The organism is Vibrio sp. Y58_MX_L22 (assembly GCF_024181865.1).
GTDB lineage: Bacteria > Pseudomonadota > Gammaproteobacteria > Enterobacterales > Vibrionaceae > Vibrio > Vibrio alginolyticus.
Genome location: NZ_JAMZAN010000012.1, coordinates 1 through 57,671 on the forward strand (window position 1 = coordinate 1; position 57,671 = coordinate 57,671).

Annotated in this window: 41 protein-coding genes, 1 pseudogene and 1 riboswitch (1 of these 43 running past the window's edge); of the genes and pseudogenes, 32 read left to right on the forward strand and 10 right to left on the reverse strand. The window is 45.1% G+C overall.

The features are described from left to right. Positions 1–137: 137 nt before the first annotated feature. The gene (locus NL626_RS20180) at positions 138–1,469 is read right to left on the reverse strand and encodes a sodium:proton antiporter (protein ID WP_053306797.1); all 1,332 of its coding nucleotides are present in this window, start codon (positions 1,467–1,469) and stop codon (positions 138–140) included. Between the two features lie 191 nt (positions 1,470–1,660). Between NL626_RS20180 and metH the strand changes: the two genes are divergently transcribed. Beyond that, the gene (metH, locus tag NL626_RS20185; protein ID WP_253657676.1) at positions 1,661–5,341 is read left to right on the forward strand and encodes a methionine synthase; all 3,681 of its coding nucleotides are present in this window, start codon (positions 1,661–1,663) and stop codon (positions 5,339–5,341) included. A gap of 86 nt (positions 5,342–5,427) precedes the next feature. Here the strand turns inward: metH and lysC are convergent, their stop codons facing one another. After that, positions 5,428–6,780: a lysine-sensitive aspartokinase 3 gene (gene lysC / locus NL626_RS20190; RefSeq protein WP_253657677.1), complete on the reverse strand. Its 1,353-nt coding sequence runs from the start codon at positions 6,778–6,780 to the stop codon at positions 5,428–5,430. A gap of 101 nt (positions 6,781–6,881) precedes the next feature. Beyond that, a riboswitch (Lysine riboswitch) is annotated at positions 6,882–7,060 on the reverse strand. Between the two features lie 220 nt (positions 7,061–7,280). On the opposite strand from lysC, the gene NL626_RS20195 reads away from it, so the two are divergent. Then, entirely contained in the window at positions 7,281–8,402 is a 1,122-nt protein-coding gene (locus NL626_RS20195; RefSeq protein WP_253657678.1) for an alanine--glyoxylate aminotransferase family protein, read from the forward strand. 59 nt (positions 8,403–8,461) lie between these two features. Here NL626_RS20195 and NL626_RS20200 read toward each other — a convergent pair. From NL626_RS20200 to NL626_RS20215, 4 genes and pseudogenes are all read right to left on the reverse strand, one after another. Next, positions 8,462–10,244, reverse strand: a pseudogene (locus NL626_RS20200) (PglL family O-oligosaccharyltransferase). 67 nt (positions 10,245–10,311) lie between these two features. Further along, the gene (gene uvrA / locus NL626_RS20205) at positions 10,312–13,134 is read right to left on the reverse strand and encodes an excinuclease ABC subunit UvrA (RefSeq protein WP_005381241.1); all 2,823 of its coding nucleotides are present in this window, start codon (positions 13,132–13,134) and stop codon (positions 10,312–10,314) included. A 149-nt stretch (positions 13,135–13,283) separates the two neighbouring features. Next, positions 13,284–14,156: a UTP--glucose-1-phosphate uridylyltransferase GalU gene (galU, locus tag NL626_RS20210; protein WP_005381239.1), complete on the reverse strand. Its 873-nt coding sequence runs from the start codon at positions 14,154–14,156 to the stop codon at positions 13,284–13,286. A 159-nt stretch (positions 14,157–14,315) separates the two neighbouring features. Then, positions 14,316–14,960 carry a LuxR C-terminal-related transcriptional regulator gene (locus NL626_RS20215; protein ID WP_253657680.1) on the reverse strand — a complete coding sequence of 215 codons (645 nt, stop codon included), beginning with the start codon at positions 14,958–14,960 and terminating at the stop codon, positions 14,316–14,318. 277 nt (positions 14,961–15,237) lie between these two features. Between NL626_RS20215 and NL626_RS20220 the strand changes: the two genes are divergently transcribed. The 26 genes from NL626_RS20220 to tldD all read left to right on the forward strand — a co-directional run bounded on the left by NL626_RS20220 (position 15,238) and on the right by tldD (position 46,512). Further along, positions 15,238–15,777, forward strand: a complete 540-nt coding sequence (locus NL626_RS20220; RefSeq protein WP_005381235.1) for a single-stranded DNA-binding protein — start codon at positions 15,238–15,240, stop codon at positions 15,775–15,777. A gap of 242 nt (positions 15,778–16,019) precedes the next feature. Beyond that, the gene (csrD, locus tag NL626_RS20225) at positions 16,020–18,029 is read left to right on the forward strand and encodes an RNase E specificity factor CsrD (RefSeq protein ID WP_054728884.1); all 2,010 of its coding nucleotides are present in this window, start codon (positions 16,020–16,022) and stop codon (positions 18,027–18,029) included. An 11-nt stretch (positions 18,030–18,040) separates the two neighbouring features. Then, positions 18,041–19,486 carry a hypothetical protein gene (locus NL626_RS20230; RefSeq protein WP_054579427.1) on the forward strand — a complete coding sequence of 482 codons (1,446 nt, stop codon included), beginning with the start codon at positions 18,041–18,043 and terminating at the stop codon, positions 19,484–19,486. Then, positions 19,483–20,133, forward strand: a complete 651-nt coding sequence (gene gspM / locus NL626_RS20235) for a type II secretion system protein GspM (RefSeq protein WP_005381197.1) — start codon at positions 19,483–19,485, stop codon at positions 20,131–20,133. The genes NL626_RS20230 and gspM overlap by 4 nt, the downstream gene beginning before the upstream one ends. Beyond that, entirely contained in the window at positions 20,126–20,458 is a 333-nt protein-coding gene (locus tag NL626_RS20240; protein WP_005381196.1) for a hypothetical protein, read from the forward strand. The genes gspM and NL626_RS20240 overlap by 8 nt, the downstream gene beginning before the upstream one ends. A gap of 20 nt (positions 20,459–20,478) precedes the next feature. Next, the gene (gene mshL, locus NL626_RS20245; protein WP_005388471.1) at positions 20,479–22,119 is read left to right on the forward strand and encodes a pilus (MSHA type) biogenesis protein MshL; all 1,641 of its coding nucleotides are present in this window, start codon (positions 20,479–20,481) and stop codon (positions 22,117–22,119) included. A 44-nt stretch (positions 22,120–22,163) separates the two neighbouring features. Then, entirely contained in the window at positions 22,164–23,009 is an 846-nt protein-coding gene (locus NL626_RS20250) for an ExeA family protein (RefSeq protein ID WP_053303467.1), read from the forward strand. Beyond that, the gene (locus NL626_RS20255) at positions 23,006–24,100 is read left to right on the forward strand and encodes a lipopolysaccharide assembly protein LapB (protein ID WP_195723068.1); all 1,095 of its coding nucleotides are present in this window, start codon (positions 23,006–23,008) and stop codon (positions 24,098–24,100) included. Before NL626_RS20250 ends, NL626_RS20255 begins: the two co-directional genes overlap by 4 nt. Beyond that, the gene (locus tag NL626_RS20260; RefSeq protein ID WP_005381188.1) at positions 24,097–25,821 is read left to right on the forward strand and encodes a GspE/PulE family protein; all 1,725 of its coding nucleotides are present in this window, start codon (positions 24,097–24,099) and stop codon (positions 25,819–25,821) included. Before NL626_RS20255 ends, NL626_RS20260 begins: the two co-directional genes overlap by 4 nt. Positions 25,822–25,829: 8 nt before the next feature. Further along, positions 25,830–27,053 (forward strand): type II secretion system F family protein, encoded by a 1,224-nt coding sequence (locus NL626_RS20265; RefSeq protein ID WP_005381186.1) that lies wholly within the window; start codon positions 25,830–25,832, stop codon positions 27,051–27,053. A 3-nt stretch (positions 27,054–27,056) separates the two neighbouring features. Continuing rightward, a complete protein-coding gene (locus NL626_RS20270; RefSeq protein ID WP_053350601.1) occupies positions 27,057–27,518 on the forward strand; it encodes a hypothetical protein in 462 nt (153 codons plus the stop codon). A 291-nt stretch (positions 27,519–27,809) separates the two neighbouring features. Continuing rightward, on the forward strand, positions 27,810–28,310 hold the full coding sequence (locus tag NL626_RS20275; protein WP_053350602.1) for a type II secretion system protein: 501 nt from the start codon (positions 27,810–27,812) through the stop codon (positions 28,308–28,310). Positions 28,311–28,382: 72 nt separating this feature from the next. Continuing rightward, on the forward strand, positions 28,383–28,616 hold the full coding sequence (locus NL626_RS20280; protein ID WP_047103652.1) for a type II secretion system protein: 234 nt from the start codon (positions 28,383–28,385) through the stop codon (positions 28,614–28,616). A gap of 115 nt (positions 28,617–28,731) precedes the next feature. Further along, on the forward strand, positions 28,732–29,217 hold the full coding sequence (locus tag NL626_RS20285) for a type II secretion system protein (RefSeq protein WP_053350603.1): 486 nt from the start codon (positions 28,732–28,734) through the stop codon (positions 29,215–29,217). Then, positions 29,214–29,795 (forward strand): type II secretion system protein, encoded by a 582-nt coding sequence (locus NL626_RS20290; RefSeq protein WP_158159795.1) that lies wholly within the window; start codon positions 29,214–29,216, stop codon positions 29,793–29,795. Before NL626_RS20285 ends, NL626_RS20290 begins: the two co-directional genes overlap by 4 nt. After that, positions 29,795–30,508, forward strand: coding sequence for a PilW family protein (locus tag NL626_RS20295; protein ID WP_253657681.1), 714 nt, complete (start codon positions 29,795–29,797; stop codon positions 30,506–30,508). The genes NL626_RS20290 and NL626_RS20295 overlap by 1 nt, the downstream gene beginning before the upstream one ends. Continuing rightward, a complete protein-coding gene (locus tag NL626_RS20300; protein WP_253657682.1) occupies positions 30,498–30,938 on the forward strand; it encodes an MSHA biogenesis protein MshP in 441 nt (146 codons plus the stop codon). Before NL626_RS20295 ends, NL626_RS20300 begins: the two co-directional genes overlap by 11 nt. Further along, positions 30,935–35,524, forward strand: coding sequence for a DUF6701 domain-containing protein (locus NL626_RS20305; RefSeq protein ID WP_253657683.1), 4,590 nt, complete (start codon positions 30,935–30,937; stop codon positions 35,522–35,524). The genes NL626_RS20300 and NL626_RS20305 overlap by 4 nt, the downstream gene beginning before the upstream one ends. A 151-nt stretch (positions 35,525–35,675) precedes the next feature. Then, complete coding sequence (locus NL626_RS20310; RefSeq protein ID WP_005381144.1) at positions 35,676–36,719, forward strand: rod shape-determining protein; 1,044 nt, start codon at positions 35,676–35,678, stop codon at positions 36,717–36,719. A 150-nt stretch (positions 36,720–36,869) separates the two neighbouring features. Beyond that, positions 36,870–37,766 carry a rod shape-determining protein MreC gene (gene mreC, locus NL626_RS20315; RefSeq protein WP_005381142.1) on the forward strand — a complete coding sequence of 299 codons (897 nt, stop codon included), beginning with the start codon at positions 36,870–36,872 and terminating at the stop codon, positions 37,764–37,766. Then, positions 37,756–38,244 (forward strand): rod shape-determining protein MreD, encoded by a 489-nt coding sequence (gene mreD / locus NL626_RS20320; RefSeq protein ID WP_005381141.1) that lies wholly within the window; start codon positions 37,756–37,758, stop codon positions 38,242–38,244. The genes mreC and mreD overlap by 11 nt, the downstream gene beginning before the upstream one ends. A gap of 4 nt (positions 38,245–38,248) precedes the next feature. Beyond that, on the forward strand, positions 38,249–38,818 hold the full coding sequence (locus NL626_RS20325) for a Maf family protein (protein WP_253657684.1): 570 nt from the start codon (positions 38,249–38,251) through the stop codon (positions 38,816–38,818). Between the two features lie 18 nt (positions 38,819–38,836). Further along, entirely contained in the window at positions 38,837–40,306 is a 1,470-nt protein-coding gene (gene rng / locus NL626_RS20330) for a ribonuclease G (RefSeq protein WP_005381138.1), read from the forward strand. Positions 40,307–40,318: 12 nt separating this feature from the next. Then, positions 40,319–44,200 carry a YhdP family protein gene (locus NL626_RS20335; protein ID WP_253657685.1) on the forward strand — a complete coding sequence of 1,294 codons (3,882 nt, stop codon included), beginning with the start codon at positions 40,319–40,321 and terminating at the stop codon, positions 44,198–44,200. Between the two features lie 33 nt (positions 44,201–44,233). Beyond that, a complete protein-coding gene (locus tag NL626_RS20340; protein ID WP_053350608.1) occupies positions 44,234–45,055 on the forward strand; it encodes a carbon-nitrogen hydrolase family protein in 822 nt (273 codons plus the stop codon). Positions 45,056–45,066: 11 nt separating this feature from the next. Next, positions 45,067–46,512, forward strand: coding sequence for a metalloprotease TldD (gene tldD / locus NL626_RS20345; protein WP_253657686.1), 1,446 nt, complete (start codon positions 45,067–45,069; stop codon positions 46,510–46,512). Positions 46,513–46,578: 66 nt separating this feature from the next. Here tldD and NL626_RS20350 read toward each other — a convergent pair whose 3' ends face one another. Continuing rightward, positions 46,579–47,955 carry a PhoH family protein gene (locus NL626_RS20350; RefSeq protein WP_005381133.1) on the reverse strand — a complete coding sequence of 459 codons (1,377 nt, stop codon included), beginning with the start codon at positions 47,953–47,955 and terminating at the stop codon, positions 46,579–46,581. Positions 47,956–48,516: 561 nt separating this feature from the next. Here NL626_RS20350 and rapA point away from each other — a divergent pair. Next, on the forward strand, positions 48,517–51,426 hold the full coding sequence (gene rapA, locus NL626_RS20355; protein ID WP_253657687.1) for an RNA polymerase-associated protein RapA: 2,910 nt from the start codon (positions 48,517–48,519) through the stop codon (positions 51,424–51,426). Positions 51,427–51,535: 109 nt separating this feature from the next. Here the strand turns inward: rapA and NL626_RS20360 are convergent, their stop codons facing one another. Next, positions 51,536–52,801, reverse strand: a complete 1,266-nt coding sequence (locus tag NL626_RS20360) for an NRAMP family divalent metal transporter (RefSeq protein WP_005381130.1) — start codon at positions 52,799–52,801, stop codon at positions 51,536–51,538. A gap of 342 nt (positions 52,802–53,143) precedes the next feature. On the opposite strand from NL626_RS20360, the gene NL626_RS20365 reads away from it, so the two are divergent. Further along, a complete protein-coding gene (locus NL626_RS20365) occupies positions 53,144–53,896 on the forward strand; it encodes a pseudouridine synthase (protein WP_005381128.1) in 753 nt (250 codons plus the stop codon). 103 nt (positions 53,897–53,999) lie between these two features. After that, the gene (locus NL626_RS20370; protein ID WP_064354322.1) at positions 54,000–54,962 is read left to right on the forward strand and encodes a D-2-hydroxyacid dehydrogenase; all 963 of its coding nucleotides are present in this window, start codon (positions 54,000–54,002) and stop codon (positions 54,960–54,962) included. An 89-nt stretch (positions 54,963–55,051) separates the two neighbouring features. Here the strand turns inward: NL626_RS20370 and yjgA are convergent, their stop codons facing one another. Further along, on the reverse strand, positions 55,052–55,579 hold the full coding sequence (gene yjgA / locus NL626_RS20375; protein WP_033907410.1) for a ribosome biogenesis factor YjgA: 528 nt from the start codon (positions 55,577–55,579) through the stop codon (positions 55,052–55,054). 110 nt (positions 55,580–55,689) lie between these two features. On the opposite strand from yjgA, the gene pmbA reads away from it, so the two are divergent. Beyond that, the gene (gene pmbA, locus NL626_RS20380; RefSeq protein WP_253657688.1) at positions 55,690–57,033 is read left to right on the forward strand and encodes a metalloprotease PmbA; all 1,344 of its coding nucleotides are present in this window, start codon (positions 55,690–55,692) and stop codon (positions 57,031–57,033) included. Positions 57,034–57,097: 64 nt separating this feature from the next. Here the strand turns inward: pmbA and mgtE are convergent, their stop codons facing one another. After that, positions 57,098–57,671 carry the final stretch of a magnesium transporter gene (gene mgtE / locus NL626_RS20385; protein WP_253657689.1) on the reverse strand. 785 nt of this gene lie beyond the right edge of the window, so 574 of the gene's 1,359 nt are visible here — the last part of the coding sequence; its start codon lies off the right edge, out of view; its stop codon occupies positions 57,098–57,100.

Consider the following 57,671-nt stretch of genomic DNA (forward strand, 5'->3'; position numbering starts at 1 on the left):
TGTAAGACATCAAGAGAAGCAAGAGCGAGTAGAGCAGCAGCAATTGGCGCTGGACTAAACAAAGGCCCCCTTTTAGGGGGCTCACACAAAGCCACCTTCTTTAGAAGGTGGTAATTTACTTATTAAGTTACGTGTCTTTAAGAGTCCACTGGCTCCGTATGTTCCGGAGTGGTTATTGCTTGGTTGTTCTCTTCCATCTTCTTCTCTTCTGCTTTTGCTTTTTCAATCATTGGGGTGATTGTTGAGCCTTGAATGAGGATAGAGAAAACAACGACGGAGTAGGTCATTACAAGAATAATCTCTTTTACATCGATTAACTTATCTTGAATCACCCAAATACCAGATGGAATGGAAAGTGCCATTGCCAATGCAAGGCCCCCGCGTAAGCCGCCCCACGTCAAAATACGTACTGACCACGGGTTATATTTTCTGTAACGCTTAAAGCCAATGTACGAGAGAAATACGCTTAAATAGCGAGCTGCTAGTACAAGAGGGACTGAAATAGCCATCATAATCCAGTCTTCTTTGTGGAATTCAAATAGCAGCATCGACATGCCGATCAGTAGGAATAACACGCCATTCAAGAACTCATCAACAAGCTCCCAAAAATGGTCAAGGTGATCTTCACTCTCTTTTGAAAAGCCAATAAAGCGTGTCCAGTTGCCAATCATAATACCGGATACAACCATCGCGAGTGGGCCTGATACATGGATGTATTCAGCAAATGCGTAACCTGCTGTTGGGACACCAATGGTAAGTAACAATTCCATTGAGTGATCATCGGTGGCACTGATCAAGTAGTGGAATAGCAAACCGAGGACGAAACCATATGTGATACCACCGATAGCTTCTTGGATGAAGAGTAAGGTGACACTACCTACAGTTGGTGCCTCAGTGCCAAATGCAATCGTAAATAGAGTGACGAAGATAACCAAACCGAAGCCATCATTGAAGAGCGATTCTCCTTCAATCTGAGTGGAGATACGTTTGGGAGCATCGAGTTTTTTAACAATAGCCAATACAGCGATTGGGTCAGTTGGCGATATTAGAGCACCAAATAGTAAGCAGTAGACCAAATCAAATTGGATGCCAATTAACTGACAAAACCCATACAGCGCAAATCCAATAAAGAACGTGGAAAACAGTGTGGCTCCAAGGGCTAAAACAGTGATCTCCCACTTTTGATCTTTAAGGTTCGGGAGTTTGATGCCTAGTCCACCAGCAAATAGTAAGAAGCCAAGAATGCCTTTGAGCAAGAAATCTTCGAAGTTAATCCTTGTGACCGTCTCCGTCGCAATTTCGGTGAGATGGAACCAGTTGTTTTGACCCGCAATTAAGATTAGAAGTGAAAGCACCATTGAACCTGCGGTAATCGCAATGGTGGTTTGCATCTTTCCTATCTTGCTGTTTACAAAAGCAATTAGCATCGCAGCTGCGGATAGAAAACATAAAGTATGATAGACCGACATAGAGCTCTCTATTTGTAACATTTTATGAATGGAATTCTCGGCTGATGCTGCTTAAATAGCAAACATTTTTTCGTGATTATTTTGCAAGTTAAAAAGGAGATAAAATAATCATTAATTCTACGTTTAGACGTCTAGACTCCTGAAGTTTGTGTGATAGGATGGAAAGATAACTAAAGGAATGAGGCTGTACTGTGGGAAGTAACGTAAGACAACAGATTGAAGCTCAATTGAAGCAACGTATTCTTTTGATTGATGGTGGTATGGGGACCATGATTCAGGGATACAAACTTGAAGAGCAAGACTATCGAGGAACGCGCTTTGCGGATTGGCATTGTGATCTAAAAGGTAACAACGACCTGTTGGTTCTAAGTCAGCCTCAACTTATCAAGGAAATTCACGCTGCATATTTAGAAGCGGGTGCAGATATTCTCGAAACCAACACGTTTAACGCAACAACCATTGCGATGGCTGACTACGAGATGGAAAGCCTGAGTGAAGAAATTAACTTTGCAGCAGCCAATCTTGCACGTGAAGTTGCAGATGAATGGACCGCAAAAACACCCGATAAGCCGCGTTATGTCGCAGGGGTTTTAGGGCCGACGAACCGAACTTGTTCTATTTCTCCTGATGTAAATGACCCCGGATATCGAAATGTTTCTTTCGACGAGTTAGTTGAGGCTTACTCTGAATCGACTCGTGCTCTAATTAAAGGTGGTTCTGACCTTATTCTTATCGAGACCATCTTCGATACGCTTAACGCTAAGGCTTGTTCATTTGCTGTTGAAAGTGTGTTTGAAGAGATGGGTATTGAGTTACCTGTGATGATCTCGGGGACTATTACTGATGCTTCCGGTCGGACATTATCCGGTCAAACCACAGAAGCGTTTTACAACTCATTACGTCATGTTAAACCGATTTCGTTTGGTTTGAACTGTGCACTTGGTCCAGATGAGCTGCGTCCTTATGTTGAAGAGCTCTCTCGTATATCAGAATCTTTTGTTTCCGCTCACCCAAATGCTGGGCTTCCGAATGCATTCGGCGAATACGATTTGTCGCCAGAAGATATGGCTAAGCATGTTAAAGAGTGGGCTCAAAGTGGCTTTTTAAACTTGATTGGTGGGTGTTGTGGTACAACTCCTGAGCACATTCGCCAAATGGCACTCGCGGTTGAAAATATCGCCCCTCGTCAATTACCTGAACTTCCCGTTGCTTGTCGCTTGTCTGGCCTGGAGCCACTCGCTATTGATAAAGACTCTTTATTTATCAATGTCGGTGAGCGTACGAATGTAACCGGTTCTGCGCGTTTTAAGCGCTTAATTAAAGAAGAGCTGTACGATGAAGCGCTCGATGTGGCTCGTCAACAAGTTGAAAATGGCGCTCAAATTATCGATATCAACATGGATGAAGGCATGTTGGATGCACAAGCTTGTATGGTTCGCTTTTTAAACCTTTGTGCGTCAGAACCTGAAATCTCAAAAGTACCAATCATGGTTGACTCTTCCAAGTGGGAGGTTATTGAAGCCGGTCTTAAGTGCATCCAAGGCAAAGGCATTGTTAACTCGATCTCTCTCAAAGAAGGCAAAGAGAAATTCGTTGAACAAGCTAAGTTGATCCGCCGTTACGGTGCGGCTGTGATTGTGATGGCGTTTGATGAGATTGGGCAAGCAGATACACGTGAGCGCAAAGTAGAAATTTGTACCAACGCTTACCGAATTCTTGTTGATGAAGTAGGCTTTCCACCAGAAGACATCATTTTTGACCCAAACATTTTTGCCATTGCTACGGGGATCGAGGAGCATAATAACTACGCGGTGGATTTCATTGAAGCCGTTGGCGATATCAAACGTGATTTACCACACGCGATGATCTCGGGTGGGGTTTCTAACGTCTCGTTCTCTTTCCGTGGCAATAACTATGTTCGCGAGGCGATTCATGCGGTATTCCTCTACCACTGTTTTAAGAATGGTATGGATATGGGGATCGTGAATGCGGGTCAGTTAGAAATCTACGATAACGTGCCTGAAAAATTGCGTGAGGCTGTGGAAGATGTCGTTCTTAACCGTCGTGATGACGCCACTGAGAGATTGTTAGATATCGCGGCGGAATATGCAGGCAAAGGGGTAGGTAAAGAGGAGGATGCCTCTGCACTTGAGTGGAGAACTTGGCCTGTTGAAAAGCGCTTAGAGCACGCGTTAGTGAAAGGAATAACTGAGTTCATCGTTGATGATACCGAAGAGGCTCGTGTCAACGCTTCAAAGCCATTAGAGGTGATTGAAGGCCCACTAATGGATGGGATGAACGTCGTCGGAGACTTGTTTGGTGAAGGTAAAATGTTCCTTCCTCAGGTCGTAAAATCTGCACGAGTGATGAAGCAAGCAGTCGCGCATCTGGAGCCCTACATCAATGCAGAAAAGCAGGTGGGACAAACAAACGGTAAGATTTTGCTAGCGACGGTCAAAGGTGATGTACATGATATCGGGAAAAATATCGTTGGCGTTGTATTGCAGTGCAATAACTACGAAATTATCGATCTTGGTGTCATGGTTCCTTGCGAAAAGATCTTAAAAGTAGCGCAAGAAGAGAACGTCGATATTATTGGTTTATCAGGGTTGATCACACCTTCATTAGACGAAATGGTGCATGTTGCAAAAGAGATGGAGCGTCTCGACTTTAACTTACCTCTTCTCATCGGTGGCGCAACAACGTCAAAAGCCCATACAGCAGTTAAGATTGAGCAAAATTACAAGCATCCAGTGGTTTACGTGAACAACGCCTCACGTGCAGTGGGCGTATGTACTTCTCTTCTGTCAGATGAACGTCGCCCTGAATTTGTTGAAAAACTTGAAGCTGATTACGAACGAGTACGTGATCAACATAATCGAAAGAAACCGAGAACCAAACCAGTGACATTAGAAGCTGCTCGAGCGAATAAAGTTGCGATCGATTGGGAAGCTTATACTCCTCCAGTGCCTGTTAAGCCTGGCATTCATATCTTCGATGATTTTGATGTGGCTATATTACGTCAATACATCGATTGGACACCATTCTTTATGACTTGGTCACTTGTGGGTAAGTATCCAACAATTTTCCAACATGAAGAAGTTGGTGAAGAAGCAAAACGTTTATTCGAAGATGCCAACGAGTTACTTGATCGAGTTGAGCGAGAAGGCCTGTTAAAAGCGCGTGGAATATGTGGCTTATTCCCTGCTGCGAGCGTGGGGGACGACATTGAAGTTTATGCTGATGAAACTCGTACCGACGTTGTGAAAGTATTACGTAACTTGCGACAACAGACCGAGAAACCAAAAGGATTCAACTATTGTTTATCCGACTACATCGCACCTAAAGAGTCGGGTAAGCATGATTGGATAGGGGCATTTGCTGTCACTGGTGGTATTGGTGAACGAGAGCTTGCTGATGAATACAAAGCACAGGGAGATGATTACAACGCAATTATGATTCAAGCGGTGGCGGATCGCCTAGCCGAAGCGTTTGCTGAGTATTTGCATGAGCGTGTCCGTAAAGAAATTTGGGGTTATGCTGCGGATGAAGATTTATCTAACGATGATCTCATTCGTGAAAAATACCAAGGTATTCGCCCTGCACCAGGTTATCCAGCGTGCCCTGAGCATACTGAAAAAGGACCGCTTTGGGAGCTACTTAATGTGGAAGAGAATATTGGCATGACTCTAACCTCCAGCTATGCAATGTATCCGGGCGCGTCAGTCTCTGGTTGGTATTTCTCTCATCCTGACTCACGTTACTTTGCGATCGCACAGATCCAAGAAGATCAGCTAGAGAGTTACGCCGATCGTAAGGGGTGGGATAGGATCGAGGCTGAAAAATGGTTAGGGCCAAACATTAACGGTTAAATTGATGTTTACCTCGTCCAAATGTAACAACTAATGAAACGACAAAGGGCTGCAGATACGCAGCCCTTTGTTTTATTGAGTTGAACTTACTTCTCAAACAACTCAGTGTGGAGTTTTTGTATGGCTTGCTTCGATACCGATTCATGGAGCAAGAAGCATAAGTTGTGAGGGCTAGCGCCATAACAAATCATGCGTAGGTTAAAATCTTCTAGCGTGCCAAAAACCTGTTTCGCGTAGCCTTTACTCTCACTCATGTTGTTACCAATGAGAGCAACGAGGCATAGGTCATGTTCAACTTCTACCTTACATAACTCTTCTAACTCTTCTCGTGCAGCTTGCGGCAGCTGTGGTGCTCCGCCAGATGTATCAGTTTGATCAAGTGTTAACGATACACTGATTTCAGATGTTGTGATCAAATCGACAGATATCTTATGCTTTGCAAGGATCTCAAAGACCTTTGCTAAGAAGCCGTATGCGTGGAACATATTGGCGCTGCGTAGCGTTACCATGGTTTGGTTACAACGCAAAGCTAGCGCACGGAATAACGGTGAGCTTTCGACTTGGTGGCGAATCCAAGTTCCCCCTTTTTCAGGCTCTTTCGATGACCCCACAAATACCGGAATGTCGTGGCGCAATGCAGGTACTAGCGTAGAAGGGTGAAGGATTTTAGCGCCAAAGTTAGCCATTTCTGAAGCTTCACTAAAGCTGATCTCGGGAATTGGTGAGGCTTTTGGTGCAATTCGCGGGTCTGTTGTGTAGATACCCGGAACATCAGTCCAGATTTCTAGCCCTGCCGCTTTAACGCTCTCAGCAATTAAGGCGGCGCTGTAATCGCTGCCCCCTCGACCTAATGTTGTTGTATTACCGGCTTCGTCAGATCCTATGAAGCCTTGAGTAACAATAACGGATTGTTGGCAAAGTGGTACGAGTTTATCTTGCGCAAGCGTCGAAATTGCTTCAATGTTTGGCTCCGCGCGACCAAAGTTGTCATCAGTACGCAGCACATCGCGGATATCAAAGCGCACAGCTTGAATGCCCCGCTCACACATTAACTGAGTTAGAATATGCGTCGACATGAGTTCGCCACATGCGACTAAATGATCGGTTAACTTCGCACTAGCTTGGATAGATGCAGCCTCGGCCAGGCTGGTTACGGTATCTAATATGCCATACACCTCGGCAGCAGTTTTCGTGCTGTCTTCGAGCTGAGTTAAAATGGCGTCATGAATGTTGGCCAGATTTTGCAGCAGCTCAGTACGGTGCGTTTGATCCTGAACACCGTTGGCGAGTTCTACCAATAGGTTGGTGACGCCAGAGCAAGCGCTGCTCACGACCAGGCGAGTATTTGGATTGTTTTCGATAATGGTGGCGCAACGACTCATTGCCTCAAAGTTGGCAACACTGGTTCCACCGAATTTAGCTACGTTAAATGCGCTCACTGCGTTCTCCCACGACTTCCTAAAAAATTGTACATCCAATGTTTAGTGAGAAAAGGAACAGAGCAAAAAGAGAGGTATTTAGAATGCTATTTGAAAAATTTACCCTCAGAAGCCCTTCATCAGACTGCGCTGATGACAGTTGATGGGATTCAGCCCAATTCAACCGACAAGTCAAATCCTGCAACTTTGACTTACCTCGGCACTACTCCCCCTCAATGATTGGTGTTGGAATTGCGGTTCCACAAATCATCTACCTGGGTAGCGCTCCTCTTCTACATAAAGCTCAAACATTGAACGGTTTTGAGGCCTTAATGTCAATCAATATTTCAACCTTTATGGTGTTTTTTATTAACGATTTTGTGACACTGGTTTGACCTCCATACTTACGGCTAATTGCTGATAGAGGAAAAATCTATTAGGGTGAAGAACCCTACACCTGAGCCATGTTATTGAATAGAACTTTTAGAATGCTCAGGATAAAAGATAATCAAGGAGCTGACATGTCGATCCAAAGCTTTATTCCGCCTCACCGTATTTTAATGGGACCTGGTCCTTCTGATATTTATCCTCAAGTGTTACAAGCACTAAGCCGTCCTACTGTAGGTCACCTTGATCCTCTGTTTATCGGTATGATGGATGAGCTCAAGCAGCTATTGAAGTATGCCTTTCAAACTGACAATGAATTCACTATTGCGGTTTCAGCGCCAGGTAGTGCAGGGATGGAAACCTGCTTTGTAAACTTGATCGAGAAAGGTGATAAAGTGATCGTTTGCCGTAACGGTGTATTTGGTGAACGCATGCGCGAAAATGTCGTCCGTTCTGGTGGCGAAGTTGTTATCGTCGATGATGAATGGGGGACGCCTGTTTCCATTGATAAAGTCGAGCAAGCACTCGAACAGCACCCAGATACAAAAATTCTTGCTTTTGTGCATGCGGAAACCTCAACTGGTGCAGTCAGTGATGCTCAAGCATTGGGTAAGCTGGCGAAACAGCATAATGCATTATCTATTGTTGATGCGGTGACATCGCTTGGTGGTGTGCCGTTAAAAGTGGATGAATGGCAACTGGATGCGGTTTACTCTGGCAGTCAAAAATGTTTGTCATGTGTACCAGGGCTCTCACCAGTGACGTTTTCTCCTGCCGCGATTGAAAAGATTCAAGCAAGAACAACACCAGTACAGAGTTGGTTCCTCGATCAGAGTTTAGTTTTGGGGTATTGGAGTGGAGAAGGCAAGCGTAGTTACCATCATACGGCGCCAGTTAATAGCTTGTATGCGCTTCATGAAGCTTTATTGATACTGAAAAATGAAGGATTAGAAAACGCTTGGGCTCGTCACCAACTGATGCATGAAAAACTCAAAAATGGCTTACAAAAGTTAGGCTTTGAATTTGTTGTGGACGAAGCCCATCGGTTGCCACAATTAAATGCGATTTACGTGCCTGAAGGAATTGATGAAGCAAAAGTTCGTGCTCACTTGCTAGAAACCTATAACCTAGAAATTGGTGCTGGCCTTGGGGCATTAGCTGGTAAAGCGTGGCGTATTGGCTTAATGGGTTACGGCGCTCGATCTGAAAACGTTGCGCTGTGCTTAAAAGCGTTAGAAGAGTCACTCACTGAATAAAATCATACAGCAATGAGATAAAGAAAAGCGAAGGTCATCCCTTCGCTTTTTGGTATTTCTTACTCAGCTCCTGAAGTGGGGGGTTGGTGAGGCAGAGATTGCTTGAGAAGGTGGTTGGTAATTGACGTCACTGAAATCAATCTTCGGGAACAAAAACTGCGCTTCAGCTCTAATTTGCTCCGCTTTACTTGAGTCATCTAAGCCTTGGTAGGCCAAAATCAAATTATTATAAAATGCAGGGCGAGGCTTATCTTTGATGATTTTTAGCGACCAATCGATATAAGGCTGAATCAAGGTTGCGTCTTGTTGGTACAGCCCAATGTTTAAAAACGTGCTATAAACATCCCAATCAAATCTGTCTTTCCAAACCACAGGGTTACTGACTTGATTCAGAATATCAGGGTTAGTTGGCCTAGTGGTCTCAAACTTCGTCAATACATAGTTCGTATGCAATGCGCTTACCATGTAAAACGTAAACGCAACGGGAAGTACCAAACTAAAAACACGCAGCAAGCTTTTGGTCACATTACTAAAGCCGATTTGTCGATAACGAGAGACGCGCTGATCGACCCAGTACAGCAGGATAACGAAGATCAACCAATGCACGAGAGAGTGATAGAAAGGGTATTCCAGTTGCGAGTGCAATACGATAGGTATAAACAAGGCCAGCAACGCAAGACGAGTTCCGCGTTTGGCTTGATAGATTCGATACAGTACCAGTGCCATCGCTAAGAAGATGCCGATTATTGGCAGCAAGCCACCTTCTACTCCCCAGTATAGTAGCTCATTATGCGGATGATCCATGGCTGGCAAACCAGCTGGGTAATTCTCATTTAGGGCATGTTGACGAGCCGTATACAGCATGTACTCAGATTCAAACTTGCCATATCCATAACCAGTAAAAGGCTTTTCAATCACCATGTCTAATGTTTGCGGAAAAGTATACGCTCGAGGAGACTCCATATTTACTTTTTCTGCGGCTAACCCACCTCCATCAGGAAAGGCAAGATGCATGACAACGACTGAGAGTAAGAGCCCACTTACAAGTGACACAACCCAGCGGATAAAGCGCCCTTTGGTTGCAAAGCGGTACATGTATGGAATGACCAACAACACGGCGATGACCGAGGCTAACCAACCAGTGCGTGAAGCCAACGCCACAATTAGTGGTAAAGTTAAAACTGGTACGGCATAGAGAAGGTAAACATCGCTTAACTTACGATCGTATTTGTAGGGCTGACGTGCAAGTAAATAGCTGGCAATCACCAACCCTGTCGCAAGAAAACTGGCCATTACATTGGGCTGTTGGAAAATACCATAAGGACGATTGGCCACCGTGTCGTAACCAAACGGATTGCCTGGTTTGAGATACAGATATTGTGTCAAACCAAAAATGGCTTCGATAACAACCGCAAGGACAATGAACCATAATAGGCGTTGGCGATGTTTATTACTGAAATGAAATTGTTGTAAAACAATAAAGAACAGGACACCACACCACAGGCCTATGAGCTTATTGGCTGCCAAGCTGCTATTCGCATTTGGGTACAGAATGGGCACTGTCATGATAAGAGCACTAATGAACAAGCCGATGGTTAGTTTTGAGTAACGTAGCACTCGATTATTCGCTAGTTGGTAACACCCAATGCCTAATGCAAAGCTAAAAGCAATCCAAGTTGTCGCATTGAACGAAAGCGAAAGCCCCGAACCGCCGGGGTTGGGCATGAAAAAGTGCATTGCCAACACAAATAGTGTTGCCAAGGCAATGAGAAACTTGCGATTGAGGGGAACCTGTACTTTTTCGGGAGAAAGCTTTGTTCCACTTACATGTATAGTAGCCATAGTTATTGCGTTGTTTTGAATGAAAAAAGACCAGCACTTGCTGGTCTCGATACTTTACCTGTTTTTTCTACTTCAACATAGGCTTGAGGAAGTGAGCTGTGTGCGAACCCTCGATTTGCGACACATCTTCCGGAGTGCCTTGAGCGATTATCTCGCCGCCACCCTGACCCCCTTCAGGACCAAGATCGATAATCCAGTCCGCAGTCTTAATGACGTCCAGGTTATGCTCGATCACCACGACAGTATTTCCGTGGTCGCGAAGCCTGTGCAGTACAGTGAGCAACTGCTGGATATCATGGAAGTGCAAGCCGGTTGTTGGTTCATCCAAAATGTACAAGGTTTTTCCTGTATCACGTTTGGATAGCTCTCGCGCCAGTTTCACACGCTGTGCTTCACCACCGGAGAGTGTTGTTGCCGCTTGACCCAATCGTATGTACGACAAACCCACATCCATCAGTGTTTGTAGTTTGCGAGCGATGGCAGGAACTGGATCGAAGAAGGTGCGTGCATCTTCGACCGTCATTTCTAGCACTTCATCAATAGTTTTACCTTTGTAACGTACTTCGAGCGTTTCGCGGTTGTAGCGTTTACCTTTACACACATCACATGGCACATAAACATCTGGTAGGAAATGCATTTCTACTTTGATAACACCGTCACCCTGACAGGCCTCACAACGACCACCGCGTACGTTAAAACTAAAACGGCCCGGTTTGTAACCGCGAGAACGCGACTCCTGTGTGCCTGCAAACAGTTCACGGATTGGTGTAAAGATCCCCGTATAGGTTGCAGGGTTAGAGCGAGGTGTACGGCCAATTGGGCTTTGATCGATATCGATGACTTTATCGAAGTGCTCTAGACCTTTAATCGATTTATAAGGTGAAGGCTGAGCCGTTGTCGCTCCGTTAAGTTGGGTATGCGCAATTTTAAAGAAAGTATCATTAATCAGCGTTGATTTACCTGAGCCAGATACTCCTGTAATACAGCTGAATAACCCAACAGGAATTGAAAGATTAACGTTTTTAAGGTTATTACCTGTAGCGCCTAATAGCTCAACCGTTTTTTTCGGATCTCGCGGCGTGCGATCTTTCGGTACTGCGATTTCTTTAACACCACTTAAGTACTGACCTGTCAGAGAATTCGGATTCGCGACTATCTCTTCCATGGTGCCTTCCGCAACAACATTACCACCATGTACGCCAGCACCAGGACCAATATCTATGACATGATCTGCACAGCGAATCGCATCTTCATCGTGTTCTACCACAAGTACGGTATTACCTAAATCGCGCAAATGAGTGAGCGTTTTTAATAAGCGTTCATTATCACGCTGGTGGAGACCAATCGACGGTTCGTCCAGAACATACATCACACCAACAAGACCCGCCCCAATTTGGCTTGCTAAACGAATACGTTGAGCTTCACCGCCTGATAAGGTTTCTGCACTGCGTGATAAGTTTAGGTAGTTCAAACCGACGTTAACTAAGAATTGCAGGCGGTCGTTGATTTCCTTCATCACTTTTTCAGCGATTTGGGCGCGTTGACCTTCCAGTTTCAAGGAATGGAAGAATTCCAATGCATCAGCAATGCTGAGTTCAACAATCTCAGGTAGTGTCGTATCAGCAATAAACACGTTACGTGCTTCAAGGCGTAGACGAGTACCGCCACAGCTTGAACAAGATTTAGTGGAGATGTATTTTGCAAGCTCTTCACGGACAGAGTTGGATTCTGTATCACGATAGCGACGTTCTAGGGTATTCAGAATACCTTCGAATGGATGGCGTTTAACGCGAATATCGCCACGATCGTTGATGTATTTAAACTCAATCTCAGTACGACCTGAGCCCTTTAGAATGACATCTTGCGTTTTCTTTGGCAGAGAATTAAAAGGGGCATGGAGGTCAAAACCATAATGATCGGCCAATGAGGTGAGCATTTGGAAGTAGTAGTAGTTCTTTTGATCCCAACCGCGAATCGCACCTTGTGCCAAGCTTAATGAATCATCTTGAATGACTCGGCTTGGATCGAAGTATTGTTGAACACCCAAGCCATCACAAGTGCCACATGCACCAGCAGGATTGTTGAATGAGAAAAGTCGCGGCTCTAACTCTTGCATGCTGTAACCACATTGTGGACAAGCGAAGTTGGCGGAGAAAATAATCTCTTCACCGTCGCCATCCATTGGCGCGACAACCGCAATTCCGCCTGATAATTCGAGCGTGGTCTCGAAAGATTCGGCCAAGCGCTGTTGTAAGTCTGGACGAACTTTAAAGCGGTCTACCACGACTTCAATGGTGTGCTTTTTATGTAGCTCAAGGGTTGGAGGATCGGAAAGATCGCAAGTTTCTCCATCAATACGCGCACGAATAAAGCCTTGAGCCGCTAAGTTCTCAAGCGTTTTAACATGCTCACCTTTACGTTCTTTGACAATAGGCGCCAATAGCATCATTTTGCTGCCTTCCGGCATCTCTAGGACTTTGTCCACCATTTGGCTGATGGTTTGCGCGGCAAGAGGGGCATGATGCGTTGGACAGCGGGGTTCGCCCACACGAGCATACAATAGACGTAAGTAGTCGTAGACTTCGGTAATTGTACCGACGGTTGAACGCGGGTTATGAGAAGTAGATTTCTGTTCAATAGAAATCGCGGGTGATAACCCTTCAATGTGGTCGACATCGGGTTTTTCCATCAGAGACAAAAACTGACGAGCGTAGGCAGAGAGAGACTCTACGTAGCGTCGTTGGCCTTCTGCATACAATGTATCGAAAGCGAGAGAGGATTTACCGGAGCCACTTAGTCCAGTAATGACAATCAGTTTATCGCGAGGGATTGTAAGATTAATGTCTTTAAGGTTATGGGTTCGGGCACCGCGAACTTCTATTTTATCCATCGTTTTTGCTCTATGTATAACCAAGTGGGGCAAGTATTACATAGTGTGAGAAATGTGCAAAGAAAATTACTGGATAAAAAAACAGTAAAGTAAAAAGCCTAGCGTTGTGCTGGGCTTTCGATACAGTAATTTCGTACTAAGACGATGCTTTATACTGCTTTTTGTGTTGCGTGCTTACCTAGCTCAGAGGTTTTTTCATCTTTTAGATACAGGTTTTCAAAACAATAGTTAGTTGCTTCGATGTAACCTTCAACGCTACCACAGTCAAAGCGTTTGCCCTTGAATTTGTAAGCCAATACACAGCCCGCTTTTGCTTGTTTAAGCAGCGCGTCCGTGATTTGAATTTCACCACCTTTACCAGGTTCAGTGTTTTCGATCAGTTCAAAAATATCGGGAGTCAGGATGTAGCGGCCAATGATAGCAAGGTTGCTAGGCGCCGTGCCTTTCTCTGGTTTTTCTACCATGTCGTCTACACGGTAGATGTCGTCTTTGATCATTTCACCAGAGATAACGCCGTATTTGTGTGTTTCTTCGGCTGGTACTTCTTGCACTGCAACGATAGAACAGCGGAACTGCTTAAATAGTGCCACCATCTGAGCCAGTACGCCCTCTTGCTCGTTCACACAAAGGTCATCAGCAAGAACAACAGCAAATGGCTCATCGCCTACCAATTCTCGTCCAGTTAGAATCGCGTGGCCCAAGCCTTTCATTTCGCGTTGACGTATATAAGTGAAGTTTGCAGATTCAATGATTTCACGGATATCTACCAACAGCTCTTCTTTGTTGGTACCGCTAATCTGATGTTCCAGTTCGTAGTTCTTATCAAAGTGGTCCATGATCGAGTGCTTGCCACGACCTGTCACAATACACATGCCGTTCATACCAGCTTGGATTGCTTCTTCGACACCGTATTCAATAAGCGGTTTGTTCACGACTGGCATCATCTCTTTTGGCATAGATTTCGTTGCCGGTAGGAAGCGTGTGCCATAGCCTGCAGCAGGGAACAGACATTTTTTTATCATTGGGGGAATATCCTATCTCGTTTTTATCAAGAATCTGCGCATAACTTTAACACGAGAGGTATCAATGAATCATGAATAAAGTAGGAAAAAATGTGAGACTCGGTGCGGAAAAAAGATGAGCGACTCGTCATTTCAGTTATCAGAGCCGCTCACATTGCATCACGACATTAAGTTTTGGTCTGCCCAGGCGATTGCCTGTACTCGGTTCTTTACGGATAGCTTTTTGAATATCTGATACAAGTGCGATTTGATGGTGAATTCACTGACGAATAACTCTTCGGCCATCTGACTGTTCGAGGCGCCAGCTTGTAGGCAACGCAGTACTTGTAGCTCACGAATGGTTAGGTCTACCGTAGCTGGTGCAGTATGAGTATTAATGACATTGCGGTAATAGTGTAAAAGTTGACTGGTTACATTACGCGGCAGCCAGTTTTGACCGTTAACAATGCCTTTTAACCCTTCTCCAATTTGCTCTAGCGTATCTTCAGAATAAAACACACCTTTTAATTGACCAAATGAAAGAAGTTCATCCGTGGTTAGTCTTTTAGGCACGTTGAAGACAACGGTTTCAAAGTTTTTCCATACAAGAGGCAAGTTTTTGATCGATTGAACAAGTGATTTATGTTCACTGAAGTCGATCAGTAGAATTTTATTACGGTGTTGTGGCTTGGCTTCCATGAGTGCTTCGGTTGAAATCATCGGGATGCTCATATCAATGTACTTTTCGAGTGCCGCCACTTTTTTTTGCGCATTATCTTCCATACTGATCAGAAATAGCTTTCTTGCGTAAGCCGACTTTCTCACGTGTTCCAATCTCCCTGGGTTCAATAGAAGCCATAAACTGGCATTAAAGAGAGGCCATAACCATCGCTTTACTGAATAAATGCGTTCGAATTCAAAGCTTCACGAAACGATGTCTGCAACGCGAATCAAAAATGCTACACACGTAAGTTGAAATACGATTTGGGTTCAAGAGGGTGACTCAATAGATCACAATGGTATTAGACTTTAATCAAAACATTAAAGCGTGCTATTCTAATGCGCTAAAATTTTATATATCCAGAGTGAAACGGAGCACATCATGGCCAGCCGTGGAATTAACAAAGTTATTTTGGTGGGGAATCTAGGTAACGACCCTGAAATTCGTTACATGCCGAATGGCGGTGCAGTAGCAAACATTACTATTGCAACTTCTGATTCATGGCGTGATAAAGCGACTGGCGAACAGCGCGAAAAAACGGAATGGCACCGTGTTGTGTTGTTCGGCAAACTTGCGGAAGTAGCAGGTGAGTACTTGCGTAAAGGCTCTCAAGTTTACATTGAAGGGCAACTGCAAACTCGCAAATGGCAAGATCAAAGTGGCCAAGATCGCTACTCAACTGAGGTCGTTGTTCAAGGCTTCAATGGTGTTATGCAAATGCTTGGCGGTCGTGCTCAAGGTGGCGGCGCACCAATGGGCGGTCAACAGCAGCAACAAGGTGGATGGGGTCAGCCTCAACAGCCAGCTCAGCAGCAGTACAATGCGCCTCAGCAACAGCAACCACAACAACAGGCTCCGCAGCAATCACAGCAGCAGTACAATGAGCCACCAATGGATTTTGACGACGATATCCCGTTCTAAATTCTGCTTATGCTTGAATCGAAAAGGCCGCGAATATCGCGGCCTTTTTTATTGTCGCAATCTGATGATCTCACAGGCTTATCTTGGCAAGGTTAGGCGTAACAATAAAACTTATCAATGAGTGTGATTTTCTTTATGCTCCAGCCTCTCACTATCAGACTAATCCGATTGTTTGATGAACTCTTATCAAGTATAAATATTTCAATAAGGTATATGATGAATAAAAAAGGAATTTGGTATTCATGAGGTATACCCCAACTCTTAAGTTAAGCACACGGCTGGTGGCCTTTGTCACCATGATCGTTATCTGCGCCATGTTTATCTTGTTTGTCGGTGGCACCCTCTCTTTTAAACGTCTTGGGCAGGAATATCTCACCCATTATTTAGAAGGGATCGTAGAGGTGGTCGACAAGGAGATGGAAGATCCTGACGCCGCTTATTCTATGCAGCGCTGGATGCCGAAAATGCTGCAGGCTTCCAATATTGTCGAAATGACGTTGTCGACCAACAACGCCGTTGTTTATCGCTTCAAAGATACTTCTCATCAAATGGAAGCGTCAGTCTTGTTTGAGGCAGAGTATCAGCTGACTCACAATCAAGATTACACGATTCACTTTAAAGCAATTCCCCCTTACTTAGGTTACAGCTACTCAATGCAGGCGCTTTGGTCGATCACGCTTGCCGTTGTATTGATCATCTTCTGCTTAATGCGCGGCGTGGCATGGCTTAAGGAGCAATTAGAAGGCTCCGAAATGCTCGAAGAGCGAGGCAGAATGATCCTGGCTGGTAGGGTGGAGCAGTATGCCAAAGGTGACAAAAAAGAATGGCCTTACACCGCCAGTGAAGCGCTCGATGTATTAATCGAAGAGTTACAAGATGCGCGTCAAGAGCGAAGCCGATTTGATACCTTTATTCGAACTCAAACCTTCCTTGATAAGCTAACCGGTACCGCTAACCGAGTGTTATTTGATAGCAAGTTGGAATCGGCGTTACTAGAAAGTGGGGCTCGCGGCGCCGTGTTGCTAGTGCGTATTCAAGACTGGAAACTGGTTGAAGAAGAGCAAGATAAGCAAATTACGGATGAGTTTATTGTTGAAGTTGGGAGTTTATTGTCCAATTTAGTTCAACGATACCCAGATGTTGTATTTTCCCGTTATTACGATGCTGATTTTGCGCTTTTTCTACCGCACCAAAGTGCGAAAGATGTGGCTAACCTTGCCTCGCAATGCATTCGCCAGTTAGAAAAGTTAATGCCGCCAGAGCCACTTGATCCAGACAACTGGTGCCATATTGGCATCACCACTTATAAAGAAGGTGAGCGACACAGCCAAATCATTGATGAAGCCGAGACTGCTTTGCGTAGTGCGCAACTACAAAATAACAATAATTGGAGTCGCTTCAAAAAATGGAACCACGATGAAGAAGCTCGCGGAAGTGTGAGGTGGAGAACGTTATTTGACACAGCACTTACACCTGAAAGTGTGATACTCTACGCACAATCTGTGCACCCAATAAGTGACGCGACGCATAAAAAATCATTATATGAAGAGTTAACATGTCGGATTCGCGATCCTGAGAATGGGATTGTTAAAGCGTCTCGGTTCATTTCTGCGATCAGACAGGTTGGTTATGAAGCGCAAATGGATAAGTCGGTTATTAATAAATTCTTAAGAGAGTTTAAGGATAATTTTGATAACTCAAGATCGTATGCGCTCAATTTGAATGTAACGCCATTTTCTAACCGAGAGTACTTTAAATGGTTTCGTGATGAACTCTTACAGTTGTCACGTGAGCAGAGAAAGTGTCTCAGTTTTGAGTTTGTTGAAGCACAATTTGTAAGACACTTAGACTTTATGCGACCAGTCGCTAAAATGCTGGCCGGTTTAGGGTGCCACTTAATGGTTGGGCAGGCTGGGCGTACCATCGTCAGCACTCACTATTTAAAAGAAGTGGACATTCGTTACCTTAAACTTCATCGCAGTTTAGTAGCAAAAATCGACCAACGACATGAAAACCAGCTATTTGTCCGCAGTATGCTAGGTGCGGCGGCAAACAGTAAAACTAAAATTATAGCAGTGGGAATTGAGAATCAGAACGAGCTCAACACATTAATTGAGCTCGGGGTTTATGGTGGGCAAGGGCGTTACTTTTCTGCGGAGCAGCAGTTTCTTCCTCGTCCCCAAGCGTTGCCGAATTCTCAATCAGAATCCCAAGTTAAATTGGGAAGACGAAATCGCTGGCGGAAAAAATAAAGATAATAATCATGGATTTCAAAGCACTATTCGACAAGCTTAAGCGATCATCTAGTGGTGGTCGCTCCTGCTTTTTGGTTATTCAGCCAGACGCCGTTTATTTATCATCTTCAATCAAAAGTAGTCGTCCATACCAATTTGATATTTCTGAGTCCAATTGGGAAAAAGCCGTTGAGCAAGCATTGAGCGTTGCAGCGAGTGCGTATGATTCATTAACGGTTATTCTTTCTCATAACTATTACCAGATGTACCAAATTGACAAACCGGTCATGCCGCGTCAAGAATGGCCAGCTGCATTACCGTTTTTGTTGAAAGAACTGATCTCTGAGCGTGCCATCGACATTATTGCCGATGCGGTCGAGTTACCGAATTCAACCAAAGTGCAAGCATACGTCTTATCGCGAAAAATATTGGATAAGATTGTGTTACTGGCCAGCCGAGCCCAGTTACCACTAGAAGCCATTCTTCCTGAAGACGATATTTGGGGAGAGACTGCGGGTGAACTAGGAAACTTCCTATTATTACAACGCAGTGTGCGTGGTCATTTCCGTATAAGCGCTTTTGTCGAAAATACTATTGCGTTCCACCGCTCTATTCGCAGTGTGACGCCACCATTAACGGGGGTTCCGTCTAGCGATTTACAGATGGACAGTCTGTCGTTAGAACTGCAACGTTCGATTGATTATCTTTCATCTCAGTTACGCCATGTGCAATTACATCAATTGAAAGTGTGCTGCGATGAAGAGGATGAGAGCGAGCTTGTTCAGGCTCTTAATTACCGTTTAAGCACTAAGGTTTCACCGTTATTACCACCAGAACATGAGCTATCAGGACATGTTTTGGCTGACACTGCGGCTACTTCAAATACTCGACGCGTCAACTTATATCCCGATTACTTAAAACCGAAAAAAGAGCTCCTGACGCTAAAAAATATCGCGTTATCTTGGGGCGTTGCGGCGGCTGCAATTCTATTTTCTTACGGTTATGTCACTTGGCAGAGCAGCGGTTTGGAAGATGAGATTGCTATTGTAAAAAGTAAAGGCGATATCATGAAGTCAGAGCTTGAACGTTATCAAGTCAAGCTACGTAAACATCAACCTGACAATAATAAGCTGGCAGCTAAAGCCCGCTTAGAGCGTGAAGTCAAGGCGAAGCGAGACTCGCTTAAAGCTGTCGGGAAATACGATGACTCGCAGCGCACGGGTTACTCTGGCGTGATGCAATCATTAGCGAAGTTAGGAAACCAAGAAATTTCTTTGTCCGAAATTCGAATCAATACCCATACCTTAGACCTGAAGGGGCTAGCGAAAAAACCGAGCTCAGTGCCAAATTGGGTTAGCCAATTTAAAAACGAAATTAGCTTGGTTGGTCGAACGTTTGACGACGTCAAAATAGGTCGAAATGATAAGGATATTGTGACGTTTGAACTAAAAACGCGCGAGGATAAAGAGAAATGAACGAATTCTGGCTCTCATTAGAAGGGCGCTTTGGCGAAATGAGTACGCGCGAAAAAGTGCTCACCGCATTGTGCGGTTTAGTTGTCGTGATCATGTTGCTCTTTACGCTGGTATTGGAGCCAAAGCTTAACGAGATCATCAGTAATGAGAGGCAACTAAGTAATTTAAAGCAAGCCAATCAAAAGATTGAAATCGATACGCTACGTATTCAGGCGCAACTTAAGAAAGATCCAAATGCTGAGATTGATCGCGCGATATCTAATCTGTTAGCTGAGAGTCAGCATCTTTCGATGCAATTAGCGGAGATCATCGAGCATCTTATTACACCTTCGCAAATGGCTGAGCTGCTTGAAAATGTGTTGGAGCAGCAAAGTGGCATTCACCTTTTGTCTCTGCAAACCTTGCCATCTGAGCCAATAACGGAAGATAAAGAAGCATCGCAATACTCTGGTTACTACGTGCATCCTGTTCGTATGGAACTGACTGGTGACTATTTTTCTATTGCTAATTATCTGAATAAATTGGAGAGCCTTCCTGCGAGTTATTACTGGCGCAGCTTTAGTTATAAAGTCGAAGAGTACCCGAAAGCGAAGCTTGTGTTAGAAGTCTACACACTAGGATCTAGAGAGGAGTTTATTGGTGGTTAACAAACTCATCATCTCATTGCTTGTTATGGCAGCGGCAGGAACCGCTTGGGCAAACCAAGACCCAACGGCCCCACTTGGTTGGGAAAAACCAGCGGTTGAAACGTCAGCGAAACCAAAAGTTAAACGGTACCGACTGCCTAAGCTCAACAGTATTGTGTGTAAGCCAAGTACTGATTGTATCGCGATTATGGATAACAAACTTGTCGAAAAAGGCGAGCTATTTAAAGGTTATCGCGTCGCGAGCATTAATAGTGAATTTGTAACTTTAAAGCGTGGTAACCGTCAGTGGGACCTAGAGCTTTTTGATTTAAACGTAAAACAATAATAACCAGAGCCCGATCAGATATGCGCAAATTAGTTGTAGGAATAACGATTGCTTCTTTAATGGGATGTTCAATGGGTCATCGGAATCCAGTGGAAGTTAAAGAAGCGCTCAATGAATCAATCAATCAAGCGAACAGCCGCACATTGGAAGAAATCCCTTCTTCTGTTGAGGCAGACTTGATGCCAAATTTAGACTCGAACGTTGCATCAGAGCAAGGCACCTCGAAGCGTTTTCGTATTCAAGCGAATGCGGTTGATGCAAGAAGCTTTTTCGCCTCGTTGGTTAAAGGCACAGAGTACAGTGTGGCGATTCACCCATCGGTACAAGGTAATATCACCGTCAACTTGTCAGATGTGACATTGGATGAAGTTCTGAATGTCGTACAGAATATGTATGGCTATGACGTGGTGAAGTCTGGCAAAGTTATTCAAATCTACCCAGCAGGTATGCGTACTGTGACCATTCCAGTCGATTATCTACAGTTCAAGCGTTCTGGTCGCTCATTAACCAGTATTGTTACGGGCTCTGTAACCTCGGCTGGTACGTCTAATTCTGGTGGTAGCTCAGACAGTTCTGACTCGTCAGACTCTAACAATGGAAACAACAACGATAGCTCGACCACATCTACGGGTGGTACACGCATTGAAACCATCACTGAAAGTGACTTCTGGCCGATGCTGCAGCAAGCTGTTGCGAATCTAATTGGTTCAGGCAAAGGGCAAAGTGTGGTTGTAACGCCACAAGCGGGAGTTATTACGGTTCGAGCATTTCCAGATGATATTCGCGAAGTACGCGAGTTCTTAGGTGTATCGCAGGAGCGCATGCAGCGCCAGGTCATTCTTGAAGCTAAAATCCTAGAAGTGACGTTGAATGATGGCTACCAACAAGGCATCAACTGGTCAAACTTATCGGCGTCAATTGGTAACTCGGGTAGTATCGTAGTCAACCGCCCTGCGTCGACATTACCACCATTGGATGCGATTGGCACGCTATTGGGCGGTCAAACCAACGTGACGATTTCGGATGGTAACTTCAATGCCGTGTTGAGCTTCATGTCTACGCAAGGTGACTTGAACGTCCTTTCGAGCCCTCGTATTACCGCTGCCAACAACCAAAAATCTGTCATCAAGGTCGGTACCGATGAGTACTTTGTTACAGAGCTATCGAGCAATGCAGGCAACGGTGAAAACTCAAATGCGGTTCCTGAAGTGGAACTGACGCCATTCTTCTCGGGTATTTCCCTCGATGTGACTCCGCAAATTGATAACAAAGGCAATGTGTTCCTGCATGTTCACCCCGCAGTTATTGAAGTCACGGAAGAAGTGAAGCAATTGAACTTGGGCGGAGATTTCCAAAACATCCAACTGCCATTAGCGAAAAGCTCTATTCGTGAATCAGACTCGGTTATTCGTGCTAAAGATGGCGATGTTGTGGTTATCGGCGGGTTGATGAAACAGCAAAATCGTGAGCTTGTTTCTAAAGTCCCATTTTTGGGCGATGTACCAGCACTGGGGCATTTGTTCCGCAACGTGAATAACGTAACTGAGAAAACAGAATTGGTCATCTTGCTAAAACCGACCGTAGTTGGCGTGAACTCTTGGCAGAAAGAGCTAGAGCGCTCTCGTGATCTGCTGCAAGAGTGGTTCCCAGATGCGCAATAAGCGCTGGGAAAGGTTCTGTTTTTCAATAGGTTTGTGATTCGAGTATGTACTTGTCACACTTTGGATTCCGAGTTCAGCCTTTTTCGTTAACCCCAAATACAGAAATGTTCTTGGGGTTAGTCCCTCACTATGAGGCGATCCAAACCATCCTAGCTGCCGTGCAAATGGGAGAAGGGGTGATTAAGGTGACGGGAGAAGTAGGCACTGGAAAAACCATGGTATGCCGTAAGCTGATCGAGCAGATTGAATCTGAAGTTGAGCTTATTTACTTACCCAATCCAGTGTTGAATGGGGAACAGTTGCAGTTTGCTGTCGCCAGAGAGTTGGGTATCGAGAACGATGATCCGCTGCGTATCGTTTCCCTCATTCAAGAGCACTTGATTCAAGTACATTACTTGGGAAAGAAAACCGTCTTGATCGTTGATGAAGCGCAAGCTCTTTCCCCACAAGCTTTAGAAACATTACGTCTATTTGGCAATCTAGAAACGGAACAAGATAAGCTCATTCAATTGGTGTTATTCGGACAACCTGAGTTGGATGAAAGATTGGCTAACCATGAGCTAAGGCAATTTCGTCAACGCATTACGTTTAGTTGCCAGTTACGTCCTCTCTCTATCGATGAAGGCGTGGCTTACATCAATAATCGTTTAGATAAAGCAGGCAATGGGGCGCACATTTTTTCTATTGAACAGAAAAAAGCGATTTGGCGTTCATCCATGGGGATTCCGCGCTTGATAAACCAAATTAGCCACAAGTCGTTGCTTGCTGCATTTAATGAGCGTTGCACACTATTGAAAAATCATCACGTTTACGCCGCTATGCACGATACGTTTGATGCCCGTAAACCTAAGTTTAAAACACCCGTATTTTGGGGATGGAGTCAACCTTGAGTGCCATCAATAAAGCATTATCAGAACTTGCTGAAAAAACATCGCCGTCAGAGCTTACTCGTGCGGAGATTCCAAGTGTCTCACGCAGTAAACCTTGGCTTTGGCTTGTCGCCGGTTTTTCGTTAAGCCTTGCGGTTGGTAGCTGGGCGGTCTCTCGCGGTCCTGTCCCTTCAGGCGAGCTATCACAGTTTCAAACCGACGCTATGCCACTGTCGTCTGTGAATGTCTCACCAATTGTTTCATCGGAGCGCACTCACTCGCCAACGAGTAAAATGACGCCCGATACAACTCAAGTGGTTTACACCAAACTAGCCACACAGCCGGTAGCGCAACAGCCTCACATGCAAGAGACTGATAGGTTCACGCCAAGATCTGAGATAAATATCGCCTCTGATGATGCAGTTTTACTCGCGCAGTTAGCAACGATGCCGAGCGAGGAGCAATACGATCACGTAACCCACACAACATCAGAAAACAGCTCAATGCGTATTGAGCAGGTTGAGCTTACTCACCGCCAATTATCTCTTAAAGCGGTTAGCCGAGCGGAAAAAGCACTGGATGCTAACGATATGCAAACGGCGTTATCGGCTTATGCCGAGGCGTTGCGTTATGAGCCAATGAATGCAGACACGCGTCAAAAGTTATCAGCGTTGTACTTTGGTAAAGGTGACACGCGTAAAGCATATGAGATTATTCAAGAAGGTATCAACCTAGATACGAACAACCAAGTACTCCGCTTGGCCTTGTCTAAGTTGTTAGTGAAAGCTAATCAACCTGAAGCGGCGCTGAGCCCGCTTGTTCATTTGCCTCCAGTACCAAGTCGAGATTACTTGGCGATGCGTGCGGCATTGGCACAAAAACACAAGCAAAATGACATTGCGCTTGAGAGCTATCAACTCCTCACTCAGCGTGAGCCGGAAAACGCGCGCTGGTGGTTAGGTTTGGCTATTCAACAAGAGCGCGCCCTGGCTTTTACTGCCGCGATTAACTCTTACAACCAAGCTCTGGGTAAAGTTGGCATTTCGAATCAATCGCAAGCATTTATCCGTGACCGTTTGAACATCTTGAAAGAGTTGGAGAGCGCACAATGAAAATTCAGTTGAGAAAACGCTTGGGCGATCTTCTGGTTGAGGAAGGTATCGTCTCTGAAGAACAAATCCAGCAAGCACTAAACGCACAACGCAGTACCGGGCAGAAGTTAGGGGATGCGTTAATTGACCTTGGCTTTATTACTGAAAAGCAAATGTTGGACTTCTTGTCTCAGCAGCTTGGTTTGCCACTGATCGATCTTGGTCGTGCACCTGTGGATGCCGAAGCCGTGCAGATTTTACCTGAGGTACACGCTCGTCGCTTACGTGCGATGGTCGTTGCTCGAAATGGGGACACCCTGCGCGTTGCTATGAGCGACCCTGCGGACTTGTTCATCCAAGAATCATTGATGAACTTGTTGGGCCAATACAACCTTGAGTTCATTGTGGCTTCAGAGCGTCAGCTCATTTCAAGCTTTGACCGCTATTACCGCCGTACTAAAGAAATAGCCTCCTTTGCTGAGCAGCTGCATGAAGAGCATAAAGATGTACAAAGCTTTGATTACGGTATTGATGAAGCCGATAGTGAAGAGGTTACCGTTGTAAAGCTGGTTAATTCCATGTTTGAAGATGCGGTACAGGTTGGAGCTTCGGATATTCATATTGAGCCAGACGATCAAGTATTGCGTTTGCGCCAGCGTATTGATGGCGTATTGCATGAAACGCTCTTAAATGAAGTGAATATTGCATCGGCTTTGGTTCTTCGACTGAAGTTGATGGCACACCTAGATATTTCTGAAAAGCGCTTGCCACAAGATGGCCGATTCAATATCAAAGTTCGTGGCCAATCAATTGATATTCGTATGTCGACGTTACCAACGCAGTACGGAGAATCTGTGGTAATGCGTCTGCTTAACCAGTCCGCTGGTTTGCGTCCGTTAGAAGAGTCAGGCTTGCCGCCAGACTTGCTTGCTCGCTTGCGTCGACAGTTGGCGCGTCCGCACGGAATGATTTTGGTTACCGGGCCGACAGGTTCCGGTAAAACCACCACGCTTTACGGCGCATTGAGTGAGCTCAACGAACCTGGGAAAAAGATCATTACAGCAGAGGACCCGGTTGAATATCGTCTGCCTCGCATCACTCAGGTACAGGTTAACAGCAAGATCGATCTAACTTTCTCGCGTGTTCTTAGAACCTTTTTACGTCAAGACCCAGACATCATTCTTGTTGGTGAGATGCGTGACCAAGAGACGGTAGAAATTGGTCTGCGAGCTGCACTAACGGGTCACTTAGTATTGAGTACTCTCCACACCAACGATGCTGTCGACAGTGCGTTACGTATGATCGACATGGGTGCGCCGGGTTACTTGGTTGCTAGTGCAGTCAGAGCTGTGGTGGCGCAGCGTCTTGTGCGCCGAGTTTGCCCCGATTGTAAAACAGAAGACCACTTAGATGAGTCTCGCCAGCAGTGGTTAGCTGGGCGTTTCCCAAATCAAGTTAGCACCATTTTTTATAAAGGCGCAGGTTGCCAAAACTGTAACTTGACTGGTTATCGAGGCCGAATCGGTGTGTTTGAAATGCTCGAACTTGAACAAGAGATGATGGATAAATTGCGCGCCAATGATGCGGTTGGCTTTGCGCAAGCCGCGCGCCGCTCAGAAAACTATAAGCCACTGCTTGCTTCTGCAATGGAACTGGCGCTACAAGGCACCGTCAGTTTGGATGAAGTGATGACCCTAGGTGAGGGTGATGCTTCTGGTAAGACTGATCCCATTTTCATATAGGTAAGTGAATGCCAACTTTTCGTTATCAAGGCCGCACGCTAGACGGCTCATCCACTAACGGCAAAATCGAAGCAGTGAACTCAGAAGCTGCGGCGGAAGCATTGATGAATAAAGGGGTCATCCCGCTCAATGTACGTTTAGAGAAAGAGTCGGCAAAAAGTCAAGTGAGCTTGTCTAAGCTGTTTGTGCCTGCTATTCCGTTGGAAGTAATTATTCTTTTCTCTCGCCAGTTGTTTAGTTTGACTAAAGCTGGCGTACCTTTGCTGCGCTCTATGCGTGGCTTGTTGCAAAATTGCGAAAACAAACAGCTCAAAGAGGCGCTAGAAGATGTCGTTTCTGAACTGAGTAATGGTCGAGGTTTGTCTTCTGCGATGCAGCAACACAGTAAAGTATTCAGCCCACTGTTCGTTTCTATGATCAACGTCGGTGAGAATACGGGTCGGCTTGACCAAGCGCTATTGCAACTGGCGAATTACTACGAACAGGAACTTGAGACTCGCAAACGCATTAAAGCGGCGATGCGTTATCCAACGTTTGTCATTATCTTTATCACCATCGCCATGTTTGTATTGAATATCTTGGTGATCCCTGAGTTTGCATCGATGTTCACGCGCTTTGGGGTTGAGCTACCATTGCCGACGCGTATTTTGATCGCGACTTCTAATTTCTTTGTTAATTATTGGGTGTTGCTGGTTGTGGCAATGATTGGCGCGTTTACGGTGTTCAGAGCGTGGGTGGCGACGGCTGATGGTCGGGAGAAGTTTGATAAGTTTCGCCTTCGGCTGCCAATTGTAGGCGATATCGTTAATCGTGCGCAGCTTTCTCGTTTTGCCAGAACCTTTTCGTTGATGCTGAAATCAGGTGTGCCACTTAACCAGTCTTTGGCTTTGGCCGGGGAAGCATTAGGGAACCGTTTTTTAGAAAACCGAATTCTTGAGATGAAGTCCGCAATTGAAGCGGGTAGCACCATTTCAGTGACGGCCATCAACAGTAAAATATTCACCCCATTGGTGATTCAGATGATTGCAGTAGGTGAAGAAACTGGTCGTATTGATGAGTTGTTGCTGGAGGTGTCGGACTTTTACGATCGAGAAGTCGATTACGATCTAAAAACGCTGACCGCAAGAATAGAACCATTACTTTTGGTGATTGTCGCAGGCATGGTCATGGTGCTGGCATTGGGTATCTTCCTACCAATGTGGGGAATGCTCGACATTATCAAAGGCGGCTAATGCGTGGTTGAAAATCAAAGCCGAGCAACGCTTATTGTGTTTGGGGTTATTGCTACGATTATGGCGGTGGGTTTGGCGGTCAAATTACGTCCTGTCACCGAGCAAGCACAAGTAACTGGAGCGAAGTTAGCGAGAGTTTGGATGCAAGATAGTGTTCAGCGTTATCGTCAAGCTTGGCTAGTACAAGGCGAGCCAGAACATATGCTGATGGATGGCTTAAACCTTACTATGACTGAGGGCGGGTTAGTGTCTCCTTTTACTCAGCAAGGTGTATTAGATTGTGGTTATTGGCTAGCGGTGCATTACCCCCAACGTAAAATAATGACCAACAAGTTAATAGATATCAGTGGAGCCATCAAAACTGATCGTTATGTCTGTCACTACACTTATGAAAATGGTCAGTCGATTGTAGTTATCTTAACTGCTAATCAACTGAAAATAGACGTCGAAATGTCGGCAGAGTGAATTTTTTGACACCTAATCACTATAATTGGTAATTAAAGTCGGTATAATGCAATCATTACCATAAGTAACAGGCTGTAATAGTGGGTAAACAATAATGTGTTTTTCTCATTGCAGCATGAACTGAATAATGGCGAATCGTCATTCTGCTCAAGCGGTAGATACAGTATCCACTTCACGGTCAGTTTTAGTGAACGTTGCTGCCCCAAACCGTTTTGACAATATCCAAAATGGTCGCGTGACCTAAACAAAACTTTGCAGTTGTACTGCATGCTTACATAGAGAGAGTAAACAATGAAAAGACAAGGTGGTTTCACCCTTATCGAATTAGTAGTGGTAATTGTAATCCTAGGTATTCTAGCGGTCACTGCAGCACCACGTTTCCTTAACCTGCAAGATGATGCTCGCAAAGCTTCATTACAAGGTTTGAAAGGTGCCATTGATGGTGCTGCGGGTATCACATATGGCAAAGCTGCGGTTGAGGGTGTTGAAGGGTTAGAAAAAGGTAATGCCAAAGCAAGCGTTGAAGGTATTGCACTAGCATATGGCTACCCAACAGAGGGAGGTTTAGATGTTGCTGTAACAGGTTTAGCTGATGATTGGAAAGAGTTTTCGCTTACTAATGCTAGTACAGCATTTACATTTGAAGGTAGAGATACTGAAGGCTGGAAGTTAGATGTAACAGAGTTAGATAATGAAGAAAAAACAACTGGTTGTTATGTGGCTTATATAGAGGCAACGGGTAGTACAGCAGATAAAGCCGCCAAAACTGTAATTGTTAGCGATAAGTGCTAAGTTTTTCTGTAAGGGTCAGTCGTTTTGGCTGGCCTTTATCTCTTTATTTTGATTAATCTCGGAATAGTTCATATGCGTAAATCATCAGGTCTTAGTGCAATAGAGTTTGTGGTTGTGCTAATTATCTTGGGTGTGATCGGTTATGTGGTATTACCAAGATTTATCAGCTTTGAACCAGAAACTTACGAAGCAAAGTGGGAGCAAACTAAGCAAACCGCCGAGCAGGTTTCTGAAACATTGAGCAATAAAGAAACTTACGATCGAATTGAAGAAGAGATTGGTCGTTCAAAAGGGCAAAATAACTAGACATTGGTTATTTGTTCGTCTGTTCACACTTCGAATCGAAAAATTATAAACCTATCATTAATCTCATAATTTCATCGTATACTTATCTCGCTTGTTCTAAGCCTAAGGTTGGGTTATGAAAATTCGCAGCTCTGCATTAGGGTTCACGTTAATGGAGTTAATCCTCGTGATTGTTCTCCTCTCTATCCTTTCACTTTTTGCAGCCAGCCGTTTTATGGGCTCTGGCAGTTTTTCTGCATATGCATTACAAGAACGCGTGATTTCTGTGATTCGCCAAGTGCAGGTGAATCGCATGCAATCGAACATTGATGAAGCAAATTTAGGTGATGATTTTCGTTTGCAAGTTTCTAGCTCATGCATTGGTTCAGTTGCTGCCTGCACACTAACAGGCAGTGCACAAGATGCTCGTAGTGACGTGGTTATCGATAAGTCCGCAAAGTTTTCCGTTATCAGCGGTGCCGCAAATACAATTAATTTTAACCTTCTCGGCAATCCTGTAAGTGGTGCTGTAAACATCTTAATTGAAGATAAACATGGTCGAAGCCGCTGCCAAGTTGAAGTTAATACTCAAGGTTATGTTTCAAAAGGTACATGCTCATGAAGAAATCTAGTGGCATGACTTTGATAGAAATGATCATCGCGATTGTTTTAATGGGCATTGCGATGGTGGCGTTTACTTCTTTTCTTGTCCCTCAAATTCGAGATTCCGCCATCCCTCATTATCAAACCCGCGCTGCCGCATTAGGCCAAGGTTTTATGTCACAGATATTGGCGCGAGGCTTCGATGAAAACAGCGATTTTGATGGTGGTACTGTTCGATGTGGTGAGAATGGAGTGAGCTGCACTGACGTAAATAAATTAGGTGTGGATAAAAAACTAGACGGTTCCTTGGAAACAACGCCTAGTGATTTCAACGATGTAGATGACTATATCGGGTGTTGGAGCACATCTACAACAGCTTCTCAGTGTGATGGTGCCTCTAGAGGGAATATCAGTGATGTACTTGGTGCGGACAGTACTGAGCAGTACAAAAACTTTAGATTAGAAGTTAGTGTTGCATATGATGATCTGACGGATAAAGCTCCCGATGAAATAACCGAATACAAAAAAGTAACATTAAGGATTTTTGCGGGGAACACGCAGCCCCTTACTTTAACAGCTATTAAGGGGAACTACTGATGAAAGATCGTGGTTTCACCTTAATGGAAATGATAGTTACGATTGTGGTCGGCAGCTTCATCATGTTGGGGATAGCTGGGTATGTCCAGTTAGGAATGAAAGGTTACGCTGATACTATCGATCGCCAACGAATACAAACACAGGCTCAGTTTGTTTTAGAAAAGATGACGCGTGAAATCCGCCATGCTGTACCTAATAGTTTTCATGTGCCAAAAGGAACAACTAATTGTCTAGAGTTTATGCCGATTGAATATTCTGGTTTTTACACTTTTAAGAATAATGACTTAGAGTTTTTGCTAGGTAATGACTCAACGCTTAATCCTATTCCTGCGAATCGCAGGATTGTGATAAACCCGAGCCGATATGAAGATTTACAATCAACTTCTTCGCGAAATATAGCCATTGGTGGTTTAGCTAAAACAGGTAAGGTTTTTGTTGTTAGTGGGGGGGCAAGTACGATTACGGGATCCTCTGTTTCTAGCCGTCTTTATATTTATCAAGAGAAGTCGGAGGTTCGCTACTGTTTTGATACCAAGCAAGTTACGCGAAATGGTATTACGGTTGCGGATAGTGTCGATACGTCCGTAAGTAGTATGCGTTATCTAGAGCCTACTCTGCAACGAGGTGGTTTAGTTCATATAAATCTAGAGTTTGAGCAGGATGGTGAACGTAGTGTGTATCAACAAGATGTGCAGGTGCTCAATGTCCCATAGAAGAAACTCCAGCGGAAATGTACTAATCATCGTGTTATTCGTCATTATTGTAATGGGATATTTGGCTTCCTCTTTAATGAAAGTGACATGGTCGAATCAAAGCGGATTAACAAGAGAGTTTTTGGGAACAAAAGCTTGGTTTGTTGCTCAGTCTGCAAATGAGTGGGCATTGACCAAGATGTATCCGTTAAATGCCAGTACAACAGATATCGCGACCGTATGTAGTGGGGAGGTCAGCGGTGCCGTTCCGCTGGTAGCTGTGGGAAGTGGGTGCAAGGTTAATGCGATGGCATGTACAAATATAGGTACTTTCAATGAGGGTACCCCTGACGCTGAATCTCTTTTTAAGGTGCAGGCCACGGCAACGTGTGGTTCTGGGGTTATACAGGTACAGCGTCAGCAAGAGGTTTGGGTAAAGGAGTACAAATGAATACAAGAATACTAATTATAATTTCTGGATTGCTGTTTTTTTCTGGAAATGCTTTTGCTACTGTTTTCGATCTCACGCCTTGGTATAGCTGGAAAGGAAAGATATATGCTAAAAATAGCCCTTGTCCAGGGAAGGGCAGTTACAACTACAGTTTAACCATTTACACTTGCTCAAAGGGATTATCGCTTGATCCCGGCGATAAAATCTTAACCAATAACCAAACCAGTTGGCTGCGTATAAAAAAATACGTGAGTTTTGGCGGTTATAATACCATCGGTAGCCCGAGCAACTCTTTATCGTTGGATCTCAACGGAAATTCATTTGCTGCCTCTAACCTGACTCTTAATGGCCATATTGATAATGGTAACTATATAGAGCTATCTAACTCGACTGTGCTAGGGACGGTAAGAAGTACCAAAGATGGTGTCAAGCTGACCAATGTCGATGTCGGCCAAAATGTTATCGCTAAAAACTATGTAGATGTTTCAAACGGTGCTATCCATGGATACCTTGACAGCAGTCATAGTGGTATTCGTATTAATAATGCATTTGTTGGCTCATATCTCATCGCGAAGCAAGAAATTGAAGCTTTCAATAGCTCGGTTAACGGCAGTATCACAAGCTCTAATGGTGGGGTAGATATTGATGCGTCTGGCAGTGCCAGCGCAAAGTCTGTGAGTGGTCATATTACGGCTAAGGGGGCCGTCACGGTTAATCATTATCAGGTAAGCCAGCAAATCTCATCGGATGGTTATATTGAACTGACTAACACTAAAGTTGCCAGCTATGTAAGTACAAATAGTAATAGCAGTCCCGCTGTAGTCATCCAGCAAGGTTCAGATGTTTCAGGCAGTATTATAAGCAAAGGGTATATCAAAGTAAGCCATTCTTCCGTGAGCGGCAATGTAGATAATACTCAAGGCAGCAATCAGGGCATTTTAGTTGAAAGTAGTCAGATAGATGGTGATGTTTTAGCTAAAGGCTATGTGGATGTTCAAAACTCCCTTGTTGATGGTGAAGTCGTCAGTTCTAACGATGGCGGTCGGATCAATAGCTCAAGAGTGAAAAGTGATGTTGAGGTTAAGGGGTATCTAGAGGTAGTTAGTAATTCTTATGTGTGTGGTACAGCATCAAGTGAAAATAATGGGGCAAATATCAGTAACGCCTATATCGGTGATGATGTAAACACTAAAAAGTACCTGAGCGTGACGAACTCAACAGTGTTTGGCACGGCAGGTGTTCTTAATGCAGGAATGGCTTTGTCTGCAGCAAAAATCCTAGCGGACAGTAAGGCTTTAGAGTTTCCAAGCAATAGGTACATTGAGTTCTCTAATAATACTACCCTTTGCGGTACTGCGAATTCATCGTATTCCTATGATGGAAACCTCGTTGCGTATTGTGGGTTAAGCGATCCAAAATGTAGTGCACAGCAATCGAAGGGTAAATGTCCTGTTGATTTAGTGAGTAGTTCAGAATATAGAGATTTTTATGATTACTGTGGCATTACGCCGCCAGAGCCTGAACCAACTTTACCTGATCCAAAAAAATGTATTGATGTTGAGGCCTTTGCTCAAGAATCTGACCTTGAGCAAAAGTGGGCAACTATGGGTTACTTTAGCGGTGATTATAATGGACAGGGTGGTGCAGAGCCTAAACCATTTATTCACAAGAATCGTTTGAGAATAACCAACAATGTGCAGGGCCAAGCTGCAGTTGGCGCATACAACTATATATTTCCATCAAGCAACAACATTATTGAAGTTGAATTTGACCATTTTGCGTACGATGGTAACCGTAACAACACTGGTGCAGATGGGGTAGCGATTGTGTTTTCGGATGCAAGTGTTCCACCATCTACTGGTGCATTTGGTGGGCCGTTAGGTTATGGCGTGAAACCTGACGGCGGAGGCATCGAAGGGTTTGCTGGAGGTTGGATCGCTTTTGGTATTGATGAGTATGGTAACTTCTCTAATGAAGGCAGTTATTATCAAGATAAAAATCCGCTTGATAGTAGCCCTGGACAGAATGATCATTCAATAACAATACGAGGATCGGGTGAGAAAAAAGGTCCTGGTGAATATATTGACACGAACAACCATCGTATAGGTACGTTCCCTGAAGGATGGTTCGGTGGATATCGCTTTATTAAAAAGAACAGTAACGTTGGCAAGCTTGATGATGAGTCAAAGGACGAGATTCACCGTTATCGGATGACTATTGATTCACGGGCTATCGATGGTCGAGACGCCGGGGTTTATGTCTCTATCAAAAGAGCCAGCTACCAAGGTAACCTCAAAGTTGATGTTGATGATAGAGGGAAACTAAAAAGCTATAACCTAGATTGGGAGGACATTATTGATTCTTTCAATATCATGCAAGGTTTTGCTCAATCGACTGCTCCAAGTGAATTTCGAGTGTCTGTAGCGGGTTCTACTGGCTTGGTAAAAAATGTGCATGAAATTGATAACTTCCAAATATGTGCCGACGAATTCCAGCCACTTACAGAAGGTATCCATCATTTTGAGTTTGATTACTCCGGCTCTGGCAGTACATGTCAGCCGTCTGATGTCACTCTGAGGGCATGTATGGATAAAGACTGTAATACGCTTTATCCTGGCTCAATAACCGATGCCGAAGATTTGCACGTAACTCTTTCCCCCAGTGCGGGGCATCATGTTGCTAATTGGGAACAAAGTTCACCAATTAGCTTTAAGGGGTCTACTAATCTTCAGATTCGAGGCTCTAGAGCGGGTGAAGTTACTATGGGTATTGCACACAGCTCGGTTCCACAGTTCGGTTTTGAGGATACACGTTGTCGAATTAATGGTGGTGAGCTTTCGGCCAAATACTGTAAGATTAAATTCCGTCGCAATACGTTATCTATCGTTGCTGAAGATGTCATCGCTAACAAGGAGTCTTCAGATAGCAACTTTTTTGAATTTTGCTCATCTAGTTCAACAACCGATACTACACGTAATATTAATATGAGCATGAAGCATACCGTAGCTCCGATAGTGCAGCCAGATGTTACGTTAAACTATATGAAGAGAGAGGGGGATACTGCGCCGGTTTGGAGCTCGGACAAAACTATTTCAGAGAAAGGGAGTACTTACCTTAAGGATGTATACTTTAATGATAATGGGCAAGCTAAGTTTAAGTTTACTTATCCTGAAGTAGGTCAAGTTTCGTTTATTGCTTCTGTTGAGGGGATTCAAGATTCCGAGGGTGTTGGCAAATTTGTGAGTTATCCACATCGCCTCCAAGTAACTGCAGGTGGGCGGTGTAGCAGTATTAACTCTGGGTGTGATAGTCGGTTTGTTTCAGCTGGTGAGGAATTTACTATGAGCATCACTGCTTTGCAGTATAGTGAAGATGGTAAAGGTCATATACCAGCTAAAAACTACGAAGAAGAACAAATGGTTGTGTCAAATGAAGTTGTGTATCCCGCTATAAGTGCTGGCGGAAAAAAAGCAGAGCTTCTCACAGACACATATAAACATATTGCTTCTGATGATGCTAAAACGTTATTTCCTCAAACTGTGTCAGAGGTAGGTGCGTTTGAATTTTCAATAAGTGCGCCCAAAGGCGATGTTGAAAATACGTCTCTCTACCTTGGTAAGAGTTCATTCTTGATTCAGCCCGCGACCATTACACTTGGTCGTTTCTATCCTAAGTTCTACACGTTGCGCGGGCAAAATTGGGACTATGCTGGAAGTCAAAGCTTTAACTATATGAATCAAAACTTCGATTCTATGTGGTATGAAGTAGAGGTATTGACTGGTGGGGATTTTCCAAAATCAGTAGAAAATTATAAATACTTCAACAAAGAACATGTAGCATCTTTTGAGTTGAGTGATTCATTGAATCGGTTTAATGCTCAGGGGAATTTAACACCTTCTTGGGTAGACGCATTGGGAAGTATTCAACGCTTCACACTGACTCCCCCATTAAGTGGAGAGTGCAATTCGGCAGAAGGATTGTGTTGGATGAAAAAGACTCCTGCCGCAGGTTACGAAGATGGACCTTTTAATCTTAATGGCAACACCATAAAAGCGACAGATATAAAGGTTGGCGTGGCAACAGAGCCAGATCCTATATCGGTGTATGGTAATCCAGTTCTTTCTATGCAACCTGATATCCGCTTTGGTCGTGTAGGCCTAGATGATGTTGGTGGAAATCAGGGTGCGACCTTACATATTCCTCTAAGAATCGAATACTGGAATGGTAGCCGCTTTATCGCCAACCCTAATGACAATCAAACCGATGTGAAAGGTGTCACTGCCGCTGAAAGGCATATTTGGCCAACAGGTACTGATGCTGATCCTAAAGCGGTTACACTAGGAGCTGGTGGTGAAGTGTCTTCTGGTTCTTCTCGATCTGTTACTGCAACTCAAGCTGAACCATACCGTCAGCAAACGCGCGTTTGGTTAGATCTTGATGACTCTGAAAATGGTTTACCATGGCTCAAATATGATTGGGACAATGATGGCTCCGAAGAAAACCCATCCTCCGTCGTCACCTTTGGTATTCATCGAGGTAACGATCGCGTGATTTACCGTGGTGAGCCAGGGTTAACCGGACAGTAACAACTTAGGTTTTTGCCCTTAAGTTAGGAAACTGCAAGAAATTGAGGCTTTCTGCTCATGTTTGTGTACCAATACCTTGCTGTGACAGCGAGGCATTGGTACATTTAGAGCAATTTTTGTCTTCTATATTTTTGCAGGATGAGCGAAGAGTATGTTTAAGAAACTTCGTGGCATGTTTTCTAACGATCTATCTATCGATTTAGGTACAGCCAACACTCTAATTTACGTAAAAGGGCAAGGAATTGTCCTTGATGAACCTTCTGTAGTTGCTATTCGTCAAGATCGTGTAGGTTCTGCAAAAAGCGTTGCTGCAGTCGGTCACGCAGCAAAACAGATGCTTGGTCGTACACCTGGCAACATTTCCGCTATTCGCCCAATGAAAGACGGCGTAATCGCTGACTTCTACGTAACCGAAAAAATGCTTCAGCACTTTATCAAGCAAGTGCACGATAACAGCATCCTAAAGCCAAGCCCACGTGTTCTTGTTTGTGTTCCTTGTGGTTCTACCCAAGTTGAGCGTCGCGCAATTCGTGAATCAGCACTTGGTGCTGGTGCGCGTGAAGTTTACCTAATCGACGAGCCAATGGCGGCGGCAATTGGTGCTGGTTTACGCGTATCTGAGCCGACAGGTTCAATGGTGGTCGATATCGGTGGTGGTACAACTGAAGTTGCCGTTATCTCTCTAAACGGTGTGGTTTACTCATCGTCTGTACGTATCGGTGGTGACCGCTTTGATGAAGCTGTGATCAACTACGTACGTCGTAACTACGGCAGCTTGATTGGTGAAGCAACGGCTGAAAAGATCAAACACGAAATCGGTTCTGCTTACCCTGGTGATGAAGTTCAAGAGATTGAAGTTCGCGGTCGTAACCTTGCAGAGGGTGTGCCACGCAGCTTTAGCTTGAACTCAAACGAGATCCTAGAAGCGCTTCAAGAGCCGCTATCTGGCATCGTATCAGCAGTCATGGTTGCACTAGAACAGTGTCCACCAGAGCTTGCTTCAGACATTTCTGAAAACGGTATGGTACTAACCGGTGGTGGTGCACTACTTAAAGACCTAGACCGTCTACTAATGGAAGAAACTGGTATTCCTGTGGTTATCGCGGAAGATCCACTAACGTGTGTTGCGCGTGGTGGCGGTAAAGCACTAGAAATGATCGACATGCACGGTGGCGATCTGTTCTCTGAAGAATAAAGGTTTAGGTGAAGCTCATGTCGGGCTTCACCTTCATTTCTGCTCTCTCTGTAATTCAAACATGCTCCATACCTAAAAGTATTTAGTTAAGTATTTTTAGGTTGCCAAGTAAGGCTCAATAATCATGGAAGCAATCAGGTCAAAAACAAGATGAAACCGATTTTCGGCAGAGGTCCGTCTCTGCAATTACGTCTGTTTTTTGCTGTCATCGTGTCGGCGAGCTTAATGCTGGCCGATAGTCGTCTAGATACGTTTTCCAACGTTCGATACCTACTAAACAGTATGGTTGCACCGATTCAGTACGCAGCGAATTTACCTCGTAGTATGTTCGATGGCGTATTTGAACGTTTTAATTCTCATCAGGCATTGGTTGAAGGCAATCGCAGCTTAAAGCGAGAAGTGCTACGCCTGAAAAGCGAGCTTATCTTGCTCGACCAGTATAAAGAAGAAAACCAACGCTTACGTAAGTTGTTAGGATCTTCATTTGTCCGTGATGAAAAGAAAGTCGTGACAGAAGTAATGGCGGTTGATACTTCACCTTATCGTCATCAAGTGGTGATCGATAAAGGCCGTATTGATGGTGTTTACGTTGGTCAGCCTGTTATCAATGAGAAAGGCATCGTTGGTCAGGTCACGTTTGTCGCAGCGCACAACGCACGTGTTCTGCTGCTAACGGACGCGAAAAATGCAATTCCTGTCCAGGTGATCCGCAATGATATCCGAGTGATCGCATCGGGCAATGGTGAAATGGATGAAATCCAACTGGAGCACATTCCAACCAGCACAGATATTCAGGTTGGTGATTTATTGGTGACATCCGGTTTAGGTGGTATTTACCCTGAAGGATATCCAGTCGCGACGGTTACCAATGTGGATCACGATACGCGTCAAGAGTTCGCCTCAATCAAGGCTGAGCCGGTTGTGGAATTTGATCGCTTACGCTACCTACTGCTGATTTGGCCGAATGAAGACCGTCAACACAAAGTACTGCGGTCCAATGTAGATGAAGGGTTAGAGCAAGAACAAGAGGTAACCGATGGCCAATAATGTATTGAGTAGCCGAATGGTGATTGGCGTCAGTTTCTTCGTTGCGCTGGTACTGCAAACCATTCCATGGCCAGGTGTGTTAGATGTGTTACGTCCGTCATGGTTGTTCCTTGTCACGTGTTATTGGGTGTTGGCACTACCGCACCGAGTGAACGTCGGAACTGCGCTAGTGTTGGGCTTATTGTGGGATATCTTGATCGGCTCAACGCTTGGAATTCGTGGCATGATGATGTCGATCGTTATCTACCTTGTGGCGCTGAATTTCCTGTTGATTCGCAACATGGCATTGTGGCAACAGTCGATTTTAATTGCCTTTTTTACTGCGTTATTGGAAGTTTTGATATTCTGTGGGGAATATTTGAACCAGGACGTAGTATTTAATCCATTATCTCTGTGGACGGCGGCAATAAACTGTATACTTTGGCCATGGATGTTTTTATTAATGCGACGAGTTCGTCGTGCATGGCACGTAAGGTAAAGCGGTGAAGAAAAGCTTATCTCTCGTTCTCGCATCGGGTTCTCCGAGAAGAAAAGAGCTGCTTGCTCAACTGGGTTATGATTTTGAGATCGTATTGCCTGATATTGAGGAAGCCAAACAGGCTCATGAGCAAGCACGAGATTACGTGTTGCGTCTTTCTTTGGAAAAAGCTCAGGCAGGCTTAGCGTTGGCTAAGCCTGATTCCGTTGTATTGGGCTCTGATACGGTCGTAGTATGCGATGACCGTGTGCTAGAAAAACCAAAAAGTTTTGAAGATTCAAAGCGTATGCTTACTGACTTATCCGGTCGTCGTCATCAAGTGATGACTGCGGTGAGCGTTGTATCATCGGAACAACAACATTCAGTGGTCGTTACCACTGACGTGTGGTTCAAACCACTGACTCACGAAGAAATCGAACAATATTGGCAGTCAGGAGAGCCATGCGATAAAGCTGGAAGTTATGGTATTCAGGGACTCGGAGGGCGATTTGTCATCCGAATCGAAGGCAGTTATCACGCTGTAGTAGGCTTACCTTTGTTCGAAACCGATCAGCTAATTCAAGAATTTTTATAATTGTTTTGAGGTGTGCACATGAGTGCAGAATTGCTGCTTAACGTGACCCCGAGTGAAACTCGTGTGGCCATGATTGAAGGTGGAGTACTACAAGAAATACATATCGAGCGCGAATCGCGTCGCGGTATTGTGGGCAATATATACAAAGGCAAAGTAAGCCGAGTGTTACCAGGTATGCAGGCGGCTTTCGTCGACATTGGTTTAGATAAAGCGGCGTTTTTACATGCGTCAGATATTGTTCCTCATACCGAATGTGTGGCAGAAAACGAAAAACAGCAGTTTCAAGTCCGTGATATCTCTGAACTGGTACGCCAGGGACAAGACATTGTTGTGCAAGTGGTCAAAGATCCGCTCGGCACGAAAGGTGCGCGTTTAACGACGGATATCACCTTACCTTCGCGTTATCTTGTTTTTATGCCGGGGGCCAGCCATGTCGGTGTTTCGCAGCGTATTGAAAGTGAAAAAGAGCGCGAGCGTTTGAAAAAGGTGGTGAACCATTACTGCGATGAGCACGGTGGTTTTATCATTCGTACCGCGGCAGAAGGCGCTGATGAAAAAGAGCTCTCTCAAGATGCGGCATTTTTAAAGCGTTTGTGGTTAAAAGTCATGGAGCGTCGCTCAAAATACAAAACGCGTTCAACACTTTACGGTGAACTCGGCTTAGCTCAACGCATTCTGCGTGACTTTGTTGGCACAGAGCTCGATAAGATCATGGTCGACTCCCGCCTTGAATATGAAAACCTGAAAGAATTCACTTCTGAGTATGTACCGGAGTTAACAGATAAGCTTGAGCTTTACGAAGGTGACAAGCCAATCTTTGACATGTACGACACCGAAAACGAAATTCAGCGTTCTTTAGAGCGCAAGGTCGAGCTAAAATCGGGCGGCTATTTGATCATCGATCAAACCGAAGCCATGACCACCATCGACATCAACACGGGTGCATTTGTTGGTCGTCGTAATCTCGAAGAGACTATCTTCAATACCAATATAGAGGCAACGCAAGCTATTGCGCGTCAGCTACGTTTACGTAACCTCGGCGGTATCATCATTATTGATTTTATCGATATGGCATCCGAAGAGCATCGTCAGCGAGTACTTACCTCACTGGAAACGGCGCTGGCGAAAGACCGAGTAAAAACCAACATCAACGGCTTTACCCAGCTTGGCTTAGTTGAAATGACACGTAAGCGCACACGAGAAAGTATTGAACATATCTTGTGTTCTGGCTGTCCTACTTGTGAAGGCCGTGGCAGCGTGAAAACGGTCGAAACTGTATGCTTTGAGATATTACGCGAGATTACTCGTGTGAACCGTGCTTACGACGCCGATAATTTTGTCGTGTACGCATCGCCGTTTGTTGCTGAAGCGCTATTGGGCGATGAGTCTCATGCGTTGGCTGAGCTCGAAGTATTTATTGGCAAGCAAGTGCGAGTTCAGGCTGAACCCCTGTACATTCAGGAACAGTTTGACGTCGTAATGATGTAATTTGGAACATTTGTGAATTCTGGTGTTAACCGTTTTGGGCGTTTTTGTGCGTGGAGTTTAGTTACTGTATTGGTGTTATTAGCCATATTAGTAACCACGCTTCGCGTCACACTGCCGCAACTTAACCATTTCCAAGATGAGATCAAAACCTGGGTCAAACAAGGCACAGGTTTTGACGTTTCTATTGCCAATGTCGCAGGGACGTGGCGCAATAATCATCCCTCAATTGCGTTACTGGGTTTAGAGGCAAATCTACCAAACGTGCAAGATGCACGCTTCGCTGTTGAAGAAGTCCAAATTGAGTTCGACCTTATTCAATCTCTTTTTCAACTTAAACCTGTAGTTGCAGACCTTACCATTCATAACCTCGCTTTAGACATTCACACGGTAGACATTCTGCCGACTTCTCATCGTCAAGATCCGAAGCCTGAAGTGGATAAGAGCGAAGTGAAACTCATTGACCAACTCGACTCACTTCTTTTACGTCAGTTCGAAGACTTCACTATTAGCGATTCACGGATTTGGTATAAGTCTGTGTCAGGTGAAACTCGCCGTTTAGATATTGAGCAGCTTCGTTGGAGCAATCAAGGGAAACGTCACGTAGCCGAAGGCACGGTTAGCATTGCCGATGTTCGCCTGAACTCATTGTTAGTAAGCGCTAACTTTAAAGATCATGGCTCGTTGCGCGATGTATCTGGTGAGTTTTACGTGAGTGCTCAAGATGTCTCGGTCACACCTTGGCTGACCACTTACATGCAAGAAGAGTCAGGAGCAGAGTCGGGTAAAGTCAGCTTAAATACTTGGCTAACGCTCAAACATAGCCAACCGCATGATGCTTATGTTGAATTGCTGCCTTCCGAGTTGGTGTGGAATGAAGATGGACATCATGAGCTGTTTATTGAGTCTGGAATTTTCAATCTTCGACCAGATAAACAAGGCTGGAAAGTAAATGGCCACTCACTTCAGATCAGAACCGATAATACCCCTTGGCCAGAGCTAGACGTCGCGTTTGATTGGCAACCAAACGGCTGGATGCTTAATCTCTCTCAGCTCGACATCGAAGCACTCATTCCGCTCATCAAGCTGGCTCCAGAGTCAGAGTCGACCAGTGACCTTATTAACAAACTAGCACCGAAAGGTCGGGTCGAAGATGTCCGATTGTCAATGAACGGTGGTTTAGACACCTTACGCTACTCGGCTGAACTGGATGAACTCGCGATGACACAATGGGAGCTCCTACCCGGGTTTCATCACGTACAGGGCAGCGTATCGGGGGATGTGAATCAAGCTAAAGCAAAAGTCACCGTCATTGATGATGTCTTTCCGTACGGCGATGTATTCCAAGCTCCGCTGAATATCAAACAAGGTGAAGTCGATATTATCTGGCAGCAAGATGATGCGGGTTGGCGTTTGTGGGCGGATAAAGTGACGGCAGCAACGCCTGATCTTCAAGTCTTGGGGGCATTCCGTCTTGATTTTCCAAAAGAACAAAGCCCATTTTTATCGTTTTATGCCGAAGCGGATCTCTACAACGCGGGTGAAACATGGCGCTATCTACCGACTCTGGCACTTGGACAAGACTTGACCGACTATCTTTCGACCGCGATTCAGGGCGGTAAAGTGAACACAGCAAAATTGTTGTGGTATGGCGAGTTAGGTGATTTTCCTTACAAAGAACATAATGGCATGTTCCAAGCTTGGGTTGGATTAAAAGATGCGAAATTTAGCTTTGATACTGCATGGCCAACCATCACGGATTTGCAGCTAGACTTGTTGTTTGAAAATGATGCCATGTATTTGGATTCAAAATCAGCCACACTAAATGGCGTTCATGCCAAGCGTATCACTGGGCGAATCCCTGAGTTGGCAGAAGGTGGGCACATCGAGATTGAAGCGAAAGCAAGCGCGCCGGGTAATGAAGTCCGTGACTACATGATGGCGACGCCATTAGTGGATTCAGTCGGTGCCGCATTGACAGCGCTGCAAGTGAGTGGTCCCGTTTACTCTGAGTTTCAACTCAATATACCGTTTGATTTTGAGAAAGAGTCTCGCGCTTGGGGTTATGCCGATTTAACAGAAAATCGTGTTGATATTGAAGCGCCGCCAATGACGCTTGAAAACGCCACAGGGCGTATCACCTTCGACAATGATGTGGTTACCACATCGGGTTTGTCGGCCGAATTATTACAACAGCCTATCTCTCTTGATTTCCATGGAGAGAGTGCGGAGCAAGGCTACAACGTGACAATTAATACACTAGGAGATTGGGATGTCGAGCCTCTCAAACCCTATGTCGGTGAGCGTTGGTTAAACCTTGTTTCTGGCCATGCGCCGTGGCAAATGGACATTGACTTGCAACTCAATGATGTTGGTTTCACTTATCAGCTTGAAGTGCTGGCGCAGCTAAATCGTCTGGCTAGTCAATATCCTTATCCTTTAGCGAAACAAATTGGCGAGTCTGGACAAGCGAAACTGCAAGCATCTGGCAATCAAGAGAGTATTTCAGCACGACTACAGATCCCAAATGTGAAGTATCAAACTGAGATAGATATCGCTGGCGATGTCCCGGTTCTGACTGCGACTCATTTAATGGTTGGCAAAGGTGGCTTCCGGATTAGTCCTATTGTCGGGCACGATGCTTCGGTGCGTGTCGAAGAACTGAATTTAGACCAATGGGCGGAGCTTGCGCAGGTCTCTGAGAGCAAGCCTTCATCGTCTGTTTTGGCAAGCATGAAAACGCCGACCATTCCATTGCCGACACGCATTGAAGTTGAAACGCCAAACTTACAGCTCGGTGGGATTGAGTTTCATGATGTGGATTTTTCAGCAAGCAAGAAAAATTTGAGTTGGCAACTCGATGTGGACAGTCAAGAGGTTAAAGGGAAAGCTAACTATCTGAAACCCTATGATCTATCGGTCTCTCTAGAGCACTTGCATCTGTACATCCCAGGGTTTGAAGAGATGACCAAAGAGCGCAGTTCAATCTTTGCGAGTGAAGATCAAAACGCACCTTTGATTACCAATTTTGACCGCAAGTTTCACGCAGAGATGCCAAACTTAACTTTGAACATCGATGATTTTTGGCTGCAAGGTTACAAAGTGGGCAAAGTTAATGTTGATTTGCAGCGTCGCGAGAACCGCTTGGAGTGGAAAAATATCACCTTTAGTAGCGGCAAAAACCGCATTGATATGAGTGGTTGGTGGGACCTGACGAAAGAGAGTAGTCATTCCAACTTAACCATGAAAATGAAAGGTGATAACAACACCGATCTTATGGAGCGCTTTGGTATTACATCAGGCATTCAACAAGCACCATTTGAGATCAATGCCAATATGGAATGGGACGGCGCACCTTGGTCAATGAAGACACAAACCTTGCAAGGAAACGTCTCAACGGAATTTGGTAAAGGCGTGATCAGTGAAGTTAGTGGTGCGGCACGCTTGTTAGGCTTGTTTAGCTTGGATTCTATCATCCGTAAGATGCAGCTCGACTTTACCGACGTATTCGATAAAGGCATGGCATTCAACTCGATCACGGGAACGGGCAAAATCCAAGACGGTGTGTTTATCACCAATGATATCGTAATGGATGCGTTAGCAGGGGAAATGCAAATCCGCGGCATCGCTAATATGAACAGCAGAATGGTTGATGCGGAAGTGAAATTCACACCAGACATCACATCAGGCCTACCAATGCTGACCGCGTTTGCCGTTGCGCCTCAAACTGCTTTGTATGTCTTGGCCATCTCTACGGTGATATCTCCGGTGGTTGAGGTCTTCACTCAAGTCAATTATGAAGTGAAAGGCCCACTAGATTCACCAACGGTGAAAGAAATTTCGCGAAGTAAAGGTGAATACAAGCTGCCAGAAAAACTGCGTGAACAGGCCAAATAACTCACCGAATATAATGGAATAGGGAGGAAACACATGGAGCGTGTTGGCATTATTCAAATGACTTCGGGTCCGGATATTAACGCGAATTTGGACTTCATTGAAAAACAGTGTGCTTTAGCGAGCAAGCAAGGTGCCAAACTTGTTCTTACTCCTGAAAATACAGTGCTATTTTCCAGTCGCGAAGCTTATCATCAACATGCAGAGCCACTTGGCAGTGGCATGATTCAACAGCGGCTCTGTGAAATCGCTAGAAAGAACCAGTTAACGCTAATTGTCGGAAGCATGCCCATTCAAACCGCAAAAGGTGTCACGACAACAACACTTGTATTGCCGCCGCACGGTAAATGCATTGCTCACTATGACAAACTGCATATGTTTGATGTCGACGTAGCCGATGGTTATGGTAGTTATCGTGAGTCGGATACGTTTATGGCGGGTAATCAAATAGTCGTTGCGGAAACTGATATCGGCAGTGTTGGATTGAGTATTTGTTATGATTTACGTTTCCCAGAACTTTATAAAGTATTGCGTCAAGAAGGGTCGGATATCATTGTGGTGCCCGCTGCGTTTACCGCTGTGACGGGGCAAGCTCACTGGGAAATACTATTGCGAGCTAGAGCGATTGAGACACAATGTTGGATTTTGGCAAGCGGACAAACTGGAACGCATCCATGTGGACGAAAAACATGGGGACACTCAATGGTCGTTGACCCTTGGGGACGTATCCATAAACAGCTTCAGGATGAAGTAGGCTTATTGGTGACAGAGATAGATTTGTCACAAAGCCAACAAGTAAGGCAGAATATGCCGCTGACTCAACACAGTCGCTTTCAAAATGAATTGAGACGGAAATAAAAGAGCTAACTATGAGCACAAACCAAATAGAACAGGCACTCCTTGCCCCAAATGGTCTGACAGAGCAAGACATTGCTGACACGCTTGCCAGCATTGCTACGCGCCAGATCGATTATGCGGACATTTACTTTCAGTCCAGCTGGCATGAGTCTCTGGTTCTAGAAGATAGCATCATCAAAGATGGCTCTTTTAACATTGATTGTGGTGTTGGTGTCCGTGCAGTAACTGGCGAGAAAACAGGCTTTGCCTACTCTGATCAAATCCAGCCTGAAGGCCTGAAGCAGAGTGCAATGGCGGCGCGCGGTATTGCTCAGCAAGGGCAAAATGGCAAAGTCCAAGCGTTTAAACGCACCGAAAACCAAGCGTACTACGCGGCTGTGAATCCACTAGCTGAATGGGAAAAGCAGCAAAAAACAGAATTGCTCAAATCTCTAGATGCTTACATCCGCACTAAAGAACCATTGATTAAAGAAGTTTCGATCAGCATCAGCGGTGTGCATGAGCAGATGCTTGTTGCGGCAACAGACGGTACTTATGCAGGCGATATTCGTCCTTTGGTGCGTTTGTCTATTAGCGTGCTCGCACAAAAAGGTGAACGACGTGAACGCGGTAGCGCTGGTGGCGGCGGCCGTTTCGGTTACGATTTCTTTTTAACGGAAAGCAATGGTGTGAAACAAGCTTTTCATTACGCAGACGAAGCGATTCGCATGGCGTTAATCAACCTTGAAGCAGAAGCAGCACCAGCTGGCATGATGCCAGTGGTATTGGGTTCTGGCTGGCCTGGCGTGTTGCTACACGAAGCGGTAGGTCATGGCCTAGAAGGTGATTTTAACCGGAAGGAATCTTCGGTTTTCTCTGGCAAAATGGGTCAACAAGTGACGTCTTCGCTGTGTACCATCGTCGATGATGGCACGTTAAAAGACCTTCGTGGTTCACTGAATGTGGATGATGAAGGGGTAAACGGCCAGTACAACACGCTTATCGAAAATGGTGTGCTGAAAGGTTACATGCAAGACAAGCTAAACGCGCGGTTAATGGGTGTGAACCCAACAGGTAACGGTCGTCGTGAGTCTTATGCACATTTACCAATGCCGCGTATGACCAACACCTACATGCTACCAGGTGAACATACGCCAGAAGAAATAATCTCGACGGTCGAGAAAGGGTTGTATGCGCCAAACTTTGGTGGCGGTCAGGTGGACATTACTTCGGGTAAGTTTGTGTTCTCTGCATCCGAAGCATACTTGATTGAAAACGGTAAAATTACGCACCCTGTTAAAGGTGCGACGTTGATTGGATCAGGTATCGAAGCAATGCAGCAAGTCTCTATGGTCGGTAACGACCTAAGTATCGACAAGGGCGTTGGCGTATGTGGTAAAGCAGGTCAAAGTGTGCCAGTTGGTGTTGGTCAGCCGACCTTGAAACTGGACTCACTGACAGTAGGTGGCACTGAGTAACTCAGTTGAATCGTTATAAAAAGAGCGCTCATTAGAGCGCTCTTTTGCTTTGTGAGTCGGTGTCAATTACAGGTTTTCTTCAGCAAATTCCGCCAAGCGGCTACGAACCACGCCGTTGAGGTGAATATTTGCGCTGCCTTCAAAGTTCTTGAAGCGCTCAACCATGTACGTCAATCCTGATGTCACTGGGGTGAGGTAATGAGAGTCAATCTGCGCCAAGTTACCGGAGCAGACGATTTTGGTTCCTTCACCACAGCGGGTAATGATGGTTTTGATTTGTGATGCAGTGAGGTTTTGACACTCATCAAGCAGTACAAACGCATTTTGAATCGAACGGCCACGCATAAAGTTGATCGATTTAAATTGAATGTTGGCTTTATCGCAGATGTACTTCAATGAGCCTTCAGTGCAGTGATCGTGTTTATGTAGTGCTTCCAAGGTATCGGTCACCGCCGCTAACCACGGCATCATTTTCTCCTCTTCGGAGCCGGGTAAGAAGCCGATGGATTCACCGATATCTGGCGTGTTACGTGTTACGATAATTTTATCGAACATGCTTTTTTCAATTGTTTGCTCCAATGCTGCTGCCATTGCCAGTAATGTCTTACCACTACCCGCCGCACCCGTTAGAATCACCAAGTCAATTTCTGGATCGAGTAAGGCATCTAACGCCATTCCCTGGTAGATATTTTTAGGTGTGATGTCCCAAGCCTTACGATGCATTAGACGTTCGCGGCTCAGGTCGAGAAGCGTTAGCTTGTCTTCATTGATGGTTTCTACGCGACCAGCAAAGTCACTGTCTTCATCAATGACGTATTGGTTGATAAAGGTTGGGTCGAAGGGTTCGCGACTGAGTTTGTGGTAAGTTTTTCCGCCCAGTGCATAGCTTTCTACTTCCTCAATACCGCTCCAGAAATCACCTTCACGTAATTGAAAGCCTTTGGTTAGGTATTGAATGTCATCAATCAGTTGGTCGGTTCTATAGTCCTCAACAAAGCGTACACCAGCCCCTTTGGCTCGCAGACGCATATTGATGTCTTTCGTGATCAGTACCACTTCACGTGGTGCACGTTTATTTTGCAGATAAAGCACCGCGTTGAGAATACGGTTGTCACCGGCTTTGTCGGCGAAGGCTTTGACGGTTTCCTGCAGTTCAAAATCCGCCAAAATGGAAATGGTACCTTGGTCGGGGTTGTCTTTAGAAACAGGAATGCCTTCAGAGATTTCATCTGGCGTTGCTTCTTTAAACAAATCTTCCAAGGTGCGAATAGCCACGCGCGCATCTCTTGCAACGTCGCGCTTACTGTCTTTGATTCGGTCGAGTTCTTCCAACACGGTCATGGGGATAACGACATCGTGTTCTTGGAAAGAGAAGATGGCAAAGGGTTCATGAAGAAGAATGTTGGTATCGAGTACAAACAGTTTCCGATCGGTATCGCCCATAGCGTCTCCTTGCCGTAGTACGGCTCTGCATGCGAGTTGTTAGGTCGTTTCCAAATAGGTGTGAAGTGACCTAACTCTGATTGCTTGCAATAGAGGTTGTCGGGCTGATGTCGGCTAGTGTGCAACCGAGTAGCAAGACAACTTACTGCAAACCCGTGTTGATCCTAATCGTGTACTAACGCGCTTAAATCATATGCAATGGTTTTAAACGCCCCTCATTAGAAGTATACGTAATATTTACGTTCTACAACTTAATAATTGGCATGAGTATTTTACAATTTGATTGCATTTAGAGTTTGGGAAAAAAAGTTTCTGCTTGGTGCGGTTTCGGCGTGACCTAAATCACAGCTTCAAGTAAGATTAGCGACCTTTTTCTGCGTATAGGTTACGTCCGATTTATCATGTTGAGCTGGCTTAAAAAATACTCAGTTCATACTGGAATGACGAATGCTATCGGCATAGCAGAAGCCAGAATCAGATCTAAACTATTATCCATGCCTACGGGCATGAGTAGACCAACAAGAAATACGAATCAAGAACTAATAACGAGGTAGTCAATTCATGACATTTGCTTTGGGGCAGCGCTGGATTAGCGATACGGAAAGCGATTTAGGTTTAGGTACCGTTGTAGCAATGGATGCTCGTACTGTGACATTGATGTTTGCAGCGTCAGAGGAAAACCGAGTTTACGCACGTAACGATGCACCTGTTACCCGAGTCACCTTTAATGTTGGGGATGTCATCGATTGCCAAGAAGGTTGGTCTCTAAAAGTAGAAGAAGTACTGGAAGATGAAGGTCTTTACACCTATTTCGGTACTCGTGAAGACACGCAAGAAACCGCTGTTGTTCTGCGTGAGATTTTTCTTAGCAACCAAATTCGTTTTAACAAACCTCAAGATAAGTTGTACGCCGGTCAAATCGACCGTATGGACAACTTTGTTCTGCGTTACCGTGCGCTAACCAACCAGTTTGAGCAGCATAAGAGCCCAATGCGTGGCCTATGTGGTATGCGTGCAGGTTTGATCCCTCATCAGCTTTACATCGCGCACGAAGTTGGCCGTCGTCACGCGCCACGCGTCTTGTTGGCGGATGAGGTAGGTTTGGGTAAAACCATCGAAGCGGGCATGATCATCCACCAACAAGTTCTGTCTGGTCGTGCCGAACGCATTTTGATTGTGGTGCCTGAAACACTGCAGCATCAATGGCTGGTTGAGATGATGCGTCGTTTCAATCTGCATTTCTCTATCTTTGACGAAGAGCGCTGTATCGAAGCTTTTGCGGATACAGAAAACCCATTTGATACTCAGCAATATGTGCTGTGTTCTTTGGATTTCCTACGCAAGAGCCGCAAGCGTTTTGAACAAGCACTGGAAGGTGAATGGGACCTACTGGTTGTCGATGAAGCGCATCACCTTGAATGGAGCCAAGATAAACCGAGCCGTGAATACCAAGTGGTAGAAGGCTTGGCTGAACGTACTCCAGGTGTGTTGCTACTGACTGCAACGCCAGAGCAGCTTGGTCGTGAGAGTCACTTTGCTCGTCTGCGTTTGTTGGATCCAGACCGCTTCTATGATTACGAAGCATTCGTTGAGGAAGAAGAGCAATACGCGCCCGTAGCAGATGCGATTACTTCACTCTTTTCCGGTGAAAAGCTACCTAATGAAGCAAAAAACCAGATCACTGAGTTGTTGTCTGAACAAGACGTAGAACCACTTTTCCGTATTATTGAAAGTGAAGCGGACGAAGAAGCTAAAGCGTCGGCACGCCAAGAGCTGATCGATAACTTGATGGATCGTCATGGTACAGGGCGTGTTTTGTTCCGTAACACGCGCGCGGCCATCAAAGGCTTCCCTACGCGTAACGTGCATCTGATGCCAATGGATATTCCACCGCAATACACTACATCAATGCGTGTTGCTGGAATGATTGGCGGTAAGATGAGTTCTGAAGCACGTGCGATGAAGAACCTTTACCCGGAAGAAATTTTCCAAGAATTTGAAGGCGATGACGCGAGCTGGTGGCAGTTTGACTCGCGTGTGAATTGGTTGCTTGAAAAAGTAAAAGAGAAGCGCAGCGAGAAAATCCTCGTGATTGCTTCTCGTGCGAGTACCGCACTGCAATTGGAGCAAGCACTGCGTGAGCGTGAAGGTATCCGCGCCACCGTTTTCCACGAAGGTATGTCGATTCTTGAACGTGACAAAGCGGCGGCTTACTTTGCGCAAGAAGAAGGTGGAGCACAAGTTCTTATCTGTAGCGAAATCGGCTCTGAAGGTCGTAACTTCCAGTTTGCCAACCAACTTGTCATGTTCGACTTGCCATTTAACCCAGACTTGCTTGAGCAACGTATTGGTCGTTTGGACCGTATCGGTCAAAATCGCGATATCGACATTCATGTTCCTTACCTGAAAGGCACATCGCAAGCGATCCTAGCACGTTGGTTCGATGAAGGCCTGAACGCTTTTGCGGAAACCTGCCCAACAGGCCGTGCTGTTTACGATAAGTACTCCGATGATCTGATTGAAATTCTTGCCTCTGGTGATACCAGCACGCTAGATGAGATCATTGAAGCGTCAGCAAAAATGAATAAAGAGCTGAAATCCCAATTGGAGCAAGGCCGTGATCGCCTATTAGAAATGCATTCAAATGGCGGGGAAAAAGCACAACAAATCGTTGAGAAAATTGAATCAACTGACGGCGATACCAATCTGGTCACCTTCGCACTTTCTCTTTTTGACACGATTGGCTTGAATCAAGACGATAAAGGTGAAAACGCCCTGATTGTGACCCCATCTGAGCACATGATGGTGCCAAGCTATCCAGGTCTGCCATACGAAGGAGCGACGATCACGTTTGATCGTGATACGGCTTTATCTCGTGAAGATATGCACTTTATCAGTTGGGAACACCCAATGATCCAGGGTGGTATCGATCTTCTTATGAGTGAAGGGGTGGGGACGTCTGCGGTATCTCTATTGAAAAACAAAGCGTTACCAGTCGGGACTATTCTTCTTGAGTTGATTTACGCGGTAGATGCGCAAGCGCCAAAACGCAGTGGTATCGCGCGCTTCTTACCGAAAACGCCAATCCGTTTAATGATGGACTCGCGTGGTAATGATTTGTCTGCTCAAGTGGAGTTTGAAAGCTTTAACCGCCAGCTCAGCCCTGTAAACCGTCACTTAGGTAGCAAGTTGGTTACGTCGGTACAGAAAGACGTACACCGCTTAATTGAAGCCGGTGATGTTCTTATTGAAGAGAAGGTCGAAGAAGTACGCAAACAAGCTCATCAAGATATGCAGCACAGTTTGAATGCAGAGCTTGAGCGTTTGCAAGCACTGAAAGCGGTGAACCCAAATATTCGTGACGAAGAAATTGAAGCTATCGACGCACAAATTAAAGAGCTTACTGGTTATATCAACCAAGCTCAGGTTCAGCTCGACTCGCTGCGTTTGATTGTGGTGAGCCACAACTAAGTAAGTATTTATTGCTCATTAAAAAAAGGTCTTCAGTTGAAGACCTTTTTCTTTATTTACGGTTTAGTTTCTTTATGCGGAATGCATTAATCACTGATAGCTATCTCATTTACATCAACCACTTCCACCAGATAAATACAGCCAAGAAGCCAAACAAGTAAATCAGGCCTGCAATCGACAACCACTTTAGTTTAGGTCCAACAGCCAAAGGCTCAGGTAACTCAGTTTTGCTCACTAAGGTGTAATTTAGCAGAGCAAAGAATGGCGTGGTCATAAAGGCGAGGATCATCGCAAAGTTCAGCATAGGCAATAACGCAGAAGCCCAGAAAACCACAATACCCAATGCAAGTAAGGAGACTACCAGCATGATCGCTGAAGTGGTTTTAGGGTTAGTGTCTGGTTGCGAGCGCAGTAGGCGTTGAGAATCCGAAATAACGCGCGAGTAGCCATCAATAACGGTAATCGTGCTGCCAAAGATACAGAAAAACGCAATTACCGCGATCAAGTAACGAGACCATTCGCCAATCGTTGCCGCATATAAGCCAACCAATTGGTGGGAGAAGCCAACGCCAGAGCTTTCAAGCGCAACGCCAGATCCATAAAGCATCAAAGAGCCTAGCGATACAAAGATAATGGCAAGAAACGCCGTGCCAATATAACCGACATTAAAGTCAAATAGAGCAGAGCGGTATGTTACTTCTTGCTGGCTTGATTGGCGTTTTAGCCATGCTGAGGTTAAACAGGAGATCTCTATCGGTGCAGGCATCCACCCCATTGTCACGACGATAAAACCAATAGCCGCAATAGACCAAGGTGACGGCGGCTCGAAGTTGGCCACTTGTTCAACAGGGTTACCAAAGGCTATAGAAACAGCGAGTAAAGTCGCGATAGTTAACACCGACATGATCACTTTAGATAGCGTATCGAGCGCTTTGTAATGGCCAGCAAATAATATGATCAGGCAGGTGACAATCACAATGATGCTGAGTGATGCCATTGATAGTGAAAACGGAATGAAGTAGCCCAGCAAGCTAGCGCTAAACATCAACAAAGCGGCGGTATTGATGACGGCCGATACCACGCTCAGAAATAGAAATAGCCATAGATAAGGCCGACCTAATTTCGCGTAGCCCTCAACCAAGGTCAGCCCTGTCCCCATGGTGTACTGTACGCCCGCTCGGAAAAAAGGGTATTTAAACAGGTTTACGAGCAGAATCAGTGCAGCCAATTGCCAACCATAAATCGCACCAGCCTTGGTTGATGCCACGAGGTGAGAGCCACCGACCGCAGCAGATGCCATTAATATGCCGGGGCCTAGCGAACGAAAAAATAAGGAAAGTTTGGATTGGGGTTTATCTATAACGGCGGAGTCCATTGCTTATTGTCCTTTTTATCTTATGTATCTTTCTAAAGAGATACATACCGCAGTACATGACAAGCTGAGCGCTCGCCCTATACTGCGCAACGGTAATGTCTTTTAAATGCTGTGTTTTGGTGTATTTATTTTAAGTATTCTTTGCGAATACCATGCTGTGTGCATCTAGCACTCTATTCAGTTATGCGTCTTGTTGTCAAACTAAATTTACAACGTGCTATTTTTAGTTTTTATGCTAAAGGATTGACTTTGTTTTATTGGGTTGAACTTTTCTTCAGAATCCTGCATCTGGGTGCTATTTGGGTATATAATCGCGGCGTTTTTATTTTGTAGAGATCTCCCATGGCAATGCTTGAATATACCCCTCCCACCGACCCTTGGGTTGATATCGTTTTTGAGGATGACGACATTCTGGCAGTGAATAAGCCATCAGGGCTGCTGTCTGTCCCTGGTCGCCTTGCAGAGCATTACGACAGCATGTGGAGCCGCCTCAAAGAGTTGCATCCAGAAATTCAAGTTGTGCATCGCTTGGATATGTCGACATCAGGGTTGATGCTGCTGGCGAAAAACAAACCCGCGGAGCGAGCATTAAAAAAGCAGTTCCAATATCGCCTCACTCACAAGGTGTATTACGCACGTGTTTGGGGGCATGTTGAGTCGCAAGAAGGGAATATTGATCTTCCATTAATTTGTGATTGGCCAAATCGTCCACGACAAAAAGTATGTTTTGACGACGGCAAACCATCTCAAACTTTATTCCAAGTAGTGAAGCGTGAAGTGCACCCTGATGGCACCCATACGACCGTTGTGCGACTACTGCCCATTACTGGTCGATCGCATCAGTTACGCGTGCATTTGATGGCGATTGGTCATGCGATTGTGGGTGATGAGTTTTATGCAAGCGAAGAGGCGTATCAGTTTTCAGAACGTTTAGAGTTGCACGCTGCGGAGCTAAGTTTTTATCATCCAGCTACGGATCAGCTGAGCAGTATTTTTGTACCCTGTGACTTTTATTCTGAAGCCGAGGCGATGATCTTTAACTATTTTTCGCCAGAGCGTACATTGCCTGATTATAAAACGTTGCCACACCCTTAATGCCAATTGCACTCAACAGCGGTTCTTTCTAGTTCGCTATTTTTGGCTATTTCGTTACTGTGGTTGATGTATCCTGTCTTTCAGCCGTGAACAAGGAGTTGTTATGTCTTTGCCAAGCATCGTATTTTTAGATCGAGCGACCATCCCAGAACATATTGAGATCCCACGACCTGGCTTTCCGCACCACTGGCGTGAGTACGACCTAACTGCGCCTGGGCAGGTAATAGAAAGGTTAGCAGATGCCGATATCGTGATTAGCAATAAAGTCCTGCTTGACCAACATGTATTAGAGCAACTACCAAAATTACGGATGATCGCGGTTGCCGCAACTGGTTTTAACAACGTCGATGTGAACTACTGTGCTAATCATGATATTGCGGTTGCTAATGTACGTGGTTACGCGACGCGTTCGGTGCCCGAGCACGTGATGGCAATGTTATTCGCTTTAAGACGGAATTTATTTGGGTACCACCAAGATATTGCCGCAGGTGAGTGGCAGCGTAACCAGCAGTTTTGTTTTTTTACTCACCCAATCGGGGATATTGGTGGTAGCACGTTAGGTGTTGTTGGTAGTGGGGCACTAGGGCAAGCGACGGCGAATCTGGCTCAAGCGTTAGGAATGACCGTGTTGTTTTCTGAGCGTAAAGGGGCGGCAGAATGTAGACAAGGTTATGTGTCGTTTGAGGAAGTATTAAAACGCTCCGATGCGCTGACTTTGCATTGCCCGCTCAACGATCATACTCAGAATTTAATTGGTCAAGCAGAGTTGAAACAAATGAAGTCCAACGCCATTTTGATTAATACAGGGCGTGGAGGTTTGGTGGATGAGAGCGCACTGGTGGATGCCTTAAAACAGCAAGAAATTGCAGCGGCTGGTTTTGATGTTTTTACACAAGAACCGGCTGATGAGAGCAATCCGCTGATTGCCAATATGAGTTTACCTAATTTGTTATTGACACCGCATGTTGCATGGGGCAGCGACTCATCTATCCAACGTTTAGCGGAAATCCTGATTGAGAACATTAACGCTTTCGAGCGCGGAGACCGCGTTAATCGCTTAGTGTAACGCTGACTGTAAAACCAAAGATAAAAAAAGCAGACATTTACGTCTGCTTTTTGCGTTTAAATCGAATGCTCATTGCGTGAGCCCTCGAATTAAAACTCTTCTTCGTTTAGACCTTTAAGGAGCTGAAAGATTTCGCGGTACGCTTTTGCTGGTTTCCCAGATTTTTTCTCTTTCGCTGCTTGGCGAGCAAGTTGGCGTAGACGCTGACGATCCGCTTCTGGGTACATTTCCATTACGTCATCAATGGCTTTGTCACCTTCTTCCACTACGCGATCACGCAACGCTTCAAGTTTGTGGAATACCGCCGTTAATTGAGAGTGCTTATTACGAATTTTATCCAGTGCGGCTTGGATTGGCTCTGGATCTTCGTAACGCATCAATTTACCAATACGTTGTAATTGGCGACGACGCGCTTCATTTTTAAAACGTTGCGCGTCAGCAATTGCTTCTCGCAAATCTTCACTCAATGGAAACTTTTCTAGAACTGAAGGTTTGAGGCCGACAAGCTCCTCACCTAGCTTTTGCAGTTCTTCCATGTCTCGCTTCATCTCGGATTTACTTACCCAGATGATCTCTTCTTCTGGTTCCCATGGCGCTTTTTGATTCTTACGTGCCATTTCAGTTGCCTGTGTTTTGATTAATATTATGACTATTTTAACAAGAATCATGGGGAGAAAGCGAAATTCTTGTTATCCTATTGTTCATCAAAGACAAGATGTGAAAGACAATGGATATTAAACAGCAGGTTGCTGAGCAACGTACCGAGCTAGAGCAAGCCGTCGCAAGAGCCTTAAAGCTTGCATCGGCAAAATCTGACGCCGCCGAAGTCGCAATTACTAAAAGCACTGGTTTAAGTGTTTCAACTCGTATGGGTGAAGTAGAGAATGTCGAGTTCAACAGCGATGGTGCGCTGGGCATTACCGTTTACCGAGGTCAACGCAAAGGCAGTGCTTCCACGTCTGATTTAAGTGAAGCGGCAATCGAGCAAACCGTTATAGCGGCGCTAGATATTGCACATTACACATCTGAAGACCCATTTGCAGGCCCTGCAACAAAAGAATACATGGTGCAAGAGATCCCTGAGCTTGATCTTTTCCACCCTGACGCACCCGATCCAGACTATGCTGCCAATGTGGCGATTGCAGCAGAAAAAGAGGCGCTAAGTTATGACAGTGCAATCAAGCAAAGTGATGGCGCGAGTTATGATAGTCATTACGGCGTGAAAGTGTATGGCAATAGCCATGGCTTATTAGCTAGTTATGCGTCTAGCCGCCATAGTACTAGCTGTTGTGTAATTGGCGTTGGTCAAAACGGCGAGATGGAACGTGATTACAGCTACACCGTGGCACGTCATCGTGATGACTTATGGACCCCAGAAACGGTGGGTCGTAAGGCGGCAGAGAATACGGTTAACCGCTTAGATGCGCAGCGTCTAAAAACTGGTCAATACCCAATCATGTTTGCGTCTGATGTTGCGACAGGCTTGATTGGCCATCTCGTTATGGCGATTAGCGGTGGTAACCTGTACCGAAAATCTTCTTTCTTACTTGACCATCTAGGCAAACAAGTGCTTCCTGAATGGTTCAATATCTCAGAACGTCCGCATGTATTGCGTGGTTTGGCATCAAGTCCATTCGATAGTGAAGGTGTGTACACTCAAGACCGTGAGATCATTACCGACGGTGTGCTAGCAACTTATCTGTTAACCAGTTATGCCGCACGTAAAATGAAGATGACGCCGACAGGTCACGCTGGTGGGATTCATAACTGGTACGTGAAGTCGACAGGCCAAAACTTCGAACAAATGCTTAAAGAGCTCGGTACTGGTCTTCTAGTGACAGAAGTCATGGGACAAGGTGTGAACGTGGTAACGGGGGATTACTCTCGCGGTGCCGCAGGCTTCTGGGTTGAGAACGGCGAGATCCAATACCCAGTATCAGAAATTACCATCGCAGGTAATCTAAAAGACATGTTCACCAAGATTGTAGCGGTTGGTAGTGATATTGAAACGCGCTCACAAATCCAAACAGGCTCTATCCTACTGGATACCATGAAAGTGGCGGGTGAATAAGCTTTTCTAGCAATTCAGAATCAAAAAAGCCTGATGTGTTCATCAGGCTTTTTCGTTTTTTCTGTTAGGTAATCAGTATTGTGGCAAGCCCTAAGAAGACAGATAAACCAATCACATCCGTCACCGTTGTTAATGCCATACCACCAGCTAAAGCAGGATCGATGTTCATTTTTTTCAATAGGATTGGAATCGTTACTCCGGCAATACCTGCGACCAATAAGTTGGTCAGCATGGCGGCGGAAATGATTCCTCCGAGCATCCAGTTACCTTTCCAAGCAATAACAATACCACCAATAATCAGCGCCCACATGATACCGTTGAGTAAGCCGATCGAGGCTTCTTTCATTAACAGTTCGCGTTTGTTTGAGTCACCGATATGACCAAGAGCAAGACCACGAATCACTAGTGCGACGGTTTGGTTACCAGCGACACCACCCATGGACGGAACAATCGTCATCAATACCGCAATGGCCGCCATTTGATCTAATGTGGCCTCAAACATATTAGAAACGGAAGCAGCAGCAAGGGCGGCTAATACGTTAGCGCCAAGCCAGATACTGCGTTTGCGAGCTGATTTTACAACAGGCGCGAAAGTATCTTCGTCATCGTCCATACCCGCCATACTCATCATCGAGTGT

Bases quoted from the DNA above. Each gene is read 5' to 3' on its own strand.
- NL626_RS20180 (WP_053306797.1), bottom strand. From the start codon at position 1,469: ATGTCGGTCTATCATACTTTATGTTTTCTATCCGCAGCTGCGATGCTA.
- NL626_RS20195 (WP_253657678.1), top strand. From the start codon at position 7,281: ATGTCGATCCAAAGCTTTATTCCGCCTCACCGTATTTTAATGGGACCT.
- uvrA (WP_005381241.1), bottom strand. From the start codon at position 13,134: ATGGATAAAATAGAAGTTCGCGGTGCCCGAACCCATAACCTTAAAGAC.
- galU (WP_005381239.1), bottom strand. From the start codon at position 14,156: ATGATAAAAAAATGTCTGTTCCCTGCTGCAGGCTATGGCACACGCTTC.
- NL626_RS20220 (WP_005381235.1), top strand. From the start codon at position 15,238: ATGGCCAGCCGTGGAATTAACAAAGTTATTTTGGTGGGGAATCTAGGT.
- csrD (WP_054728884.1), top strand. From the start codon at position 16,020: ATGAGGTATACCCCAACTCTTAAGTTAAGCACACGGCTGGTGGCCTTT.
- NL626_RS20230 (WP_054579427.1), top strand. From the start codon at position 18,041: ATGGATTTCAAAGCACTATTCGACAAGCTTAAGCGATCATCTAGTGGT.
- gspM (WP_005381197.1), top strand. From the start codon at position 19,483: ATGAACGAATTCTGGCTCTCATTAGAAGGGCGCTTTGGCGAAATGAGT.
- mshL (WP_005388471.1), top strand. From the start codon at position 20,479: ATGCGCAAATTAGTTGTAGGAATAACGATTGCTTCTTTAATGGGATGT.
- NL626_RS20250 (WP_053303467.1), top strand. From the start codon at position 22,164: ATGTACTTGTCACACTTTGGATTCCGAGTTCAGCCTTTTTCGTTAACC.
- NL626_RS20260 (WP_005381188.1), top strand. From the start codon at position 24,097: ATGAAAATTCAGTTGAGAAAACGCTTGGGCGATCTTCTGGTTGAGGAA.
- NL626_RS20265 (WP_005381186.1), top strand. From the start codon at position 25,830: ATGCCAACTTTTCGTTATCAAGGCCGCACGCTAGACGGCTCATCCACT.
- NL626_RS20275 (WP_053350602.1), top strand. From the start codon at position 27,810: ATGAAAAGACAAGGTGGTTTCACCCTTATCGAATTAGTAGTGGTAATT.
- NL626_RS20280 (WP_047103652.1), top strand. From the start codon at position 28,383: ATGCGTAAATCATCAGGTCTTAGTGCAATAGAGTTTGTGGTTGTGCTA.
- NL626_RS20285 (WP_053350603.1), top strand. From the start codon at position 28,732: ATGAAAATTCGCAGCTCTGCATTAGGGTTCACGTTAATGGAGTTAATC.
- NL626_RS20290 (WP_158159795.1), top strand. From the start codon at position 29,214: ATGAAGAAATCTAGTGGCATGACTTTGATAGAAATGATCATCGCGATT.
- NL626_RS20295 (WP_253657681.1), top strand. From the start codon at position 29,795: ATGAAAGATCGTGGTTTCACCTTAATGGAAATGATAGTTACGATTGTG.
- NL626_RS20300 (WP_253657682.1), top strand. From the start codon at position 30,498: ATGTCCCATAGAAGAAACTCCAGCGGAAATGTACTAATCATCGTGTTA.
- NL626_RS20305 (WP_253657683.1), top strand. From the start codon at position 30,935: ATGAATACAAGAATACTAATTATAATTTCTGGATTGCTGTTTTTTTCT.
- NL626_RS20310 (WP_005381144.1), top strand. From the start codon at position 35,676: ATGTTTAAGAAACTTCGTGGCATGTTTTCTAACGATCTATCTATCGAT.
- mreC (WP_005381142.1), top strand. From the start codon at position 36,870: ATGAAACCGATTTTCGGCAGAGGTCCGTCTCTGCAATTACGTCTGTTT.
- mreD (WP_005381141.1), top strand. From the start codon at position 37,756: ATGGCCAATAATGTATTGAGTAGCCGAATGGTGATTGGCGTCAGTTTC.
- rng (WP_005381138.1), top strand. From the start codon at position 38,837: ATGAGTGCAGAATTGCTGCTTAACGTGACCCCGAGTGAAACTCGTGTG.
- NL626_RS20340 (WP_053350608.1), top strand. From the start codon at position 44,234: ATGGAGCGTGTTGGCATTATTCAAATGACTTCGGGTCCGGATATTAAC.
- tldD (WP_253657686.1), top strand. From the start codon at position 45,067: ATGAGCACAAACCAAATAGAACAGGCACTCCTTGCCCCAAATGGTCTG.
- NL626_RS20350 (WP_005381133.1), bottom strand. From the start codon at position 47,955: ATGGGCGATACCGATCGGAAACTGTTTGTACTCGATACCAACATTCTT.
- rapA (WP_253657687.1), top strand. From the start codon at position 48,517: ATGACATTTGCTTTGGGGCAGCGCTGGATTAGCGATACGGAAAGCGAT.
- NL626_RS20360 (WP_005381130.1), bottom strand. From the start codon at position 52,801: ATGGACTCCGCCGTTATAGATAAACCCCAATCCAAACTTTCCTTATTT.
- NL626_RS20365 (WP_005381128.1), top strand. From the start codon at position 53,144: ATGGCAATGCTTGAATATACCCCTCCCACCGACCCTTGGGTTGATATC.
- NL626_RS20370 (WP_064354322.1), top strand. From the start codon at position 54,000: ATGTCTTTGCCAAGCATCGTATTTTTAGATCGAGCGACCATCCCAGAA.
- yjgA (WP_033907410.1), bottom strand. From the start codon at position 55,579: ATGGCACGTAAGAATCAAAAAGCGCCATGGGAACCAGAAGAAGAGATC.
- pmbA (WP_253657688.1), top strand. From the start codon at position 55,690: ATGGATATTAAACAGCAGGTTGCTGAGCAACGTACCGAGCTAGAGCAA.